The sequence below is a fragment of the Bacteroides sp. ET336 genome (genome assembly GCF_024733815.1).
Classification (GTDB): Bacteria; Bacteroidota; Bacteroidia; order Bacteroidales; family Bacteroidaceae; genus Phocaeicola; species Phocaeicola cellulolyticus.
The window spans coordinates 519,043-576,713 of the sequence record NZ_JANRHK010000001.1; the positions used below are offsets into that span (position 1 = coordinate 519,043).

The window sequence follows — 57,671 nt, forward strand, 5'->3', positions numbered from 1 at the left end:
GATGAAAGTTACCAAGGTGAGATTCCCTGAAACTTCGTCTTTCGGAGTGAAGCCTGTCTCAGTAGAAGGTACGAAACGTCTTGTTCGCTCTGCAATACAATATGCCTTGGATCATAAGCTTCCGTCGGTAACACTTGTTCATAAGGGAAACATCATGAAGTTTACTGAGGGCGGTTTCAAGAAATGGGGATATGAAGTGGCTGAAACAGAGTTTGCAGAACAGACATTCACCATGAACTATTATCAGCAGTTGAAGAAAGATTTGGGAGAAGAATCTGCAAAGGCTGCCATGGCTGAGGCTATCAACAAGGGAAAAGTAATAATAAAAGACTGTATTGCCGATGCCTTCCTTCAGAATACATTGCTGAAACCGGAAGACTATTCTGTTATCGCAACTCTGAATCTTAACGGTGACTATGTATCAGATCAGCTGGCAGCTATGGTAGGCGGTATAGGTATCGCTCCGGGAGCAAATATAAACTACAATAGCGGTCATGCTATCTTCGAAGCAACTCACGGAACAGCTCCGGATATTGCAGGTAAGAATATGGTCAATCCATGTTCTCTACTTCTGTCGTCCGTAATGATGCTTGAGTATTTGGGATGGCAGGAAGCAGCCGACCTTATAACATCTGCCCTTGAACAGGTTTTTGAAAATTCTGAGGCAACTATTGATTTGGCTAGATTTATGCCGGACGGTAAAGTATTGAGTACAGAAGAGTTTACTGAAAGAATAATACAAAGTCTTTAATTCAACTATAACGAACTGAACATGAAAAAAGAATATATAGTTTACAAACTTTCCGAATGTGCGAAGCAGGCATGTAGAATTGACAATAGCTTATTTACAAGTTATAATGTAAAACGTGGTCTTCGTAATGAGGATGGAACAGGTGTGCTTGTAGGACTTACAAAAATAGGAAATGTAGTAGGATATGAGAAAACGGAAGAAGGTCTTAAACCTATTCCCGGTAAGCTTTTCTATAGAGGATATGATTTGGATGATATTGTTCATGCTCTTTTGAAAGAGAAACGTTTCGGTTTCGAAGAGGTTGCATATCTGCTTTTGTCGGGCGAGCTTCCTGACAAGGAGCAGCTGGCTTCTTTCAAGGAACTGATAAACGACAATATGCCGCTTGACAAGAAGACTACGATGAATATCATCGACCTGGAAGGTCATAATATAATGAATATCCTGGCCCGTAGCGTTTTGGAAATGTACACATTCGACCCTAATCCGGATGACATCTCGCGCGACAATCTTATGCGTCAGTCTATCGAACTTATCTCAAAGTTCCCAACAGTCATAGCATACGCATATAGCATCTACCGTCACAGTACACACGGACGCTCATTGCATATCCGCTATCCGGATGAGAAACTCTCGTTGGCAGAGAATTTTCTTTACATGATTAAGAAAGATTACACTCCTCTTGAGGCACGTATGCTTGACCTTCTGCTTGTCCTCCAGGCTGAGCACGGTGGTGGTAACAACTCTACATTCACTGTCAGGGTTACAAGTTCAACACGTACAGATACATATTCAAGTATCGCAGCGGGAATCGGTTCACTTAAGGGCCCGTTGCATGGTGGCGCAAACATTCAGGTAGTAAAAATGTTCCATCACCTGAAAGAAGCCATTTCAGACTGGACTAATGTAGATGAGATAGATACTTACCTAACCCGTATGCTGAATAAAGAGGCTTACGACAAGAGTGGTCTTATCTATGGTATAGGCCATGCCGTATATACCATTTCCGATCCCCGTGCAGTTCTTCTGAAAGAGTTGGCTAGTGAACTTGTGGCTGAAAAGGGCTGTGAAAAAGAATTTGCCTTCCTGGAGTTGATAGAAAAGCGTGCCATTGCTTGTTTCAAGAAAGTTAAGGGAGACAAGAAGAAAGTATGCTCTAATGTTGACTTCTATTCAGGATTTATATATGAGATGATGGGATTGCCTCATGAGATTTATACTCCTCTGTTTGCTATGGCGAGAATCGTCGGTTGGACGGCTCACCGCATCGAGGAATTGCATTTCGATGGTCGTCGTATCATCCGTCCTGCATACAAGAACGTACTTAATGAGGTACCTTACAAACCTATATCAGAAAGATAATAGTTAATAATGGAATAATTGATTGGTGAAAACAGCCGGCTGGTTCGTTCTGAACTGGTCGGCTGTTTGGTTATTGTTGAACTTTAAGGCATATCCCCACACCCTTCAGTACATTCAGTGATACATCTGTGTCTTTAGAAAGATATTTTCTGAGTTTCGTTATGAAAACATCAAGGCTTCTGGATGAATAGAAATCAGAATTACCCCAGATTTCATTAAGGATGTTTTCCCTGCTTACAACTTTCCCTTTTTCGCGGCAAAGCATTTCAATTATTTTGCTTTCCTTGGCTGTCAGGTTGTGTTGTTCATTTTCGAATATTAGCAGGTTCTGTGTCGGGTCGAAACTGTATTTGCCTATTGTAAATATAGTATCTTCATCATTGCCAGCAGGACTTTCTGCCTGAGTGTTATGCCTCATTCTTAATACTGCCTGAATGTGTGCGTCAAGTTCCTCTGGAAGGAAAGGCTTCTTTATATAGAAATCGGCTCCGGCCTGATATCCGTTTATCACGTCGCGGGCCGTAGTAAGACCTGTAATAAAGATTATTGCCAACGACGGATGATTCTTTCTGATATGCTGTACCATAGTCACTCCGTCCATTACAGGCATTTCCACGTCCGAAACTATTACATCGAAGTTTTCATTTATAAGCATATCCAATCCGTCTTTGCCGTTGGCGACGGATACTACCTCATAACCTCCAATCATCTGTTCCAGACTGCTTTTTAGTATGAAACTCAGATTTTTGTCATCTTCCACCAGTAATACTCTTGTCATCATTCATCAGTTTTTTATAGGTAAGGTCAATATGAATTCACTGTATTCTCCTTCTATGCTGTTTAGCGAAACGCTTCCGTTCATAGCTGTTATGACTTTATATACGTAGTTCAGTCCAAGTCCGAAACCTGATACTTTATTGTCTTTTCTATATTCCAGTCCGCCACGTTGGAACTTCTCAAATATTCGTTTCTGCTCTTTCAGTGGAATACCCCATCCGTTATCCCGGACTTTTATCAGGATTGAACTTCCATGTTCTTCGGCTGTCAGTCTCACAGTCACTTTTTCGTCAGAGTATTTCAGGGAATTGTCTATCAGATTGCTTATAGCTTCTTTCAGATATTCCTTGTCTGCCATCAGGCTTGATGTGATACTGACATCTTTTATGAAAGAAACATTCTTGTCCGATTTAAGACTGAATTTCTGTATCAGTTCATCAAACATCGAGTTCAAATCTATTTCCTCGTTATTGAGTTTGAGCCTTGACTGCTCAAGCTTGGCTATTGTAAGTATCTTTTCTGCAAGATTCAGAAGATGCATACTCTCTTCTTTCAGTATGGAGAAATATTGCTTTTTCAGTGTCGGATTACTGTCCATCATACCACTTTCAAGCACATGTCCGGCCATTGTGATAGTATTTATTGGCGTTTTCATATCGTGAATCATGGCATATGTGAAGTCCTGTCTCAGCATGGCTATCTTGTTCTGTTTTATGATGATTTTTATCTGATAGATTATGCATCCGGCTACAAAACAGATAAGCAAAGCTGTAGCAATGAGCAGTACGCTCATCTCGCGGATTGCTATCCAGTACGGATTTACGATAACAGCCTGCACGCATTCTGTCTTGTCCTTGTTAAGTGCTACGACTGAAGTCTTTATAGTCCTCATTGCATTTATTCCGGAAATCTTCTTTTCATCGTCAATAGGAATGCCTGTAGAATCTACCTTCATGCAGTATAGCTCGGCATTATATCCTTCTTCTTTCATGTCAGCCTTGAAGATGGAGTCCAATAGTTGGATGGATATGTGCGACTGGTATAATGAATCGGCATAATTGTTCAGAAAGGATATCAGATGTTCTTTCAGAGTCTTGTCGCTGATGTTTTCGTCATAGTCCATGTTGGTTGACAGGTTTAAGGTCTTATCTTCACCGTATGATTCGGTTATGATACTGAGCCTTTCCAACACTTCGTTCAATACGGATTTGGGAAATATACGGTTTCCGGATTGAGTCAATTGCAGCTCTATCAGCTGATATGTTTTTACCAGCCATACACTCTGGATAATCACAATTACAAGCAATCCAAGAAATGTTATTATTTTGATATACTTTCCGCTCATATTTTGATATTTTGTCGCACAAAGATATAACAATAAATTAACATTACTGATATGATAACAATAATATAACAAAAGCATAACAACCTTATAACGTATTGTGACGAGCGTTTGGGCTTACTTTGCATCACGAAAACAAATAACTATGCTTTATGAAAACTTTAGTGATTATTATCTCTTGCATGATTATATGCATAAACAATGTCATGTCGCAGAACGTGAACGGAAAAGTAGTAAATAGAAACCAGCAACCGGTTGAGGCTGTAACTGTAGTGATGCAGTCTGAAGACTCGGTGTTTGTGGATGCAGTGATAACAGATGCTCAGGGAAGGTTTGTGTTCGATACTGGTCTTAAGTCGTTTCGACTGATATTCCAGCATATTCTTTACGAAACAATTTCCAGAGATTTCAACGAACCGAATGTCGGTGTGATAACAATGAAGGAACAGAATTATAGTCTTGATGAAGTAGTGATAAAAGGAGAACGTCCTTTGGTTAAGGCAGAAAACGGATTGCTGTCATATGATGTATCTGTAATAGCAGAAAAATCATCGGTAAGCAATGCCTATGAGGCTGTAATACGCTTGCCGGGAGTGATGGAACAGGATGGCGGACTGCAGCTCGTTGGAGCAGGCAGCCCAACCATAATATTGAACGGACGCCCATCGTCCATGACTGCCGAACAGTTGGCCAATCTTCTGAAGAATACTCCTGTTTCGAATGTAGAGAAAGCGGAAGTAATGTACAGTGCTCCTGCAAAATATCGTGTAAGGGGAGCTGTTATAAATATCGTATTGAAAAAGAACAAGTCTGAAGAGCCTTTGTTGCGTGGTGAAGTAGGGGGTAACTTCACTCAGGGTATATATTCACGAGGTGGAGGTAATATGAGTATGTCCTTTTCCGGTGAGAAACTGTCGGCAGATATACTTTATTCAGCGGATTATTCAAAAATCAAATCTTCAAATGATTTTATTTCTCACCATACATTAGGTGATAAAGTGTATGATATATCACAGTATAATACCGGTAATCGACAGAGGCTAACTCATAATATGCGCGCTTCCATTGATTATAGAATAACTGATGATGATAATCTGAGTGTGGCATATACATCGGCTATAAGTCCAAATAGTAAATCTACAGAAAACTCTAATGGTACTCTTTCCGAATCTTCAAATATAAGGACGGGAGATGAACAGATGCATAACTTCAGCGCTGATTATACTTCAGGATGGGGTACGAATGTAGGGGTGGATTATACTTACTATGCCTATCCTAGTGTGCAGAACTTTACTGATAAATCATCTAGGAAAGAGCAGAAATTTATTCTCAATAGCAGTCAGTATGTAAATCGTTGGAATATATATGCAGGTCAGACTCACGCATTACCAAAGGGATGGAGCGTAAATTATGGTATCAACTTCTCATTTGCCAATGAAAAAAGCTTACAGAAATATACACCTGCAGACGGAACTGATATGTCGGATATGAATTCATCATCAAATCTTGAAGAAAAGACTTATAATTTTTATGGAGGTTTTGAAAAGTCATTTAATGAAAAACTTTCCTTATCCATGTCGCTTGCCGGAGAATACTATAGACTTGCCGATTATACAGACTGGTCTGTATATCCCACAATGCAGTTAAGTTATGTTCCTTCTGCTGCACACATCTTTCAATTGTCTTTCTCTTCCGACAAGACATATCCTGATTACTGGGATATACAGAATTCTGTAAGCTATCTGAACGGATATTCAAAAGTGTTGGGAAATCCGCAACTGCGTCCTTCTACTGATTATATTGCAGACCTAACTTATGTGCTTAAAAGCAAATATATGTTCAGCGTATATTATACCCATATAAAGGGCCTTTTCGGACAGTTGGCATATCAGAGTCCTGACGAACTGGTCATGATATATCAGTCTGTAAACTATGACTATCAGAGGAATTTTGGAATATCTGCCATAATACCATTTACAATAGGAAGTTTCTGGAATTCGCGTATCACACTTGATGGTTCCTACTTCAGGCATGTGTGTCGTGATTATCATGGTATAGGCTTCGACAACTCCGTATGGCGAGGAGTCGCTATGATTAACAATACATTTACTTTGTCCTCCAAGCCATCCATCAGTCTGGAGTTGAATGCTATGTATGTTAGTCCGTCAATTCAAGGCAATTACGATCTGTCTTCAATATGGAAAGTGGATGCCGGCTTGAAATGGATATTTGCAAACAGGAATGCCGAATTTCGTCTGACAGGTAATGACTTGTTTAATACAGCTACTCCGAATGCAACCGTGAATGACAGAGGACAACGTTTTGAAATAATACAGCATGCAGACAGCCGTTACGTTTCGCTGTCGTTTACATACAGGTTTGGCGGATTTAAATCTAAGGAACGCAAGAAGGTTGACACTTCAAGATTTGGATATTAATAAAAAAGGACTGGCTTCCCTAAAAGAAAGTCAGTCCTAAATTTATATCATGGATATATCATTTTGTGATAATCTGTTTAGCCCATTCTTCAGCCTGTTTGCTTCCTCTGTTGAACAAGCGGCCTTCTTTCCAATCCACTTCTGGATACAGCTTCTTCAGTTGTTTCACACTGTTGTTGATGGAGCTTCCGCCTGATGTAGCGAATGGAATAACTGTCTTGCCGGAAAGATTATACTTCTCTATGAATGTATTTACCGGACGCGGACATAAATCCCACCAGATAGGGTAGCCTATAAATACAGTGTCGTAGTTATTCATATTAACAGTTTCACCACCAAGTTCAGGTCGTGAATTGTCGTCATTCATTTCTATTGAACTTCTGCTGTTTTTGTCTCTCCAGTCAAGGTCGGCAGAAGAATATGCTTTCTTTGGAGTAATTTTGTACAGTGTTCCACCGGTAGCTTTTGAAATTGATTTGGCAACGCTTTCGGTGTTTCCCGTACATGAAAAATAAGCCACAAGGATTTTAGTTTCCGCATTATCCTTCTTTTGCTGTGCGTTTGACTGGCTGTTCAAGCAAAAAAGACTCATAATTATCAGTATTAAAGTTCTCATGTTATTTCAGTTTTGAATAATCTTTGTCATTTACCGGTTCCAGCCATTCGTTACTGCATTCTTCACCCGGAATTTCCATAGCAAGATGTGAGAACCAGCTGTCAGGAGCGGCTCCATGCCAATGCTTGACTCCGGTCGGAATATATATAACGTCGCCCGGATTCATTTCTATTGGTTCTTTACCCCATTCCTGATAGTAGCCACGACCGCCTACGCAGATAAGAGTCTGTCCTCCACCTTTATTGGCTTTATGGATGTGCCAGTTATTACGGCATCCAGGCTCAAATGTTACATTGGCAACGGGAACTCCTTCTGCAACTATAGGAGCCAGATAGCTTTGACCTACGAAATATTTAGCGTATGCATCGTTAGGTTTGCCTACAGGGAAGATAATTGTCTGAGCGTATGCGTCGAGTGATGTGCTTGCTATACTGTCCGCATTCTCAGTCCATACTTCTTTTGCCATACGGAATGCAGCCCATGCTTTAGGCCAGCCTGCATAGAATGCTGCATGAGTAAGTATTTCCGCTATTTCAGTTTTAGTCACTCCGTTCTTTTTTGCGAACTCAAGGTGATGTCTGAATGATGAGTCAGTCAGACCTTGCGACATAAGTGCAACAACGGTAACGATTGAGCGGTCGCGCATGGAAAGCAAGTCATTGCGGCTCCATACTTCACCAAAAAGGATATTGTCGTTCAAATGTGCGAATTCCGGAGCAAATTCTCCTAATACATCATGTCCTGCAGTTTGCTGGACTTTTACCTGTGATTTAGCCATATTCGGAAAAATTAAAATTGATAAACTAATCAGTAATAAAAATTTTGTTTTCATAATTAAATGAATATTTGGTTTAGAAATTGATATTCACACCACCCATAACTGTTGCTTTAGGCATAGGGTAGCCGGCATTGATTTCATATTTTTGTGCCAGCAGGTTTTCTCCACGCACCCATATGTCCAGCCATTTTGTAGTGCGGAACGAAGCTCTTAAATTCCACAATACGAAATCTTCTGTCTTCACTGGATCGGTCTGTGTATATAGTCCGGCTATGTACTGTATGCCTGTTGATACATTCCAGCGACCATGTGAAAAGTTTACTCCTCCATAAAGCTTATGTTCCGGTGCGGCAATCACAGGCTCTTTCATGTGCAGATAACTGTAGTTTCCGTCAACAGACCATTGTCTGTTTATGCGGTAGGCTGCCTGTAGTTCGATACCTGTATTGTCTATCTCGCCTGAGTTCTGGTTCAGCATTCCGCTACCGTTTGGATTAGGAAGTGTCATAATCAGGTTCTTGCCGTCTATGTAAAAGATATTTACACCATAATTAAATCGTCCGTTCATAAGTCGCTGTGAGAATGCAAGTTCGTAAGTCCACATTGATTCGGGTTTCAAGTCAGGATTTTGTGGTGGAAACATATACATCTCTCTTAGGATAGGATAGCGGAATCCTTTTGACGCGGATGCTTTCAGTTCCATAGCATGAGGCAGATGGAAAGCCAATCCGGCCTGTGGAACCCATTCTGTTCCTATGCGTGAGTGATGATCGGCACGGATTCCTGCATTCAGTGTGATAAAGGAGTTTATATCCTGACGAACATCAATGTATCCTGCAAATTCATTTTCCTGCTTGTCAACCAGATCAGATGTGGTACCGACCTTTTCACCGCTTACATACTCATTCCATGCATGGCCTCCGTAGTTGAACCAGTCGAATCCGGCAGTGATGCGGTTGCCTTTGAAGAACTGCATACTTTGATAAAGAGATACACCCATCATTTTATCGAATGACAGGAAACGATTGTCCTGTGGCCCTTCTCCTTTTGATGGAGTATAACCGTCATTGATCCAGTGATCCCCCCAGTTGTAAAAGAAACTTACTGCTCCTGAAGTCTTGTCGTATTTGTTTTCTATTGCAAATGAAGTCATCCCGCGTGTAATTCTCTGATCTCCATCTAATAGGGGAGAACTCACAGGTCCGGGATATGAAGCATTGAAATGAGTTACGTTGACATCTCCTCTAAGATTCCAGTTGTCAGTGATTTCATAGCCTAATTTCGCATATCCTCCATATTGCTCGAAATTCATATCAGCACGATGTCCGTCAGTACGGTTGTAAGAGCCAGAAATTACACTGGAAAAACGTCCTTTGCGGATGCGGTTAGTAAGTTCTGTTTCCAGTGTGTTGTATGAGCCATAACCTGCATGCAGATTTGTGTTTACTCCGTCTTCCTGCATTTTGCGTGTAACGATATTCACTACGCCACCCATAGCATTAGAACCGTACAGAACAGAAGCCGGCCCTCTTAGTACCTCTACACGTTCAGCAAGGAATGACTGATAGGCATCGGCTATCGGATGACCGAAGATACCTGCGTACTGGGGATGGCCATCAATCATCACCATCAGTCGTCCTGAACCACCGCTCAGTCCACGCAACGAAATACCTCCCGCAGCACCGTTTGACACTCCATATCCCATAATGCCACGTGACGTTACGAAAAGTCCCGGAACCTGTTCGGTAAGTACAGGCAGTAGTGAAGGCTGCATGGCGCTTTCTATACGGTCACGACCTACCACAGATACCGTCTGCGACAGATGGCGTACATCCGTTTCGCTACGGCTTCCTGTCACTACCACTTCATTGATGTTATAAACTCGTGTGGAGTCTATTATACCTTGTGCAGACAGACTGAGTGGGGTAAATAATGCAATGTAAAATATATATCTTTTTATATTTGGGATTATTGTTCTCATAAAATATTCTGTTCAGTTTCTATAAATTATGTCTCTATAATTTTTTAATTTGTTTTGATGCTACAAAGTTATCACACATATAGTATAAATACGTATATCTATTACTGCATTATTTACCCAAATTACAGATATTTGTATTTTCCTTTTATCTCCATCCCATGAACATGCGTACGGTATCGGCATCATGATGGTCGAAGAAAAGACTTTTTCCTGTGTCCAGTCCAGCTATATTTCCCATGTCTTCCTGTGACAGTGAAAAATCGAAAATGTCAATATTTTCTTTCATACGTTCGATATGAGTAGATTTCGGTATGATGATAACTTCACGTTGTATTAGCCATCTTAATGCTACCTGTGCAATGCTTTTTCCATACTTTGCTCCAATATTGGCTAATATCGTATTATTAAAGAAATTGTTGCGTCCTTCAGCAAGCGGTCCCCATGACATGATTCTAGTACCGAATTCCTCCATGATTTTCTGTGCTTCAATCTGTTGGTCGAAGACATGCGTCTCCACTTGATTCACAGCCGGTATTATTTCCATGTTACTGGCTATATCTATAAAGTGATCAGGATAGAAATTACTTACACCGATAGCTCTGAGTTTACCTTCTTTGTATGCTTCTTCAAGTGCCCGATATGCTCCGTAGCGGTCACAAAACGGCTGATGCAGTAGCATCAAATCAATATAATCTGTTTGTAGTTTCTTCAAACTCTCGTCTATTGATTTGCGTGCATTCTCGTAGCCGTAATTTGATATCCAAACCTTGCTTACAATAAAGATTTCATTTCGTTTTATTCCGCTGTTCTTAACTGCTTTTCCTACACCTTCTTCGTTATGGTATGCTTGTGCCGTATCAATCATACGGTAACCACATTCAAAAGCGTTGCTCACACAACGTTCACATTCTGAAGGAGAAACCTGATATACTCCGTAACCAATCTGTGGCATTTCGACGCCATTGTTTAATCTTACTGTTTTCATATTTTCAGTTTTAATTTATTTTGATAATTTTGTTCTTTGTGCAAAGATAGATACATGGTAATATAGGACTAAAACAAAAAATGCGGATATAATTACCATTTTTACAGTTCTTGTTAGTAATTGGAGGATATTTATATGGAAGAAAATAAAGAAATATTCATAGCCCATAGACTTGGTGAAATAAAAACAGATTCGGACGAGGAGTATCTTGCCCATATGCTTTGTTTGGGAGGAACATGTAAGTACTGTTTCAACAGGCAGGATTTTGAATTGCATGCAGGCGATCTGTCCATAATACGCAAGCGTAAAATGATAGAAAAGATAGAAGCATCAGATGATTTCCGATGCAGGATTATTTATGTAAAACCGGAATTTGTGACTCTATGCACTCCGCAGAGCAATTATGGAACCAAAGGGCAGTTAGCTTTGTTTCTGAATCCTGTGATGCACTTGAATAGTGAGCAACAGGATATATGCCTTCGTGATTTTGAACTGCTTGAACAAAGGATAAATGACACAAGTCATCGTTTTTATCGTGAGACGGTTATTAATGCGATGCGGATGGCAATTCTTGATTTTTTTGATTTCCATGCACGTATTTATGGTGAGAATGATATTACCACACAAAATGCATCCATTATGAATAGATTCCTGAAGATGCTGGAGGACGGAGCATACCGCGAGCACAGAGAGGTGACATATTATGCGGATTGCCTTTGTGTCACATCAAAATACCTGTCCGAAGTTTCAAAGAAGGTTAGCGGATACGGAGCCAATTATTGGATCAATAATTATACCATACTTGATATAACTCGTCTGCTTCGCGATAAATCTCTTTCGCTAGTACAGATATCAGATATGTTCGGGTTTTCATCTATGGCCTATTTCAGCCGTTATGTACAACAATATTCAGGTATAAAGCCTTCTGATTACAGAGAGTGATGGGCATGATTAAGTGCTAAATGTCATTCCTTTTCTGTTTTACATACTCTGTCGGGGAACATCCACAACATTTCTTGAATAATCTGCTTAGGTGTTGCGGATAGTCAAATCCCAGATTATATGCTACTTGTGATGCAGTTGCTCCGCTTATAAGTTCATTTTTGGCACGTTGAATAATGTATTGCCTGATATGGTTACTTGCGGTATCGCCTGTAGTCTTTTTTATAAGGTCTCCAAAATAGTTTGACGACATGCATAATTCATTTGCACAATATTGTACAGTGGGTAATCCGAGTGTAAATTGTATTCCTTTCTCATAATAATCCTGTAACAGGGAATTGAATCGCATCAGTATATCTGAATTTTCCAGCTTTCTGGTCAGGAACTGGCGATTGTAGAAACGTTGGCAGAAATTAAGCATCAATTCAATGTAGCCTACTATAATTGCATTCTGCTGTTCATCGTGTCTTTTTGATAGCTCATCTCTCATCAGGTGCATTAATGACACCAAAATATCATGTTCTTCTTCTGACATGTGTAGAGCCTCGTTTATTCGGTAATCGAAGAATGTATAATTCTTTATAGTCTTTTCCAGTGCTGTTCCTTGTAGTATATCAGGATGAAAAAGTAGTGCCCATCCGGTCAGCGTAACTCGTTCACCGTTGTCTTCCTTTCCTCCAATCTGCCCCGGAGCAACACAAATTACAGTACCTTTCTTGTAGTCATATTTGCCACACCCGTATGTCAAGTCTATTTCTGCTTCATCGTGAAAGAATATTCCGTAAACACTGTAGTTGGCCAGACAATGACGTATGGGGGAAACTTCCTTGTAGTCAATTACACAAACCTGTTGGTGTTGGCATTCATAACCTAGCCAGTTACAATAATCGTTTACATTCTTTACTTTCAGAATTTTGCTCATTGTGCTATGCTTTTATCCATGTCACGGCAAAAATAAAACTTTTCACTTAATCTTAAAACTCAATAGTGGCATTATCAGTAAAAATGATACAAATGTCCCACTTATTGTTACTTCATTGTTATCTGGGGTAAGTAACTTTGTGATATCAAAAAAACAGTGAAAAATGGATAGGCAAATTATCATTTCTCCCCAATTATGTGAAGACGAGGTTGTTTGTTTTATTGCAGACCGTTATCACATTAATCCACAAACACTTTTGCAGCTTTTTCTGATGCAGAATGGAATTATAAAATATACAGATAATGTGGAATGTGAACTACAACTAGAAGATAACGAAATAGAAATATTACGTGGTTTGACAGGTTTTGATAATAGTAATTAATAATGGTTTATAGAATATGGACAGAAGAAATTTTTTGAAACTATCATCTGTGGCAGTATTATCTACCGCAGGTTCTTTGACTGGCATATCTAAGGTGATAGCCGATGGTACTTCTGAGTCTGAGAATGTAGATAAAGATATAAATGAAGTATCTTCCGGAAGTATAGAACGTAGAAAACTCGGAGGAATGGAAGTATCTGCAATAGGTCTAGGATGTCTGCCAATGGTTGGTTATTATGGGGGTAAGTATGAAAAGAAAGATATGATATCTCTTATCCGCCATGCTTATGATATGGGAGTAACGTTCTTTGATACGGCAGAGGTTTATGGGCCATATACCAGTGAGACATGGGTGGGCGAGGCTTTAGCTCCTTTTCGTGACAAAGTGAAAATTGGGACGAAATTTGGTTTCGGAGTTGAAGAAGGTAAACCGACAGCTTTAAACAGTAGGCCGGAGCATATTCGCAGAGCTGTGGAGGGCTCGTTAAAGCGTTTGCGTACTGATTATATTGATTTGTTGTACCAACATCGTGTTGATCCTGAAGTTCCTATGGAAGAAGTTGCAGGAGTGGTTAAAGATTTAATGCAAGAAGGGAAAGTTTTAAATTGGGGCTTGTCTGAAGCCAGTGCCAGATCTATCAGAAAGGCTCATGCTGTTTGTCCGTTATCAGCAGTTCAGAGTGAATATGCTATCTGGTGGCGTGAGCCTGAAACTAAGATATTTCCTACACTTGAAGAGTTGGGTATTGGTTTTGTGCCATACTGTCCGTTGGGACGGGCGTTTCTAACTGGTGTGATAAACGAAAACAGCACTTTTCATAAAGGAGACCGTAGATGGAATTTACCGCAGTTCACTCCCGAAGCTTTAAAACATAATATGCCACTAGTGGAGCTAATTCGTAAGTGGGCTATGCGAAAGAATATGACTCCGGCACAATTTGCCCTTGTGTGGATGTTGTCGCGTAAATCTTGGATAGTTCCTATTCCCGGTACAACAAACCCTCAACACCTGGATGATTTACTTGGAGCTGGAACAGTGCGTCTGGCAGCATGGGAAGTTGAGGAGTTTGATCGTGAATATGCAAAGATAGACCTTATGGGACATCGTGCAGATCCGTTTACTGAAAGTCAGATAGATAAATAATGACGATGCAAGGCTTCGGCATTTTTTAGTTATCGTATAATAATCGGTATTTTTTAAATGATTTAAAAGTTAAAAAATGAAGATATTATTTTGTCGTTTGTTGTTTCCTTTATTTATGCTTCTGAGTGTAAAATCCGAAGCACAGGAGAAGAGTATAAATATATGTGATTCTTATTATATGGAAAAACAAATTATATGTCACAAATTGCCGATGGAGGCAGACGGCATAGTCCGTCTATCGAAAATAGAGGTATATCCGGAATTCCTTGATGAATATATTAAATATGCTGTAGAAGTAGGGGAGATTTCCTTGCTTACTGAACCAGGGGTGTTGACTATGTATGCTGTGGGTGAAAAAGATAATCCTTGTAAGGTTACCATTCTTGAAACCTATGCAAGTAAAGCCGCTTATGAACAGCATATAGCTTCAGAACACTTTCAAAAGTACAAGCAAGGAACACTCCACATGGTAAAAAGTCTTTTACTTTCCGACCAAATACCTCTTAATCCGAATAGTCATATCGATAATGTTATCCGGCGGCTGTATTAAAGTTCCATTTTCCAACCGTTATCATTATGATATACCATCAGTCTGCCCATTCCTCCGTCTATCGTGAGGTTTGTTCCGTTGATGAAACTGTTCTTTTCGTCACACAGGAACATAACGGCTCTGGCAATATCTTCAGGCTCGCCTATGCGCTGTGACGGATGTTGCATGATGTCGGCTTCCGAGTAATTAGGAACTTCTGTATCCTTGTGGAAACGTGCGGTCTCAATCCATCCTGGAGCAATGGAGTTCACTCTTGCCATACCGCTGAGGCTTACAGCGAGAGCATGAGTAAGTGCTGCTATACCGCCCTTGGCCGCCGTATAGCTTTCTGTATCGGCTTGCGACTGGAATGCCCTGCTTGAAGATATATTGACGATGGACGCACCTTTGGAGAAATGTTCCTTGAATAATACAGTCAGCCAGTAAGGGGCAGCCACACCGACTTTCTGCACATACATGAAATCTTCGTATGAGCATCCGCTTAATATACCTCCGTTCATCAGACATGCATTGTTTATAAGGAAGTCAATTCTCTCTTCTTTTGACAATACCCATGCGGCAAAACTTTCCAGTACTTCTTTCTCTGAAATATCCCCTTTGTAGCAGAATATATTTTCGTCAGTATCGTGGTCAATGTCTCTGTCTATAACATATACTCTGGCACCTTCTTTACTGAAACTCTCAGCAATACATCTGCCTATACCGGCATTACCTCCGGTTACTATACATACTTTGTTGTCGAACTGCATAACTAATATTGAAATTTATCTTCCCGGCATTATAGTAGGGTTGCCGCTCTGATTTTTAAATTTTGCGCTTCTTATTATCTCATAAAGAATACCTCCTACGTCCAGTCCTATTTTGGTCTTATTAAATTTGTAATAAGGTATTGCAATAGGGCGTGTGTCCCATCTTCCTCTCATAGGGTCATATATCCTTTCTGCACCGACTTCCATTCCCCATCTATCGTTGAACTCATAGCCTATGGTTCCTCCGAAACTGCTCATTTGAAATCCGTATGCACTGGCCGGAGCATATGAACCGAAAGCCCTGAAACTCAGTCTCTCATTCGGCCTGTAAATTACAGCTCCTGATGTTCCGAAAGCCTGACCTGTACTGAACGGGAAATTAAACTTGGTAGCATTCAGTCCTGCCTGTATTTCCCAATAATCATTTATATTGTATTGGTACATCAGTGACGCTTCGTTTATTCTTCCAATCCCGGGCAACGTTGATTGCGAGCCGTAACCATACAGATTGGAAGCCATCATTCCGCCGGTACTGTAATCACCGTAGAACATAGGAGAGGGGTTCGTATAGTAAGGCATGTAGAACGGGCGGCGCAACTTTATTTCCTGTATTTCCATCTGTTGTATTTCCGTTTCGGCTTTTACTTCAGGCTTTTTCATACCATTATTTACAGGTGACATTTCCGGTATGCCAATACTTTCATCAGTTATGGCTCTCAGGCTGTCCTTTCTCAACTTTGAGTTGTCTTCCTGTGCATATATGCCTACCGAGAGAAGACAAAATGCTGATAGTATGATAATCCTGAATTTCATATACAGATGTTTTTACAAATGGATATAAAGTCTGATATTTTTATCAAAGTTAGGGAAACTTGTAATAATTACAAAACATCTTCTGCATCTTTATTATTTGTTTTTCGTTTTTTACAAATCTGCCAATAGTAAATACCGTTTAAATGGCATTTAAATGTTGTTTAATGGTATTCCTGTAGTATTTGAAAATGTTTTGCAAAGAGATAAGTTGGCTAAAAACAAAAGTAGCACCCTAGTTGAGAGTGCTACCTTCATATATATTAGAATATTATTAGTCTATGATTCTTTTGAGTCTTATTTTACAATCTTGGTCAGCAATGTCTTTCCGTATGACTTACCTTTTGTGTCGTAAGCCTCAGATTTTACGAGTCCTACACCTTTTGCATACCATTCAGTGATTCTCAAGGTCGTAGTCTTCAATACAATCTTGGTACGTTTCAGATACGATATTTTAATACAGTCGAATTTACCTGCTGTAGTGCTTACTGTTTCATTACCCATGTATGCAGCTCCGGAAATATTGATTTCGTTTTTCAGCATATTGAGAATAAGCTTATATGAACGGTTCGGCATAGATTCACCGGCTTTGGCATTATCAGACAATGTGAAAGAGTTGTCTCCATCAAACTTTTTGTCTTCCTGCAGAGCTGCTTTAGCTGTAGGACCGTACTTGGCAGGATCGGAGTCCGAAGCAATATAAAGTTCGTACATCAGATCTTCAGTACAAACGGTATTGTTACCGTCGTAGCTCCATTGTGTCAGTGAATAGGAAGTGTTGTTTTTAGTCTTGGTTGTCACTGTCTTGCTGTAATAATCAGCAAGAGTCTTACCGTCTTCATTTGTAACGTTCTTTACGGTGGTAGTTACATTAGAAATACTCTGGCCAGCTTCGTCATAGTTTACGTAATGCAGTTCCGTACCGTTCTTTGTGCAGAAATACTGTGCATTAGCCATTCCGCAGATGAGTAATGCACTGACGAATAATGCTGTTTTTTTCATAATAGAATTGTCTTTTATTTGTTTAAATAAATCAAGTTATATTCCAAATTGGCTGCGAACTTACAAAAAATATGATAAATCTTTTACTGACATGAAAGAAATGTATATTAAAAAATGAATATAAAGCAAAAAATCCTCAAAGTTATGAAGACTAAATGTAACAAATAATGTTTGTACTTTTTTTGTTGTGATATAAATTGATAAGTAAAAAGTATTCTCCATAAGATAATTCTGTGTAACTTTAACCACGGATGGATATATTACATCATTTGTTATTTTAGAACTTCTACAATGAAAAATATTATAGAAACCATCAGAAAGCATTATCCGGTGTCAGATCAGACAATTCAGGAACTGGAATCATATTTGACGCCTTGCCGTTTTCCGAAAAAATATCAGCTCATTAAGGAAGGTATATATTGTAAATATGCCTATTTCATAGAGAAAGGTATGTTGAGAGCATATTGGATTGTCGATGGGGAGGAATATACAACATCTTTTGGTGCGGAAGGCTGTATGGTTTTCAGTATGGATGAACTTTATTATAACAGGAAGAGTGAAGAATATGTTGAGACGCTGGAGGATGTGGAAGCATACAGAATAAATATATGTGATCTTAAAAGGCTTATGGAAACAAATCTTGAACTGTGCAATTGGGGAAGGATAATACATCAGAATGAGTACAGAAGATTGCACCGAAGCCATAAGGAGCGACTGGCTCTTCCGGCAAAAGAACGTTATGAGGAGTTTCGTAAGCAATTTCCCGAAGTATGTAAAAGGGTTAATCTGACATATATAGCATCGTATCTGGGGATAACCCTTTCTACACTCAGCAGATTGAGAAACGAAAAACCATAATTTGATTTAGGACAAATTTTTATTGGATGATACTGTGTATATTTGCGCATATTTACAGTAGCATTTAATATTATTATCAACATGACAGGAAATATTTCATCAGCCGCATTTTCCGATTCCAAGCCTCATTATGAACTCCTTGACGGACTGAGGGGAGTAGCAGCTCTGCTTGTAGTGTTTTATCATATTTTCGAGGGATTCTCTTTTGCCGGAGGAGGAACACTCATTACTACAATTAACCATGGTTATCTGGCAGTAGATTTCTTCTTCATTCTTTCTGGATTTGTTATCGGATATGCATACGATGACAGATGGAAAAAGAATATGACGCTGAAGAATTTTTTCAAGCGAAGGCTTATCCGACTTCACCCTATGATAATAATGGGAGCTGTAATAGGTTTCATAGCATTTTTCATTCAGGGAGGTGTGAAATGGGACGGGACTCATGTAGCTATATCTATGGCCATGCTGGCATTGTTGCTGACTATGTTCTTTATTCCTGCATATCCGGGAGCCGGGTATGATATTCGTGGTAATGGGGAGATGTTTCCTCTCAACGGACCAAGCTGGTCACTCTTTTTCGAATACATAGGCAATATTCTTTATGCTCTTTTCATTCATCGTCTTGGGAATAAGGCTTTGACAGTGTTGGTTGTTCTTCTCGGACTTGGACTTTCATGGTTCGCATTGTTTGATGTAGTGGGCTACGGGATGATAGGTGTAGGATGGACTCTTGACGGTCTGAACTTTTGGGGCGGTATGTTCAGGATGCTATTCCCTTTCACTCTCGGTATGCTTATTTCAAGAAATTTCCGCAGTTTCAACATAAGGGGAGCATTCTGGATTTGTACTGTTGTACTGATTGCAATTTTCTGTGTTCCATATATTGAAGGAAAATCACCTGTATGTCTTAACGGAGTGTTCGAGATGATATGTATTGCAATTGTATTTCCTGTTCTGGTATGTATAGGTGCGTCAGGTAAGACTACCGACAAGAAATCAACAGCTATCTGTCGTTTTTTGGGCGACATATCATATCCTCTATATGCCGTTCATTATCCTGTGATGTATGTGTTCTACTCTTGGCTTATAGAGAACAAACTCTATACACTGGAGGAAACATGGATGGTTTCGGCAATGGTTTATTTCGGCAGTATAGCATTGGCATACGCATGTCTGAAACTTTATGATGAACCTGTAAGAAAATGGCTTGGCAATAAGTTTGTTAAATCAAAACCGACTGTATAGTTTTTTGCTTGTATTTGTTCTCAAGTTTTATTACCTTAGGGGAACAAAATATTATAGTATGGGAACTTTAGGATGCATAAACGACATGATGTGTCGTGACAAGGAGAACCGTGAGCTGAGAAACAGAAACCGTGAGCGGATGAATGATACGCGTAACCGTCTCATAGAGGTGGGGAAGGGACGTGAACTTCCGGACATGTCGGCCGACAGTATAGACCATATAAGGAAAAATACAGTGGAAAAGGAGAGGACTGATAACGACAAGTTGTTTCGTCTGAAACTGAAGTTTGCTGTGATCGTTGGTGTGGCGCTGTTGCTATGTTATGTTGCTTACGTGCTTATAATAAAATAGGCAGCACTTTGGGAAAAGTACTACCTAAACACTATTTAAATGATGCTTAAAACTGAAATGACGAAGTTACCGATTTGTTATACGGATTATAAGTAGTGGTTCCGCATGAACTGAGACATGCGGAAATACAAAATAATGCGATGAATATGAAAAGTTTCATTTGAATTAAGAATTAGAAATAATACGTCAGTGAAACTACAAATGTTCTGTTCTTGGTTTCAGGGTTGTTCATATAAGAATTCTTCATGCCCCAGTCATATCCTATGGCTATTTGTGTGTGCCGCGCTATTTCCACTCCGGCACGGAAACCTATTCCCCAGTCGAAGCGTGGTGAGAGTCCGTCTTTGAATATATTGTTTGATGATACTTGTGTTTCTATCTTACTGCCAAGATGTGTGGTTGTGCAGTTCATCTTGCCGAACATTCCTATGTTGAAGTACGGACCGGCGTTTACGAAAATGCTTAGATTGTCATTGACCTTGAATTTATAACCAAGGTGAATTGGTATGTTCAGGTAGTAAGGTGTTGTGTCCCATTCTAATTCTTTTCCGGTTCCGTTCTCGTATGCAGGTGTGGATTTCCAACCGTATGATGAAATCATCAGTCCGAAATCGGTGTACAATCCTTTCTGGGCGTCCCTGAAAGCATATTCACCTTTCAGTCCGGCATGGAAACCTGATTTTGATTCGTTCGCTATCATAGAGTTAAGGTTATAGCCGCCGGAAAGTCCGTATCTGAATTCCTGTGCCTGTGATGTCGCAAATACTATTGCAGACATTGCGATAGTGAGTAAAAATTTTTTTTTCATAAGTCTATGTTTAAATAAGTGATTATTCTTCGTTCTCTTCATTTTTCAGGTTCTCTATCCAGTCGGTTTCGTAAATACTGCATCCGCCTAAAAGACCTATACCGTTTTCTATGTTTGTGTAGTGGCTGCGGATAGGGGCAAGGCCGTATTCTCCTAAATCATTGTTATCTATGTCGTTTATAGATTTCAGATATTTGTACATTTCTTCCGAAAATCTGTAGAGGTAGATCTTGAAAAAATTGACTGTGCTGTTGTATTCATTTACGCTATCTTCGCTATAATTTGTACCGAGATGTAATGTGTAGCTTTTGCCGTTAAGCATGGTATCGTCCCACAAATAGATCTCCTGATAATGAAGTTTCGAAATATCGAATATCTCGTCAAAACCTACTTTCTTTGACAGCAGTGGCTCTTCGTCAAGATTGAACTCTATGCCCCATAATTTATCATAGTCTGCCCCAAGATTGTAATTAGGATAATAATTGTGATAACTGATTTTCCTTATTATTCTTACACCGTAATAGTCTTTTGTATCGGCATTATCTGTAAATGATATGCGGAACTGTATTTCCCTGCCGTATGAACCGTCCTTTAGAATCATATCCCATTTGTCCAATGGGAAAGGCTGTGGTATTACAGTTCTCGATTTTGCAGTAGGTATATCCGGGTATGATGCTTCCATGTCTATCTTGTCGCCTTCTTTCAGCTTTCCAAGAACATAATATGAATTTGCAGGGAGCAAGTCTGTCGCTTTGTCAGTATATTTTATCTCCTTTTCCACTCCGTTCAACTTAAATGTTATGTCCGGTTTGGCAGAAGAGTTTGTACCTTTATTGTTTACATTCATGCTTTGCGATACCTGTATCAGTGTAGTATCTCCAAGTGTGTTTGGCATACAGAATATTACCGGTTTTCTTTTAGCCTCCACATCATCTATGTTGAATTCGTATGTACACGATGATAATATAATCAGTAGTGATGCAATATATAATTTCATACGTTTTTGAGTTTTTAAGTTCTTGAGTTTATAGGTATTAAATACTTGTATGTTTAAAATTTAAGTGTGTAACTGAATGACGGAATTATAGGAAATACTCCGTATGCTTTTCCTACGAAACTTCCGTCTTCTTTTTGTGTTACAGTGGCATACAATGGATTCATCCTGCAATAGGCATTGTACAGACTGATATTCCATATTCTCTCAAAGCCTCTTTTAGTGGTCTTGCGGAAGTTTATACCTAAGTCCAGTCTGTGATAGGCCGGTAGGGAAATATTGTTCGGGGCTTCATAAACCATCATTCCCTCGTTCGGGTCCTGGTTTTCCGTTACTGGTGGTATAACAGGTGCTTCTATCTTTTGCGTAGGGATTGTCATGCGGTTTCCACTATGGAAGTTCCATGATGCGTATGCGTCAATCCTGTCGCTGAACTTGTGGCTCAGGTTGATAGAGAATTTATGACGGTTGTCGAACTTGTCCGGGTACCATGACTGATGGAAGTCCGGGAAGAATCTTTTGCTCCACGAAAGGGTGTAGGATGCATCGACAGATGTTTTTCCGTTACTGTAACTGATGTCAGCTTCCGCACCATATGCCTTTCCTTTTCCTGTCCTTACGTTCTCTTCCCAGTCATCAGCAGAAGGGTTGAGTTGGTTATCGCCATTGTATTCTATCAGATTGTTCATAGTTTTGTAGAAACCTTCTATGCTTAATCTGATGTTATACGGAAGTCTGCTGTATATTCCTGCTGAGTATTGTCGCGACCTCATAGGGGTGATTTTTTCAGTAGAAGGTACCCAATAGTCTGTCGGCAGGTTCAGGTAGGTAGCAGAAAGTTGGTGCATGAACTGGCTCATCTTCGTATATGATACTTTGAAACTTGCATTGTCGCATAGTTTGATGTTCATTGCTGCGCGTGGCTCTACAGAGTGATATTTCGTACCTGCAATACCGAACATGGTGTAGTGTATTCCACCGTTCAGTTTCAGACGGCTGCCAAGCGAGATGTCATCTTCGGCATAGATGGTAAATTCATTACTCTTGTACTGACTTTTTATTCTGTCTGTCAGTTCGTTGTTCGCCGCATTGTCGTACTTTGAGTAGAAATTCTGCGGCATGAAAATGTGGCGCATATAGTTTGAACCGAAACGGATGTGGTTCCATGTGTTGGGACGATAGTCGAACTCCATCCTGTAGCCGAAATCGTTTATGGTGGAATGGTTGTTCTGGATTTTTATTATTGCACCGTCCAATCCCTCAATATATCCCAAACGTTCTTCACTCAGATAATCGAATTTGGAGCGGTTGTGGGTATATACTCCCGTGAAATTTGCAAACAGTTTGTGAGAAAAAATATATTTCCAGTTGACTGATGCGGTGAAGTTTCCCCATTGCAGATTGAACTTGTCTATATTTGAAAGTTCCGAAAAATAAGAATATGCCTTGTTGTTCACTTTTAGAAGATCATTACCGGAATACAGGCTGATATCCGCACGACTCTTTTCAGAAAATATGTGAGTAACTTTTGCATTGATGTCGTGGAAGGCATATCTTGTATTTATCTTGTCCCTTCTGCTTGTATTCATTATGGCTAATGAGGGGGCTGTGAGTAAATCTATCCATGTGCGTCGCATAGCCACATTGAAGGAGGTGCGGTCTTTTACTATCGGTCCTTCAAACTGTATTCTGCCTTCAAGAAGTCCGAGCGTGAAACTTCCGTGATACTCTTTCATGTTTCCGTCGTTTGTGCGGACATCCACTACTGATGACAGTCGTCCGCCGTAACGGGCTGGGAAGCCGCTCTTGTAGAAGTCGATGTTCTTTACAATGTCAGTATTGAATGCAGAGAACAGTCCTCCGGCATGATTCACCTGATATAGTGGTGTACCGTCGAGCAGGAAAAGGTTCTCGTCGTTTCCTCCGCCGTGTACATAAAGTCCGGAGATTAGCTCCGTACCGCTGGCTACTCCCGACAGACTTTGAAGCTTCTTCACTACATCAGGCGAGCTCATGAAGTTGTTTCCGCTTACAAAGTCCTTTGCCGTAAGCGAAACTTTTCCGGTCTGCGTAGTGTAGATAGGGGAGTTTAGGTCGGCAGTAACCACCACCTCATTTATGCGGTAATCAGCTTTCAGGTATATGTTCTGCGATTTGTTTCCTTTTAGTGTAATATCTTCCGTTTGCTCACCGCAGCTGATATGCGAGAAACGGATTTTATGTTTACCTTCGTTGAGTGTAAGACTGTAGAAACCATGTTCGTTTGTCAGTGTGCCTGTATTGGAGGTGATGTCCCAGACTGTGGCGTTTATCACTGTTTCGCCGTTCTCCTGATAGATATATCCGCTCAATGTATATGACGACAGTCTTTTCAGTATCACGTAGTCACCGTCTATCTCCCATTTGATGCCGGTATTGCTGAATATTGTTTCAAGGCTGTTTTCAAGGCTTACCATATTTGGTTTCTTGCCTGAATACGGTATGTTCAGCTTTATTGACGAGTCGTAAACAAAGCTTACAGGGTATATACTCTTCACCTGCTCCATCATGTCTTCTACAGTGACTCTGCCTTGTGCATTTATTGATGAAACGCATATTGTAGAAAACAGAAGGATTATTGATATAATTCTGTTCATGTTCAGTCTTTCTTAGTTATTTTGATGTCCAGTGTCTTTTCTATCAGTGAGATAATTTCATCTAAGCTGTCCGTTCTGAACTCGGCTGTAATGGTCTTGAAATGTTCGGACGCATAAAGGCTTGTTCCGTAATAAATCGAGAGTTCCTTCATTACGGCATCTATAGGAGTATTTTTGTAAACAAACTTTCCTGTAGCCCATGCTGACGGGTTAGGGAAGGCGGCGTTTGTTATTTCTGGTATTTCGTTTCCGTGCTTCAGTGTTCCGCTCATATCCTTTGTGAGGATAATTCCTTTGGAACTGTTCTTGCCCTTAAACATTACTTTCCCGGATTTTACATACACGTTTGTGACAGTGTCCTGCATACGTTCGTCAATTTCAAATTCAGTTCCCAGGACTTTGACCTGTGCATACATTGCTGTGGCCGTGAATGGTGACTGCTCGTTTCTGCGGACAGAGAAAAAGACTTTTCCTGATATATTTACCTCGCGTGATTTCTTTCCATAATTATCGGAGTCGTATTCCAATGTGGAACCTTTGGAGAGTATGGCAAGTGTACTATCCGGCAAGAAATGTCTGGTGATTCCTGCATCCGCAGTGACTGATATCATGTTGTTGTCACTTCGGCTTAACAGTGTATAACTTACTATACATATCAGTATTGCGGCAGCTACTCCAGACGAGTATATCCATAATCTGTGCAGATTATTCTGCTGTCTGTGGCCTGTGATTTTGTTCAGGGCCTTGGCCGTGTCCAGTTTCCCGTGTCTGTAATATCTGAGGACAAACTGCAAGTTTTTTTCTTCTTTATCTTTCATGATTGTACTTTGTTTTTAGATAAGACGCAAAGTATTGAAAAAACTACTATGCCGAAATGAAAAAAATTATCCGAAAAAGAACATATATACTTTGCGGATACCTTCTTTGATGTTTTTAAGAGCCTTGTTCATCTGATTTTTTACCGTGTTCACGGAGATGTTCATCCTGACGGCTATTTCCTCATACTTCATTCCGTCGCGTTTTGCAAGCAGGAACACTTCCCTGCATTTTTCCGGCAGTGAGTCTATAGCAGTCCATAGTCGGGCTTCGTCGTATGAACGTTCCTCGCATTCCTCTTCGGAGATGATGCCTTCAAGATCGGACGGCTGTACATTTTTGTCTATCAGTGAGTCTTTCTTTACGATATCTATACAGCGGTTCCTTACCATAGAATACAGATATGATTTTATATTAGAAATCTCCATTCCTGAGTCTTTCCGTTCCCAGAGTTCGGCAAAACAGTCCTGTACTGTGTCTTCCGCATTGTCTATATCGTGGAGATAATGCAATGCGAAAAGGCATAGCGGACGGTAGTACATACGAAAATTGTCCTTAAAAGTTTCGGTATTTATAGCCATAATGTGTTTATTCGTGCGTTTATATTTTAAGGAAGACTATAAATATATGTCATACTACTATGGAAAGGTTGGTTGATTTAACTATATTTAAAAGATTAAGCTTCGGTTTAGTATATGTTCAGTGAACGGTCACTGGATGTTCACTGAACACGTTATGAATTATTTACATGAGTATGCCTGACATTCCGTTCCTGCTGTTTCTGTCTCGATTGTGCAATGATGCACTCCTGATTTATGGAAAATTTCTCTTACTTCAGTCTTGACGTTTTCCATGTCATTAAGGTCTTTTATAACGATGTGAATGGTAGCCGCAAAATCAGTGGTGCTGATAGCCCAGATATGAAGATGATGCCAGCTTTCTATCTTGTTATAATTGCGTAAGTCTTCGATGATGTGCTCTTTGTCAACGGATGATGGAACGGCATCAAGAGTCATTAGCAGACTCTCTTTGAGCAGATTGTAGGTGGAGAACATGATTATTATTGCCAATACGATACCGATTATCGGGTCTATCCATACCCATTCCGTGTAACTTATTATGATTCCCGATACTACAACACCAACTGACACAAGTGTATCCATAAGCATGTGAAGGTATGCGCCTTTTACGTTTATGTCCTGCTTGCTTCCACCCATCAGCAGCCATGTGGTCAGTCCGTTTATCAGAATTCCAACTCCGGCAGTCCAGCTTATGGCTGTGCCTGATATAGGCTGAGGATTCTTCAGTTTATATATACTCTCTATTATGATGGCACCTACGGCAACAAGCAGTATCAGGGCATTAATCAGAGAAATAAGTATAGTGGCTTTTTTATACCCGTACGTAAACTGTGGGGTTGATACAGCCTTGCTCATTCTGAACGCGACAAGCACAAGTACTAGGCTGAAAACATCGCTAAGATTATGTCCGGCATCCGACAACAGTCCGACAGAATTGTATAGTAATCCTACAACAGTTTCAATCCCTACGAATAAAAGATTTAGCGCAATGCAGAAAATGAAAATCTTGCTCATCGAAGCAGATATTTCATGATGATGGTGATGATGATGATTGTGGTGGTGATGAGTGTTCATAACATATATATTTTTCTTCAAAGATATGGAATTAGTTATAAAACTACCAAAGGTTAGGTAAGAAACCTGTTTCTGCCGACATTAAAATCATTATTTTTAGGTATTTCAGAAACACTTTGTTTGCACTTATTTTGCAATGTCAAATCAATTAAATGTAAGGAAATGAAAAAGATTGGAATTTTTTATGGTTCCACTACTGGAACTACAGAATCGGTAGCAGGAATGATTGCAGGTAAATTGGGCGTTTCATCGGCCGATGTACACGATGTGAGCAAGATGACTGCGGATATGGTAAACTCATACGATGTTCTTCTGCTGGGTACATCTACATGGGGCGACGGCGAGTTGCAGGACGACTGGTACGACGGTGTGAAGCTGTTGAAAGGGCTTGACCTCAGTGGCAAACTTGTCGGACTGTTTGGCTGTGGAGACTCTGAATCGTATGCCGATACGTTCTGCGATGGTATGGGAATCATCTATGAAGATTTGAAAGGTACCGGATGTGAGTTTATCAATGGAGTTTCTGATGCTGACTATACTTACTCTTCGTCTGTAGCAGTAGTTGACGGTATGTTTGTAGGTCTTGCCATAGACGAGATGAACGAGAGCGGTAAGACTGATGAGAGAGTAACTGCATGGACTGAACATATCAAGACATTATTGTAATAATATTTATACATAAAACCTATTGCCTATGATGATGCAAAATGTAAATCCTACTGATATGAAGGTGTTTCTGAACCATGTGTATGAGTTCAAGAAAGGAGTTCGACAGATGGTGCTTTACACCATGAACAGGAAGAATCAGGAGTTTGCCGTGAATCGTCTGAAGAAACAGCGTATAAAGTTCGTCATACAGACAGTTGACGATGAACGCATCAACTTGTTCTTCGGCAAGGACGAATGTATCAATGCCATACGGATGATAGTCACCCGTCCGCTTAACCAGCTCACTCCGGAAGAGGATTTCATTTTGGGGGCCATGCTCGGGTATGACATCTGCGGGCAGTGCAAGCGCTATTGCGACCGCAAGATGAGAAAAAAATGTGTTATGATAAACTAAAATCAGGTTCGTATTTGTATTTCAGTACCAATCATACTATTTTTGCAATATGAAATACATATACAGTGTCATAGGCTTTGTTTCGGTGTTGCTGGGCATTATAGGAATATTTCTTCCTGTATTGCCCACAACACCTTTTCTTTTGCTGGCGGCCGCATTGTTTTTCCGCAGTTCGCCGCGTGCCTATAAATGGCTGACAGAACATCCGCAGCTGGGACCTTATATAAAGAGCTTTCGTGAGGACAAATCAATTCCTTTGCGAATCAAGGTTATATCCGTAGGAACACTGTGGATTACGGCTGTACACTGTATTGTTTTCATTTTTGATACTTGGTGGCTGAAACTTTTTATGGGGGTACTAGCCACTTGTATCACACTTTATATTCTTTCTTTTAAATCACGCAAAAACAAATGTCAAGACTAAACTTCCTGTCGCGCCAGGATGCCATAAAGAGAATGAACTATTATGGCAGAAGGGGTATTCCGTTCTTCTTTCTGATAGACTTTGATGAGGAAAACTGCATTGTCGAAGAACCTGACAATCTGCCTGACGATGAAATACTGTTCAGCTTTCCGTCCGGTGGAAATTATAATGAAACTCCATATTCGATGAAAGAAACCTTTGTATGGGAGCCTCATCCGCAGACTATGGAGGAGTATTCCAGTTCGTTCGACATTGTCTATAAAAATCTGTATGCAGGAAATTCATTCCTTACAAACCTTACTTGTGCAACACCGGTTGAAACCGATCTTACACTCAGGGATATATTCGTTCATTCGCGTGCAAAGTACAGGCTCATGATGAAAGGTCGTTTTGTAATGTTCTCGCCGGAAATTTTTGTGAGGATTACGGACGGTATGATTTATTCTTACCCGATGAAAGGAACAATAGATGCGTCATATCCTGATGCGGCTTCCGTGATATTGAACGATGAGAAAGAGTCGGCCGAGCATGCAACAATCGTGGATTTGATAAGAAACGATTTGAGCCAGATAGCATCCGAAGTGACTGTCACCAAATACAGATATATAGATGAGGTTCAGACGAAAAACGGTACTTTGCTTCAGGTAAGCTCCGAAATACGAGGGAGACTGCCGGAGGATTTCTGCGATAAACTGGGAGATATGTTTTTCAGACTCTTGCCTGCAGGGTCAGTGACAGGAGCACCGAAGAAGAAAACGGTTGAGATAATACGTGAGGCAGAGACATATGACAGAGGATATTATACCGGAGTAACAGGCTTTTTCGACGGAAAAAATCTTGACAGTGCGGTTATTATAAGATTTGTGGAACAGCTACCTGAGGGCTCTTTGGTGTTTAAAAGCGGTGGAGGTATAACCTTCAAAAGTGATATGGAAAGCGAATACGAAGAAATGATTCAGAAAATATATGTGCCGTTTTATTGAGACAATATGTATAAACGACGGAGTGATAGAGAATCTGTCGGCCCATAATGAGAGGATGAACAATACAATCCGTGTGCATTATGGCAGTTCTGTCATGCCTGTTTCTTTGGAGGACTTCATTACTGCTGAAGGCTGTAAAGGAAGAACCCGTTGCCGTGTGGAATATACTTCAGCGGTAGAGAAGGTCGAATATTTCCCGTACAGTATTCGTGAAGTGAAATCTCTGCAACTGGTAAACGACGATACGGCAGAGTATTCATTCAAATATGCCGACCGTTCGGTGCTGGACCGAAACTTTGCCTTACGTGGCAATGCGGACGATGTAGTGATTGTTCGCTCCGGTATGCTGACAGATACCTCAATAGCAAATATCTCTTTATATAAAGAAGGAAAATGGTTTACCCCTAAATTTCCATTGTTGAAAGGTACACGCAGGGCGAGACTTCTGGCGGAAGGAATTATAGAGGAGGACATTGTTATGGCAGACAGTCTGCACAAGTATGAAAAAATCCGCCTCTTTAATGCCATGATTAGCTTTGGTGAGGTGGAAATGGATATAAAAAATGTCTTTCCGATATTTGAAAAATAATTTTGCAAACAGTAATGGTATTTTTTCTAAATGTCTTGGTCTTAATAAAAAAGGATGCAATATTGATGTAATCCGGTAAATATTATTACATTTGTGAAAACAGGTGTTTTAACTCATAAATTGAGATATTATGACAAGCAGACTTTCGAAACTATTTGTAATTCTATTATTGTTTGTGCCTTCTCTGGCGTTTGCACAATATTATTCGTATTCAAAGAGAAACGGTCAGGTTTATTATGACGGTAAGATCATTCATGGAGCAGATTCTCATTCCTTTTGTGATTTAGGTTACGGTTATGGTAAGGACAGAAATCATGTTTACAGATATGGAACAATATTAGAGTATGTAGATCCTTCCTTTTTTAGGGTTGACAGAAGATTTTCTGCCGATAATCGTCCGTCGCATGGTCGTCCAGATGGAGGGCATCATCATTGTGACAGACCGGGATATTATGTATCAACCTTTGATGTATCTTATAATGGAGAGAAGATTTCGGGAGCAGCAAGCAACAGTTTTGTTATCCTGAAAGAGGAATATGCAAAGGATGCATTCAACGTATATTGGATGGGAAAGAAAATTTCTGGAGCGTCAACTTCTTCCTTCGTCTGTCTTGGAAATGGTTATGCCAAGGATGCTTTCAATGCATATTGGGAAGGTCGCAGGATAAATGGAGCTTCAACTTCATCATTCAAGGTTACGAGGGGATTCTATGCCGAGGATGCTTTCGATGTGTATTTTAAGGGAGAGAAACTTAAATAATCGATCTCTTTTTAAGGCCTAAAAATCAAAACAAAAAGTTTTTTATTGACAGTTCTATTATTTAACTTTGTATTTAGCTTTATTTCTTATAGGTATTATGAAACATATATACTGGAAAGGCATATGGCGAAAGATCGATAAATTCATTGAAAGAATTATTGATTGTATAATTATCTTTTTCGGTTGAGAAGGATAAGGTTATTTGTGAATATAACATAATATAAAAGCGGTCAGAAGCAACTGACCGCTTTTATATTATTGTCATTCCAAAACCTCGTAACTGCTTATTTGTATCGGCATATCAAGATTGTGGAGTACCTTCTCAAGCATTATACCGTCAAGGTTGTTGTATTCATAACCGAAGGTAGCACGTATTCCCTGAAGGATGAATTGTGTGGCTCTGTCTAATGCTATCGGCAGGCTGTCACCTTGCATAAGCGAACCGGTTATTACGCTTGTAAATGTATCTCCCGTACCTGGATAGTGTGCTGGCAGATAAGGGCATGTCACTTTCCAGTATCTGTTTCCGTGACGGTTATATGCAAAAACTGAAGTCATATGGGCGTTTTCAGGCACAGGTACACTTGTTGCTATCACAATGTCCGGTCCTGCGTCAGAGAGTTGTTTGAGATATGATTTCATCTCCTGTACACTGACCTCGCTTTTGTATTCTATATCCAGGAGTTTGAAGACCTCAGTCATGTTTGGGGTAATCACATCGGCATATTTTATGAGTTTTTTCATTTCTGTTACCATGTCTTCTGTGATTCCTTTGTAGAGATTGCCGTTGTCGCCAAGCACTGGATCCACCACCACCATATCTTGCGGACGGCGGAACTTTGATATGAAATTTTCTACTATCTGTACCTGTTGGGGCGAGCCAAGATAACCTGTGTAGAATGTATCGAACTTCATATCAAGCTTTTCCCAGCTCTCTATTATTCGTTTCATCTCCTCGGTCAGGTCAAGGAACGAATAGTGCGGATATTGTGTATGTGCCGATAGTACTGCCGTAGGCAAGGGACACACCTGTATCCCCATGGATGAAAGAATAGGTATTACAGCCATGAGCGATACTCTGCCGGCTCCGGACAGGTCGTGTACCGCCGCCACACGTTTGACATGGCTTTGCATGTATGTTTTCTGCATGCCTGAGCCAACTGCAGATGTATGTGCTGTGGATGTCTTTTTCTTTTTCATTCCCGATTTTTGCCATGCAGCCTTTCTTGCCTGATATTGCTCGTATTTGTTTTCTATATAATTATCTGCCATAATGATTATAAATGTATTGTGCAAATTTCGTTATTTTTATGGATATGGCAAATTTTTGTCTAATCATTCAATGTGTAAACAGGATGTGATTTGTATCCTATATTTTTTATTACTTTTTTTTCGACTAAAGTTTTTATTAATCTGCTTGCTTTATATCTTGTTATATTGAAAAGTCCTTCAAACTGTTTTCTTGTTATAGTTTTGTTTATTTTGAGATATTCTAAAAGTATATTTATTACATTATAATCCGAAATGTCAGAGGAGTGTTTTCCACGTGTTCTGGTAATTGGCATTAGTTTCTTTTTTGTTTCTTCGTTTAGTTCTTTACATGGTGATATTTTGATTCTCTTGAAGCCAATATCTTTTCCTTCTTCTCTTCCATTACATTTGCTGTTTTTTTTTGAACCTAAAATGAGTCGGAAACGGCATAGACCGTCAATATTGACTTTGTTTCCCTGAGCAAGAGCGTTTGTGATTTCATCTTTTAGTGCAATTAATACTCCATGGACATCTGAAGGGGTCATAGAACAAGAAAGGTGTATTCGCCTTACAAGTTCTTTCAAATCAATAATTTGTGAATTGTTAATTCTTATATGGTAACTTTCTGTTATATCCATATTGTTTGCCTTTGAAGGGTTGGCGAAAAAATCAAATTCAATATTTCCCATTTTTTTAATATTTAGATGTTATAGTTAGATTACATATGTATGTTAATATGTTTACATTTGTCAGTTGATTAAATTATATATGTGAGTATAATGACTTACATATGTGGACAATTAAAGATATTCTATGTTCTGTTATATTGTATTGCCTGATTTCATTGTATAATTTTTTTTCCAATTTATGAAAAGTAAGATTTGTATTTTGATTATTGTAAAATAATATAAGTTCTATGGTATAATCGTATGCAAATCTGTCCAAAAAATAATTTAATGTCAAATTTTTAGTAATAAAATTTCATGTTTTTTTTTTGTTGTTAACTTTGTGGGCGGTGATAATATAAGTTATCACATATTTTATAATATTTATAGTTCGTTTTTAATAGAATTACGTATGGGAAATTTAATGAAATTGATTGTGCCCATTATGATTGGGTTGTTTTGTTTTGTGTCTTGTGCAGACGACGCTACAGAAAATGAGGAGCGTTATTTTACTGTGACATTTAATTCCATGGGCGGAAGTGAGGTTAAGGAGCAAAAGGTAAAAGCCGGAGAACATGCCGTTAAACCAGAAAATCCGACTAAGGATGGTGTCGTTTTCTTGGGATGGTTCAAGAGCGAGAATTTCGAAAGTGAATGGGTCTTTGACGGGGATGTTGTGGATTCGGATATTACTTTGTACGCAAAATGGTTGGCGGAAATAGAAACTTGTATGATTTCTTTCGATACAAATGGAGGTGATGATATAGAGCCTGTGAGTGTTGAGAAAGGAAATACGATTACCGGTTTGCCAACTCCTGTAAAAGACGGATTTGTATTTGACGGATGGTTTACCGATGAGGCTTTCACTAATCCGTTTGATGAATCAATGGTTATAACAAGTGATATGACTCTTTATGCCAAGTGGAAATCAGAAGTTGATGATACGGTAAAGAAACAACTGGAGGATTTGATAAACAAGGCAAACGGTTTGAATAAGGAAGATTATTCCGAAACGTCTTTCGAAAGGTTGGAAAAATACATTGAGTTTGCTAACGTGATAATTGAAGATGCAAACTCTACACAGGAAGATATGAAAAAGGCTTATGATTTATTAGATGAAGCTATAAAGGCTTTGTTCCCGGTTTTGCCAAATGAAGGAAAACCTTACGAGGTTAAATCAGGAGAATATGAATTTTTGCAGGATGGTAAGAGATATATTCTGATAAATGGAAATGGAGGATATCATTGGGGAATATCGTTTAATGTTTATGATGTTTATGGAAACTATGTTGATGAAGAAATAAATAAAGTGAAATTATCTTACGATGCTTCCAAATTAATAGAGTGGACTGCTGATGGAATAATTAATGAATACGAAGGTCAAATAGATTTCAAACTTAAGCCAAATCTTGCAGTTGGTGATGAATTGGAAATTACAGCAACATCTATTTCAGAATCTAATGTCTCAACAAAACTGATACTTAAAGTAGTTGATGGTATTGAAACAACAAAATCATTTCTTGATGTTGCGGGTGAAGTAACAAATACGACTATAACTTTTGATAACTATTTTGAATTAAAACAAAAGTCAGAACTTGCCATGGCTATGGCTTCTTGTCTTTTGGTTGAAGGTTATGATACAACCGTAATCGAAGAACCGTATAATAAGCTTAGAACCTATATGGATGATTGGTGGAATTTTAGCTTTATTAAGGTGAAGGATAATTTTTATTATTCTCAAGGTATGATGTATTCATATAATCCAGATGGAGGAAACTTCCCAGCTGGAGAGTTGATTTCTGATATTTACCTTGAATATGATGATATATATTTTCAGGAAAAAACTGTGTTGACTTCCAATGAACTTTATGCTTATACTAGAGAGTTTTCCGGATCAGCAATCGGTGTTGATTGGAAGTTGGAGACGAAAGCAGAATATAAATTTATTCCTGGAGAAAATGGCGGTGGAACAATGATACTACATTATTTGGATATAGATAGCGTAACGCGCGGTAAATTAAAGAGTAGGGTAATGTTCAGGTAAAATCTTGTTTTTCAGATTAATATTATAACCTGCTATGGTAAGTTATGTAACATCAATATTGGTATAACATAACTTATCATTGCAGGTTTATTCATTATATGAAATGTGATTTGTGTAGAAATCTCACTTATTTATTGTATTTTTGCATATAATGGTTTAAATATAGTCAAATAAAAATATATGGATATCCGTACAATACTGAAGAATCTGAAAATAGAAGAGTTGAACGCTATGCAGCAGGCAGCTGTAGATGCTTATAAAGAAGGAAACGACATAGTACTGCTTTCGCCTACTGGTTCCGGCAAAACCCTGGCTTATCTTATTCCACTTGTGCAGTCACTGAAGAAGGATGCCGAGGGAGTGCAGGCTGTAGTGCTTGTTCCGTCACGCGAGTTGGCATTGCAGATAGAACAGGTCTTCAAGGGGATGGGTACTGACTTCCAGGTAATGAGTTGCTATGGCGGACGTCCTGCCATGGACGAACACCGCACAATGAAAGGTATCCGTCCGTCGGTGATTATCGGTACTCCGGGACGTATGAACGACCATCTTGGAAAAGGTAATATAGATGCATCTACAGTGCGTGTACTTGTTATTGATGAGTTCGACAAGTGTCTGGAATTCGGATTTCAGGAGGAAATGGCCGATGTGATAGGCAAGTTGCCTAATTTGCGCAGGAGGTTCCTTCTTTCCGCTACGGATGCTGAAGAAATACCGCGCTTTACTGGAGTAAACAAGAGTGTAAGGCTGAATTTCCTGAACGCTGATGAGCAATTGTCGGACAGACTTCATTTATATAAGGTGGAATCGCCGGTAAAGGATAAACTTGAGACATTGTATAAGCTGGTTTGTAGTCTTGGTTCGGAGCAGACACTAGTGTTCTGCAATCATCGCGAGAGTGTTGACAGGGTAGGCAGGTATCTGCATTCAATGAAGGTTTATAGTGAAACTTTTCATGGAGGAATGGATCAGGACGACCGTGAGAGAGCGCTTTATAAGTTCAGAAACGGCAGTTGCAATATCTTTATTTCTACTGACCTTGCTGCACGCGGACTTGATATCTCTGGCATAAAGAATGTAGTCCACTATCATCTGCCTATAGCTGAAGATGGGTTTATACACCGAAACGGACGTACTGCAAGATGGGATGCCGAAGGTAGTGCATATATTATTATGCATTCCGAAGAGAAAGTGCCTGATTATCTTCCTGCCGAGATTGATGTGTTCACTTTGCCGGAGATAACACCCAAACCTTCGAAACCGGAGTTCGTCACATTATATATAGGTAAGGGTAAAAAAGACAAGATAAACAAGATAGATATAGTAGGCTTCCTCTTCAAGAAAGGTGGGCTTAATAAAGACGATGTAGGAAAAGTTGACGTTAAGGATCATTATGCTTTTGTGGCTATATCGAGGAAAAAGAGCCAACAAACGTTAAAGTTGATACAAAATGAAAAGATTAAGGGGGTGAAAACTTTGATAGAACTGGCAAAATGATAACTTTGTGTCAGTGCATATACAGAACAACGGGTCATTATCTCAATTTGCTATGGTTATTATAACGAAATACACCACAGTATGATTGTTGTGTGTCAAAATGATAGTAAAATTATGCTTCATATCATAAAATGAAAGAAAATTTCAATTGTGGATGTAATTTTATTAGATTAAAGTTTGGTTGTGTGGAAATAAATACATAAATTCGCAATCGTAAGATATTAAAATATATGTAAAACCAATTAAACAACTGCCAAATGAAAAAACATAATTTTAATGCGGGACCTTCTATTTTGCCTCGCGAAGTAATAGAGAAAACAGCACAAGCTATATTGGATTTTAACGGCTCTGGACTTTCGTTGATGGAAATAAGTCATCGCGCAAAAGACTTTCAGCCGGTAGTGGACGAAGCTGTGGCTTTGTTTAAAGAGATACTAAATATCCCGGAAGGGTACTCAGTGATATTCCTTGGTGGCGGTGCTAGCCTTGAATTCTGTATGGTTCCATATAACTTCCTTGAAAAGAAAGCTGCTTATCTTAACACGGGTACTTGGGCTAAGAAAGCTTTGAAAGAAGCAAAAGCTTTTGGCGAAGCTGTGGAAGTTGCATCATCTGAAAAAGACGGATATACATATATTCCTAAGGATTATGTTATTCCTGAAGATGCGGAATATTTCCATATTACCACTAATAATACTATCTATGGAACAGAATTGCATTCAGACCCTGAAGTTAATGTTCCTTTGATTGCGGATATGTCATCTGATATTTTCTCACGTCCTATCGACGTTTCAAAATACATCTGTATCTATGGCGGTGCTCAGAAAAATCTGGCTCCTGCGGGTGTTACTTTCGTGATTGTGAAAGATGATGCGCTTGGCAAGGTTACACGTCATATCCCTACTATGCTCGACTATAAGACACACGTTGACAAAGGTTCAATGTTCAACACTCCTCCTGTAGTGCCTATCTATGCTGCATTGCAGACTTTGAGATGGATCAAAGCTCAGGGTGGTGTGGAAGAAATGCAGCGCAGAGCTAAGGAACGTGCTGAGTTGCTTTATGCTGAAATTGACCGCAACAAACTGTTCCGCGGTACAGTGACTGTGAAAGAAGACCGCTCACTGATGAACATCTGTTTCGTAATGGCTGATGAATACAAGGATTTGGAAGCCGACTTCCTGAAGTTTGCTACCGAACGTGGTATGGTGGGTATCAAAGGTCACCGTTCAGTAGGCGGATTCCGTGCATCATGCTATAATGCTATGCCATTGGAAAGCGTTAAGGCTCTTATCGAGTGCATGCAGGAATTTGAAAAATTGCATTAATCCGTATTAATTATCAAATAGGGACGTGACGGAGACTTCTCTTTTCACGTCCTTTTTATCTTTATATCACTTAAATTTTACTACACATGAAAGTCTTGATTGCAACAGAAAAACCATTCGCCAAGGTTGCTGTGGATGGTATTCGTAAGGAAATAGAAGCAGCTGGTTATGAACTCGTGTTGCTTGAGAAATATACAGAGAAAGCTCAATTGCTTGATGCAGTAAAAGATGTAAACGCCATTATTATTCGAAGCGATATTGTGGATAAGGAAGTGCTTGACGCTGCCAAAGAACTGAAGATTGTAGTCCGTGCAGGTGCCGGATACGATAATGTTGATTTGGCTGAGGCTACTGCTCACGATGTATGTGTGATGAACACTCCGGGACAGAACTCAAACGCTGTGGCGGAACTTGCTTTCGGTATGATGATTATGGCTGTCCGCAATTTCTATAACGGTAAGGCGGGTACAGAACTTATGGGCAAGAAACTTGGTATTCATGCATACGGTAATGTGGGACGTAATGTAGCCCGTATCGCCAAAGGCATCGGCATGGATATTTATGCTTACGATGCTTTCTGTCCTAAGGAAGCTATCAAGGCTGACGGTGTCACTCCTGTAGATTCTGCAGATGAGCTTTACAAGAATTGTGATGTCATTTCACTTCATATTCCTGCTACTCCTGAAACACGCAAATCTATCAATTATGACTTGGTGAACCTGATGCCAAAGAACGGTTTGCTTGTCAATACTGCAAGAAAAGAAGTTATCGACGAAGAAGGACTTCTGAAACTGATGGAAGAACGTCAGGACTTGAAGTATGTAACAGACATTATGCCAGAAAAGAATGAAGAGTTTGCCGCTAAATGTGCCGGCAGATATTTCTCTACTCCTAAAAAAATGGGTGCCCAGACTGCTGAGGCTAATATCAATGCAGGTATTGCTGCTGCAAAACAGATTGTGGCATACTTCAAGGATGGTTGCGAGAAATTCCGTGTAAACAAATAAAAATCATTGCCTATGGCTGTAATTAAACCTTTCAAGGGCGTACGCCCACCTAAATCAATGGTAGAGGAAGTGGCTTCCCGACCATACGATGTATTGAATTCAGAAGAGGCGCGTGAAGAGGCTAAGGGTAATGAAAAGTCATTATACCATATCATCAAGCCGGAAATAGATTTCCCGGTTGGAACTGACGAGCATGATTCAGCTGTATATGACAAAGCCGTTGAGAATTTCAAGATGTTCCAGGAAAAGGGATGGCTGGTGCAGGACGATAAAGAAAACTATTATGTATATGCACAGACCATGAACGGAAAGACTCAGTATGGTCTTGTTGTGGGCGCATACGTGCCTGACTATATGAATGGCGTAATAAAGAAGCATGAGCTTACACGCCGCGACAAGGAAGAGGACCGTATGAAGCATGTCCGTGTGAACAATGCGAACATCGAGCCTGTATTCTTTGCATATCCCGATCATGCCGAACTTGATGCCATCGTTGCTAAATATACTGCACGCGAGCCGGAATATGACTTCATAGCTCCGGGCGACGGATTCGGTCATACATTATGGGTTATTGATGAAAAGGACGATATAGACAGGATTACTGCTTTGTTTGCTGATATGCCGGCTCTGTATATAGCCGACGGTCATCACAGAAGTGCCGCAGCAGCATTGGTAGGTGCCGAAAAAGCAGCCCAAAATCCAAATCACAAGGGCGATGAAGAGTATAATTACTTCATGGCTGTATGTTTCCCTGCATCGCAGTTGACTATTATCGACTATAACCGTGTGGTAAAGGATTTGAATGGTCTGACAGCCGAACAATTCCTGAAAGCATTGGAGAAAGACTTTATAGTTGAGGAAAAGGGTGAAAGCATCTATAAGCCTTCATCACTTCATAATTTCTCTTTGTATCTTGCAGGAAAATGGTATAGTCTTACAGCTAAACCGGGAACATACGATGACAATGACCCTATAGGAGTGCTTGATGTGACTATTTCTTCAAACCTGATTCTTGACGAGATACTTGGTATAAAGGATTTGCGTTCGGACAAGCGTATAGACTTCGTTGGAGGTATCCGTGGTTTGGGCGAACTGAAGAAAAGAGTTGACAGTGGTGAAATGGCAATGGCGCTTGCCCTTTATCCGGTATCGATGAAACAGTTGATGGATATTGCCGATACGGGAAACATCATGCCGCCGAAGACTACATGGTTCGAGCCTAAGCTTCGTTCGGGACTGATTATACATAAGTTGGAATGATGCCAGTATTTTTATTTTATTGATATTTGTTTGGCGCCTGATGAAAATAAAGTGAACTAAGTTCACCTGTATTCATCAGGCGCAATTGTGTATATTGGAATATATAATACGGTTTAAACAATATTAATGTAGTCTGTATGTCTTTAAATTAGGTAATATTATTGGCCTGTAACTGTCTGTAGCATTTGATGCTTTCTCAGATAATGTTAGAAATAGGTTAACTAAATATAGTATTTGATATATTTTCGCTATATTTGTATCATATTAGCCTTTGTGAAATTTAAGGATGTAAGTGTCCGTTGATTTAATATATGAAGATAAATTTAAAATATATCTTATTAGTCATATCTTTTGTGTTGTCTGTTTATGCTTTATATGCCGAATCGTTTGACGGTATGTTTAGTGTTCGTCACATCGGGCGCACTGATGGATTGAGTAGCGAAAGAGTATTCTCGATAGTTGAGGATAATGACAATGTGATGTGGATTTCAACCAGAACTGGAGTGGACAGATATAATGGTCGTACAGTAAAAAATTATTCATTATCTGCTAATTACTATTATGGTGATTTGGCAGGGAGAATAATCAGGCTTAATTTTGATAATAAACTGGGACTTTTGGCATACGATCATACCGGGAGAATATATAAATATCAACCGAATACGGACAGCTTTGAATTATATTTGTTTTTGGGTGAGTATATTGAGGGGGAAATTATTCTTAATAAAATATTTTCTGATGAAAATGGAACGCTTTGGTTTGGATTGAGTAGAGGATTATATTCGAAAAAGTCAGATGGTGCTTTATGTTGCGTTTTAGAAGACAATTATATAAATGACATAGCATGTTTGTGTGATTCTTTATTTGTTGGTACATCGAATGGAGTTTTTCGTTTATCATGTAGGGAAGATTCTGTTTCAAATCAACTTGTTGAAGATAAAAATGTACAAACTCTTTATTTCGATAAGTCTGAAAATAAGTTGTGGATTGGTACGTTCAACAGCGGATTGTGGACTCTGGATCTCGGAAATTATTCATTGCATCGTATAAAAGGTCAACATCTGTCTTTTTTAAATCCTATTCGCGCCATTACTCCTTATGACAATAACAGAATACTTGTTGGAATAGACGGTGGCGGAGTATATTTTGTGGACAAACATACCTCAGATACAAAGTTGTTTGTAAATACAGAGGATAGTGGGGAGTTCTTTTTACGTGGCAATGGAATCTATGCCGTAACCAAAGACTTTCAGGATAATATATGGATAGGCAGTTACACTGGTGGAGTGTCTGTGGCTATTTCTTTGAAGTATCCTATCAATATAATGACACATGAACGGGGAAATCCGCAGTCGTTGGTAAATAATAATGTGAATGATATAGAGGAGAATATAAATCATGATTTGTGGTTTGCCACGGATGATGGTATAAGTATTAGGAATAAGTCAGATCATCGTTGGAAACATATATTAAAATCTATTGTAATAGTAGATTTATGTAGTTCTGGTGATGGAAATATCTGGGCTGGAACTTATGGTGACGGTTTGTACCTGATAGATAAAGACGGGCGTGTGATAAGACATCATACTCAAAAGCCGGGAGGACTTACTACAAATTATATTTTCTCAGTGAAGGAGGACAAGGACGGAGATCTTTGGATTGGGGGACTTGACGGAAATTTAATTATAGCCGACAAACAAGGAAAACGTAAAAATGAGTTTGATATAAACTGGGTTCATTCCATGGAAGAAGTTGATTCTTTGAGAATGGCCGTTGCTACAGTAAATGGTTTTTGTATTGTAGAAAAATATACATCTCAGTTCAGACGTTATGCCACAACCAGTGAGTTCAATGATAAGAATGTCAGTGCTTATATCATTTCAATGTTGTTTAATGGTGACGGTACTGTATGGCTTGGCACGGAAGGAGGTGGACTGAATCTGTATGATATGAATTCAGGTGATGTAAAGACTATTACCACTAAAGAAGGTTTGCTATCGGACGACATATATAGCTTGCAACGTGATAATAAAGGGCGTATTTGGGCAAGCACAGGTAAAGGTCTTGCCGTTGTAAATGCCCTGAAGGTTTCAAATCTGAATTATATTCATGATACAGATAAGACATATAACAAATCGGCATGTATCAAACTTTCTGATGGTAGGTTTGCTTATGGAAGTACTTATGGGGCTATTTTTATAACTCCTGATGCGATGGCTGTTGAGGAATACGACGCACCTGTCAGGATAACAGATTTAAAATTGGAGTATATTTCTCCCGAGAAGGAAATACAGATGCGTCCGTCCATTTATGCAATGCTCATGGATAAGAAGGTTGATCTTGATTACAGTTATAATTCATTTTCTGTTACTTTTGAGTCAATAAATTATCGTTTTCAGCATGATATAGCTTATCAGTATATTCTTGAAGGGTATGAAAAATCATGGAGTGCGGTGTATTCGAATGGAACTGTCAGATATACTAATGTTTCTCCGGGAATGTATACCTTGAAAGTCAGAAGTTTAAGAAAAAGTAACGGAGAAATCATTTCAGAAGATTCACTTTCAATAAACATCAATCAGCCGTGGTGGAATTCATGGTATGCATGGATAATATATTTGTCTTTAGTTCTCGGTATATTTTATTTCATACTTAGATATAAGAGTAATCAGCTTCAGAAAAGGCATAATGAGGACAAAATAAAGTTCTTTGTAGAGACAGCACACGATATACGGACTCCTGTAACACTTATTATGGCTCCTTTGGAAGATCTTAGTAAGGAAAAAGACCTTTCGGATGATGTAAGTTACTTGTTGGAAACAGCGCGTAATAATACACGTAAACTACATACGCTTGTAAGTCAATTGCTTGAGTTTGAGAAAATAGACACAAATAAGAAAGATGTAACTCTTAAACCTATAAATATCAACGATTTATTAGTGAAGGAATGTGTAAGCTTCCAGTCGTATTGTGATAAGAAACAATTGCATATAAAGATATCTTTGCCTGAACATGATGTGTTTGCAATGGCAGATGAGCAGATGATGGAAATGTTGCTTGACAATCTTATTTCGAATGCTTGCAAATATACCTTGGCAAATGGGACAATCAGCCTGTCACTTTTATCTGATAAAAAGAATGTAGTTATAGAGGTTCAAGACACAGGTATTGGCATTCCGGCTGATGCCGGCAGACAGCTGTTCAAGAATGTTTATCGTGCTGTTAATGCAAGACAGACAAACGAACCCGGCACAGGATTCGGGCTGTTGCAGGTACAGCGTTTGGTGAATATGATGCATGGCAAAATTTCATACAAATCTGAAGTAAACAAGGGCAGTACGTTCTATGTTACGTTACGCAATGCTGATATTGATTCTTCTTTTGGTGATAATGTTATACATAAACAGATATCTCCGGTTATAGAAAATAGAACTGAGTATATTGGTGATGATTCTGAAAATATTAAAGAATCTTTGGATACATTGCTTATAGTTGAGGATAATGATGAACTACGCTGTTATTTAAAGAAGATTTTTGAACGTGATTATCGGGTTATAGATGTATCTGATGGAAGTAAGGCTTTGGAATGTTTGGCAGAAGAATATCCGGATCTTATTCTGTCGGATGTTATGATGCCTGGTATCCAGGGTGACGAGCTTTGTCGTATAGTAAAGGAAAATCCACAAACATCCGGCATACCGTTTATATTGCTTACTGCCAAAGTAACCCATGACGCCATGGTTAACGGTCTGAAAAGTGGAGCGGACGACTATATTCCTAAACCTTTCAGTGCAGAAATTTTAAGATTGAAGGTTCATAGTATTCTCGAAACCAGAAATCATCTTCGTGAATATGTTCTGAAAAATGTGGTGGCACAAATAGAGAAAAATGAAACTGTTGCCATTGATACTTTGAACAGTAAGGACGAAATAAGGCAAACAGACGGTGGCAATGTTCAGAATGATGCTGTACCGGTATCAGAGGATGATTTGAATTTTATCAAGCATGCAACACAACTCGTCATGGATAATATGGATGATGAAGAATTTAGTATTAACCAATTGTGCCAGGAAATGGCTATGAGCCGTACCTTGTTCTACAACCGTTTAAAATCGCTTACAGGAAAGGCACCGCAGGACTTCATACGTCTGATTCGTCTTCAGAGAGCGGCAGAACTATTGAAACAAGGAAAGCCCGTGGCAGATGTAGCCGCTGAAACTGGATTTGTGAATTCTAAATATTTCAGTATATTGTTCAAGAAACAATTTGGTATATCACCAAGCAAGTTTCTGGAGCAAAACTAATAGATAGTTCTATATTTATATTACGGGCTGACAAATTAATAATGTCTTATTTATGAACATTTATTGATTTGTCAGCCCGATTTTTATATGTTTTCTTGGTAAAAAAGCAAAAATGATAGTTTTCAACCCTTTTCTGTTAGCATTCAAACCCTGAAAAACAGGTTTATACCCAATTTTGCCAACAGCTTGGAAGCTGAATGTAATCTTTAGTTAACAGTAAAAGAGAAAGTGAAAATACATAATGTTTAACCAAAAAACTATCGGTAATGAAAACAGTAATTTTATTTCTATTATTCTTTTTTGGAGTAAATCTGCAATCGTGTTCGACAAATAATGAACCGGTAAAGCCTGATAATCCGGAAGAGGAAATCAAAGATGATAATGAAGGACAGGAGGAGGAACCTGAGCTGCCTGATGAGCAACCAGGAGATGAAGATGAACCCTCGAAACAGTGGAAACTCGTGTTTACAGAAGACTTCAACACATTTGATAATTCTGTTTGGACAAAAGAAACTCATGAGCCTGGGTGGGTGAACAATGAACTTCAGGAGTATATCGAAGCATGTGTTAGTGTAGGTAAAGATGGAGATAAGTCAGTTCTTATTCTTACGGCCAAAAAAGAAGGGGATAAATTTTATTCAGGTCGTGTAAACAGCAAAGGCAAGAAAAGTTTTCAATATGGTAAAGTAGAAGCAAGTATAAAACTCCCTAAAACAGCAAACGGATTATGGCCTGCATTTTGGATGATGGGCGACAACGATAGGCAGTGGCCTGCCTGTGGTGAGATTGATATAATGGAGATGGGAGAAAAAGCAGGCATAGCCAATAATACAACAGAAACATATATCAATACCGCAATTCATTATGGTCCTAATGTCGAAGGACATGAACAGGTATTCCAAACCAAGACAATGGAGAAAAGTCTACAAGATGGCAACTATCATGTCTATTCTTTGGAGTGGAATGAAAATGAACTTATCGTAAAGGTTGATGATATATTAATTAAGACATTCAATATCGGACCTGACAGTGGTCGTTTTGAGTATTTTAATGATAAATTCTATTTATTGCTTAATCTTGCAGTTGGCGGAGATTTTCCAGGCATTACAGATCCGGCACAGATTACAGCATTGAAGGATGGAGAAAAAGCCCAAATGTTTATCGACTGGGTGAAAATATATAATTAATCTTAATACTATTACTTATTAAAAACTTATGAGAAGATTAAACTACAAGTACACATTGTATTGCGGTACATTGTCCTTGTCTCTTTTGGGAGGAATACCGCAAGTGAATGCCGGAGTTGCAGAAGTCAATCTTGCAATAATGCAACAGAATCGACAGGTTTCCGGTAATGTTAAAGATGCGATGGGAGCGATAATCGGAGCTTCGATTGTTGAAAAAGGAACAACAAATGGAACCATTACTGACATGGATGGTAACTTTGTTCTGAATGTACAGCCGGGGGCCACATTGGTGGTAAGTTATGTCGGTTACAAAACAAAAGAAGTAAAAGTTGGTACTTCACCACTAGATATCACTCTCGAGGAAGATAGTAAGGTGTTGAGTGAGGTAGTCGTTACAGCGTTGGGTATAAAGCGTGAGCGTAAGGCGCTTGGTTATGGTGTAGATGAAGTAAAAGGTGAAGCACTGACAAAGGCTAAGGAAACCAATGTCATTAACTCAATGGCTGGTCGTGTACCGGGTTTGGTTGTCAGTCAGACTGCAGGTGGTCCTTCAGGTTCTACACGTGTACTTTTGCGTGGTAATACAGAAATGACAGGAAACAACCAACCTCTGTATGTCATTGATGGAGTACCCTTGGATAATACAAACTATGGCAGTGCCGGTACGGAAGGAGGTTATGACTTGGGTGACGGTATTTCAAGCATTAACCCTGATGATATCGAGAATATGTCTGTTCTTAAAGGTCCTGCTGCTTCAGCGTTGTATGGTAGCCGTGCCAGTCACGGTGTAATTCTTATCACTACAAAGAAGGCTAGCGGTAAGGATGGTGAACGTATGAGTGTTGAGTATAATGGTACAATGACATTTGAAACTCAACTTGCTAAATGGAACGAAGTTCAGCAAATATATGGTATGGGTAGTGATGGCACTTACAGTATAAATGCTGTTGCAAATACAAATAAGAGTTGGGGACCAAAAGCCGACGGTTCAAATATGCTTGATTATTTTGATGGCGTTTCGCGTCCGTATCTGATTATTCCTGATAACGTATCTGGTTTCTTCCGTACAGGTTTGACTGCAACAAATACATTAACTTTAAGTTCGAGCCATGGAAAGTCGGGAGTACGTTTTACTTACACTGATATGCGTAATAAGGATATAGTTCCTAATACAAATATGAGCCGTAACATATTCAATTTGCGTGCGAATACTAGTATGGGAAAAGTTGATTTGGATTTCAGTACAAACTATACACGCGAATCGGTAAAGAATCGTCCTGCACTTGGTGACAGCAAAGGTAATGTCGGTAAAAATCTTATGACTCTTGCCACTACATATGACCAGGAATGGTTGAAAACATACCAGGATGCAAACGGTGAATACTCTAACTGGAATGGTTTGGATCCATACAATGTAAACCCTTATTGGGATGTTTACAAGAATTCAAACCAATCGGATAAAGATCAGTTCCGTTTCAATGGCAAGGCAATATGGAACGTTACAGATCATTTTAAACTTCAGGGTACAGTCGGAGCTGAATTCAACTGGTTTAAGTTTGAGGATTTCAAGGCTCCTACAACTCCTGGTTATGAAGCCGGCAGATTGCAGATAAGCAATTTCAGAAACCGTATGTACAACTTCGAAATGTTGGCTCTGTATAACAACTCTTGGGGTGATTTCGATTTCAATGCGACATTGGGTGCCAACTTGTATAAAGTGAATAATGAGACTACAATTACTACAGCTCAGGATATGAAGATACGTGAAACGGTGGCGCTTATGAGCTTTAACGAAACAAGTGTGGAACAGAATTATTACAGAAAACAGATAAATTCTATTTATGGTGCAGTTAATGTTGGATGGAGACACCTGATATATCTTGATGCTACATTGCGCGGAGACCGTTCTTCCACATTGCCTTTGAATAACAATACATATATCTATCCTTCATTCTCTGGTAGCTTTGTATTCTCTGAACTTATCAAGAATCACAATCTTCTGCCTTACGGTAAACTACGTGTTTCATGGGCACAAGTGGGTAGCGATACAGATCCTTATCAGTTGGGACTGGTATATACGAAATCTAAATTTACTTATCCAGGATATACTTTAGGTTCTATCAGTAACAGTACTATCCCTAATCGTGATTTAAAGCCTACAAGAACCAATTCATACGAAATGGGATTGGAATTGAAATTCCTGAATAACCGTATCGGTCTGGATTTCACTTACTATAACCAGACTAGTAGAAATCAGATTATGGCTATGGCTAGTTCATGGGCTTCCGGTTATACATATCGTATGATTAATGCCGGTGAAATCCAGAACAACGGTATTGAAATTGCTTTGAACACTCGTCCTATTCAGACAAAGGACTTTTCATGGGATTTGAACATCAACTTCTCTAAGAACAACAATAAGGTTAAGGAATTGGTTGACGGCATCGACTTATTTGAACTGGAAAAGGCTACATGGCAGGATGTGCAGATTGCAGCTGTAGTAGGAGAAAATTTTGGTTCAATTATTGGTCCGGACTTCAAACGCAATGAAAATGGTGATATTTTGATTGATCCAAGCACTGGTTTGCCACAATACGATAACAGTAACCATATATTGGGTAACGCTTCATGGGACTGGACAGGTGGTGTTGTAACAAATTTCACATACAAGAATATCTCTCTTGCTGCCGTATTCGATGTTAAGGTCGGTGCCGATTTGTATTCAATGTCAGCTCGTGCTGCATACGAATCTGGTAAAGCATTGGAAACATTGGAAGGACGCGAAGAATGGTATAAATCAGAAGAACAGCGTAAAGCTTTAGGCATAAGCGAAGCAAATTGGACACCGACAGGTGGTTTCATTGCTCCAGGTGTAATAGATAATGGTGACGGAACATATCGTCCTAACGATATTTACGTAAATCCTGAGGATTATTGGATGAATATAAGCCGTTATGCACCGTCAATGTTCGTTTACGACAACTCATACATTAAATGTCGTGAAATCACATTGAGTTATTCGTTACCTAAGACATGGCTGAAGAATAAGGTTCAAGGATTAACAGTGTCCTTCGTTGCACGTAATCCGTTTATCGTTTGGAAAAATATTCCTAATATCGATCCTGATTCGAACTATAACAATACTACAGGTATGGGTATGGAATATGGCTCATTGCCTTCACGTAAAAGCTATGGTTTCAATGTCAACGTTAAGTTCTAATTAATCCTAAATCATTTCAAAAAGAAATACACAATGAAACGTTACAAATCATATATAAAAACAGCAATGTGCATGGCATTAGCACTTGCTTTTACAGCTTGCAGTGATGAATACATGAATGACATGAATACAGACCCGTCGAAAGCTGAAAATATTGACCCAAATTCACAGTTGACTTTTGCCGAACTACAGACATACGGCGACCTTGGAATGATAGAAATATACCGAAGCTATATAGGTGCCTTTACGCAGCAGCTTATGGGATGTTGGAATACAACAAACTACGGAGGTCAGCACAAAATTGACAATAACGAAATGAATCGTTTTTGGACAAATCTTTATACTACAGGAATCAAGAATCTTGTAGATGTTGAGGTAAAGACAGAAGGTGACGAGAACAAAGTGAACATACATGCCGCTGCTGTGATTTACAAAGTATATCTTATGTCTATCATAACAGATACATACGGTGATGCTCCATACTCAGAGGCAGCCAGAGGTTTTATCAGTGGTATTACAAGTCCTCGTTATGATACACAAGAGGAAATCTACAACAGTTTCTTTACAGAACTGACTGAAGCCGCTGCCGCTTTAGACGATAAGAAAGATGAAATCACAGGTGATGTGATATTTAATGGAGATATAAGAAAATGGAAAAAGCTTGCAAATTCTCTTCGTATGCGTTATGCTATGCGTATATCTGATGTTTCTCCACAGAAGGCGCAGGAAGAGTTTGAAAAGGCATTTACAGATCCTGCCGGCTATATGACAAGTGCTGATGATGACGCATTGATTGAATATATGGAGCTTACATTCAATTTTGGTCAGGAAGCATATACAGATTACAGACGTAACGCTTTGTCACAGTTGTATTTTGGTAATGACCCTGCAAATAATCAGACTTATATCTGTTCTACTTTCTTCAATACTTTGAAGGACAATGACGACCCTCGTACTTTTGCACTTACCCGTTGTTATTTCGACAAGGGTCTGACTCAGTCAAATCCTAATAACCGTATTGATCTGACAGACGAAATGCTGGAACTGGGTGCACAGTTCAACCCTTCTAAACCGGGTGAATTCTGGTATGAACCATGGCCGGATAATGGATATTGGAGTGAAATTATAGCGGACCTTAAGGAAAGGTATCCTGACAATACGAATTACTCAAATCCATGGTTACAGGATGCTACCCGTCCTAAATTGGCCCAGAATTTCCTTAAATCTGACAACCCGGGTGTTGTGATGACATACGCTGAGGTTGAGTTCTTATTGGCCGAGGCTAAGCTTAAAGGATGGAACGTAGGTGCTACATCTGTTGAGCAGCATTACGAAAATGGAGTTAAGGCTTCGATGGCATTTCTAGTTGATAACTATGATTGCGAAATTGACGATCAGGATATAAACGATTATATAGCAAATCACCCTATTTCTGCTCTTAGTGACGAAGGCAAGAAAGAAGCAATAAATACTCAGGCTTGGATTCTTCACTTCCATAATCTGTCAGAATGTTGGGCTAACATACGTCGTTCAGGATATCCAAAGCTGAAATCTCCTGCAGAATATGGTTATGCGGCAGACAAGCTTACTGGTGGATACGACATTCCTGTACGTTTGTGCTATCCTATACTTGAGTCTTCTTACAACAAGGAAGGTTATCAGGAAGCTTTGGACCGTATGGGTGGAACTAACAGTTGGAATATTCCTGTATGGTGGGATAAAGAATAAAAATCTAGTACACTAAACAATTTAAATTTCGTATTAAAATGAAAAATATATATTGGATATTATTTATATTGCTCGGTGCAGGTTTCTCTTTTACATCTTGTAGTGAAGAAGAGCCATTTTCTACTGCAACAGCAGATGACGAGCCTCGTATCATAGCCCCTACGTTTCCGGAGCGTGACGCTAATGGTGGACTGGGAACTATTTCTGAAATAGACAGGGATGTATTGTTCTCAATAACGGTAACAACTACGCCTGCTGATTTCACTTCTGTGGTTTGGACTCTTGACGGTGAAGAAGTCGGAACAGAAAAGACGCTCGAGATGAATCTTAATGCCGGTGTTTATCATCTTAGGGTTGATGTCTCAACTCCTGTAGGAAAAACAACTTTCCGTGAAGGACTTGTAAAAATAAAAGCTTTGGCTGAAGATCCTCAGAGTGAAGAAGTAATATCTGAACGTATTGTCGCAACTGGAGGATGGGCACGTCTTAGTGGAACAAATCTTGAAAAGGTTGCAAAAGTAGCATTAAAGCAGATAAACATTGCCGAGTCTAAAACTAATCAGGAAGTGGAAATCTCTGATATAACATACGTGGAATCAGATGGTTATATTGAATTTAAAATTCCTTCAGAATTGTCTGACGGTGAGTATCGTGTGGTATTTATTGATGTGGAAGGCAATAGATACGGTGCTAATACAATGGATGTTACTTCCCGGCCGTTGATAACTGCAGGACCTGAAAACAAGCGTCCTGATGCTGAGTGGACTATTACCGGTTTGAATCTTGACAAGGTCGTTTCGTTGTCATTGGGTGGAAATACAATCACTACATTCGTTGAACAGTATTCAACTCGTCTTACATTCATTTCACCTGCAATTGCAGACGGAGATTATGTATTGACAGGTATATCCAAATCCGGAGAAAATGTTAGTTTCTTTATTGATGGTGAGATAAAGACAGAACTTGCAGTTACGGTAAAAGACTCTCCATTGGAAGTTGAATTATGGAAGGGTCATCACTATGTATCATGGGATTTACCTGAAGGTAATCCAAACAGGTTGTTTGATGCGGTGCAGAATGATGTGAAGAATTTGCCTGTAGGAACAAAATTAAAGGTATATTACTCAATTAAATCTGATGATAGCTATCATAAAATCAGATTCTCTTCCGGATGGTGGACAGAACTTCCCGGGTACCCTGAGTTTGATGTTTATGCGGACGGTGTTAGTGACATAATTATGTCACAAGAGATACTTGACTTGTTGAATTCGCAAGATGGATTCCTTTGTGTAGGTTTCGGATATTACGTTGATAGAATTACTTACGAAGAATAATTTATTTACCAAGAAAAAAATTGATAAATATGAATTTAAGAAAAGTATTATTTGTATCGTCAATAATAGGAAATGCTGCCTGCTTCGTACAGGCGGCAACTCCTGTCAGTTTGACGAAAGATACAGAAATAGAGAAGAAGGTTGAAGCTACATTAGCGGGAATGACCTTGGAAGAAAAGGTCGGACAGATGACAGAACTGTCAATAGATGTTCTTGGCAATGTGGTGGGCGGAGAGTTCAAACTGGATAAGGAAAAAGTAAAAAATGCAATTGGAAAGTACAAGGTCGGATCTGTACTGAATGCTCCCGGACCGGTTGCTCAAAGCCGTGAGAAATGGAAAGAAATCATCGGTTATATTCAGGAAGTATCTATGAAGGAAATAGGTATTCCTTGTATTTACGGCTTGGATCAGAATCATGGTACTACTTATACCCTTGGTGGAACGCTTTTCCCGCAGAATATCAATCTTGGTGCATCCTTTAATCCTGAACTGACATACGAGTCGGCCGTTATAACTGCATACGAGACACGAGCAAGCAACTGTCCTTGGACTTATTCACCAACGGTGGATATGGCAAGAGATCCTCGCTGGTCGCGTGTTTGGGAAAATTATGGGGAGGACTGTCTGGTTAATGCCATAATGGGCAGTGAGGCTGTTCGTGGTTTTCAGGGAGATGACCCTAATCATGTTTCAGAAGACCGTGTAGCTGCTTCTGTCAAGCATTACCTTGGTTACAGTATGTCGCGTACTGGTAAAGACCGTACTCCGGCTTATATATCTGAATCTGATTTGAGAGAGAAGTGTTTTGCTCCATTCAAGGCTTGTGTTGAGACTGGTGCGCTTACTATTATGGTGAACAGTGCTTCTATCAATGGTGTGCCGGTACATGCCAACAAGCAGTTGCTTACAGAATGGCTTAAAGAAGATTTGGCATGGGACGGGATGTTGATTACAGACTGGGCTGATATAAATAATCTTTATACTCGTGAAAAGGTAGCTGCCAACAAGAAGGAAGCAATAGAAATTGCAATCAATGCGGGTATTGATATGGCTATGGAGCCTTATGATCTTGATTTCTGTACACTGTTGAAGGAATTGGTAGAAGAAGGTAGAGTTCCTATGAGCCGTATAGACGATGCTGTTCGTCGTATTCTTCGTCTGAAATATCGCTTGGGACTTTTTGACAATCCTAACACTGATTATAAGGATTATCCTAAATTCGGAAGCAAGGAACATGCCGCAATCGCACTCAAAGCAGCTGAAGAATCAGAAGTGTTGCTGAAAAACAAGAATAACATATTACCATTGTCAAAAGGCAAGAAAATCCTTGTGACAGGTCCTAACGCAAATTCCATGAGATGCCTTAACGGCGGATGGAGCTATACATGGCAGGGGCATCTTGCCGACCGCTTTGCAGGCGAGTATAATACCATCTACGAAGCTGTAAGCAACAAGTTTGGCGCTGATTTGGTAACCCTAGAACAAGGAGTTACATACGTTGCCGAAGGAGCGTATTACGAAGAAAGCACTCCTGAAATAGAAAAAGCTGTGGCTGCAGCAAAGAATGTAGATGTAATCATCGCATGTATAGGCGAAAATTCATATTGCGAGACTCCTGGAAATCTGGCAGACCTTGCAATCTCTGAAAACCAGCGTAACCTTGTTAAAGCTCTTGCTACGACAGGCAAGCCTATTGTTCTTGTAATAAATGGCGGTCGTCCACGTGTTATAAGTGACATTGAACCTTTGGCAGACGGTGTAATTAATATCTTGTTGCCTGGTAATTATGGTGGAGATGCATTGGCAAATATCCTTGCCGGTGATGCAAATCCAAGTGCTAAGATGCCATATACATATCCAAGAAACCAAGCTGAACTTACTACATACGATTATCGTGTAAGCGAGGAAATGGATAAGATGGAAGGTGCATACGATTATGATGCTGTAATTTCTGTTCAATGGCCTTTCGGTTACGGTTTGAGTTATACTACTTTCGATTACAGAAATCTGCGTGTGAACAAAGATACTTTTACTGAAAACGAAAAACTGGAATTTACAATAGACGTTACAAATACTGGAAAGATTGCAGGTAAAGAAGTTGTAATGTTGTTCAGCAGCGATTTGGTAGCATCGCTCACACCAGAGAATCGCAGACTGCGCGCATTCAAGAAAGTGGAATTACAGCCAGGTGAGACCAAAACTGTAACATTGACTATCAAAGGAAGTGATCTTTCTTTTGTAGGTGCTGACGGAAAATGGATACTTGAGAAAGGTGATTTCCGTATGCAGGTAGGAAATCAAGTCTTGAATATTAAATGTTCTGATACACATAAATGGGAAACTGCTAATATCTGTGTTAATAAATAGCATTGTCTGATTACTTTTAACGAGCCTGGTCATTTTGAAATGGCCGGGCTTTTTTGTTTGTAAACATTAAATAATTACCTTTGCATTATCATTCAAAACATCATAAAATGCAGCAGGGAGACACATATAAGACAATTGAGGGGATTTCCGAATCAATATATACTGAGAAGCGAAGCAAATTCATAGCCATAGCTCTTCCGGTCCGTACACTTGGGGAGATAAAAACATACCTTGAGGAATATCAGAAGAAATATTATGATGCCCGCCACGTGTGCTATGCCTATATGCTTGGGGCTGAAAGAAAGGATTTCCGTGCCAATGATAATGGTGAGCCTTCCGGTACTGCAGGACGTCCTATACTCGGTCAGATAAATTCTTTCGGACTTACCGATATTCTTGTTATTGTGGTGAGATATTTCGGAGGTATAAAGTTGGGTACTAGTGGTCTTATTGTAGCATACAAGACTGCTGCCGCTCAGGCTCTTGAAGAAGCTGTAGTGATAGAGAAAACTGTTGATGAGGATGTGTCTTTTGCTTTTGAATATCCTTTTATGAACGATGTAATGAGGATTGTGAAGGAAGAGGAGCCGGAGATTCTTGAACAGTCGTATGATATGGACTGCCTGATGAAGCTGAGAATCAGAAAATCTTCAATGCCTAAACTTAGGGCTCGTCTTGAAAAAGTGGAAACTTTGCGTTTTATTGATGAAAATATAGATACAGAGATTTAATAATTTATAATTACAATAAATCTGTGTTTAGTAATTGTAAACTAATTTTAAAATACTATCTTTGTGTCAAACAGATAATCAATCGACTATGAAAGCATTTGTAATTTCTTTACTTCTTGTTTTTCTTGTTTCCGGATGCGAAATAAGAAAAGGTGAAGGTGTTGTCCCGCTGGAGAAGGTAGAGGAATTACTTGAAAGTATCACAATTACAGAACTGTTTAAGGAAAAGCCGATAGCTGCAGAAGACATAATAATCACCAAAGAACTTTTATTTGATAAATATACTCTTGAGGATGTTTATCCTTACAAGGACACTGTACGTTCCATAAAGTGGGATGTTATAAAGAAGTGTCTGGCATACGTCGAGAATATGGAACCCGAATCGGGTAAATGGTGTGTCATACAGAATTACAGAAACAGAAACGGTGAAGCTGCATTGGTCAGAAGGTTTGTCAGAAATGAATACAAGCGTGTATCTGATACTTTGGGAGTGGAAAGATATCAGTCTGTGCCTTTGTATCTGTTGTCAGATACCGTTACCCCCGAGCGTTATGGTCGTGACGGCTCTTTAGCTTCTGTTCTTGGAAGAAAAGGTGGATATATTCATATACGTCCTGCCACGTTCGATGACGAATGGTATGTTCCGGAAAGATATGTCAAGATGCTTTCCGATTCTACAAACTTCCATCATGTCGTTTTCGTTGACCGTGGGGATCAGAATATAACCACTCTTGAAAGAGTGGCAAAGGCAGAATGGAAGGTGAGAAGCATTAACCCTGCTACTACCGGACGTCATTACCCTCCATACGCTCAAGAGACTCCGCTTGGTATGTATCTAATTCAGGAAAAGAAACAGAAGATGATTTTTCTGAAGGATGGTTCGAGTGCAGTAGGAGGTTATGCGCCGTATGCAAGCCGTTTTACCAATGGGGCATATATACATGGAGTGCCTGTGAATGTTCCTGCCACAAAGATGATAGAATACAGCTGGAGTTTGGGTACCACTCCGCGTTCACACATGTGCGTTCGTAATGCAACTTCGCATGCCAAATTTGTTTACGACTGGGCTCCGGTGCAGGAAAGCCTGGTTGTAGTAATTGAATGAATATTCGATATAACATTTCATTGAGTTTTTTAACTAACTGATTTTCAGAGATATTAATATAAAGTAGTATCTTTGCTCCTGAATTTTTCATGGATTTTTGATAATGCGCAATATATTAATATCTATATTTCTTGTTTGTTCCGGCTTTGTAGTTCCTGCCATGGCACCGTCTTTTGCCAGTGGTATGCTTGTACATTCTCCTTCAGAAGTTGACGAATGTGCCAACCTTTATGAATCTATGCAGCTTGAGGGAGTTGTCAATTATAAGGCTTTTCGTCAGGCTGTAGAAGGATACAGGAAAATCGAAAACCGTCATCGTGATATTCTTACCCTTATAGATTTCTCCAAGCCCTCGACAGAGAAGCGTCTCTATGTATTCGATATGAAGAACCGCAAAATGCTTTTCAATTCTCTTGTATCGCATGGCAGAAACAGCGGTGAGAACTATGCCACATCATTCTCAAATGAATATGGTTCTTATAAAAGCTCTTTGGGATTCTATCTTACTGAGACTACCTATAACGGAGGTAACGGGTATTCGCTTATCCTTAATGGACTGGAAAAGGGGATAAACGATAAGGCAAAGGAACGTGCCATAGTGGTTCATGGAGCATCGTATGCCAATCCATCAGTTATAAAGGGCGGTGGACGCCTGGGTAGAAGTCTTGGATGTCCTGCGCTTCCTCAAAAGATTTCCAAACCAATTATTGATGCAATAAAGGGTGGAAGCGTGATGTATATTTATGCCGAGAAACCTGAATACTTCGCACAGAGTGAGATTCTGTCTGATGTGACTGACGGAAAAAAATCATGATTTTCCCATTATAATCGTAAATACTGTTCCGTAACCGACTTTTGATTCTACATTTATTAATCCGTCGTGCAGGGTAATTATCTGCTTGCAGAGGCTTAAGCCTATACCTGAACCGTTTGGTTTAGTGGTGAAGAACGGAACGAAGATTCTTTCCTTTACTTCAGGTATAATGCCTTCTCCGTTGTCGGATATGGTGAATTTTATAGAATCGTTTTTGTGATATACGGCTGATACTTCTATTCTAGGATTTTCTGTTTTTCTGCATGCTTCAGTAGCATTTTTTATAATGTTCAGGAATACCTGTTCCAACTGTGCCCTGTCAGCTGATAGAGTCATATCATTGTCTTCTAGAATAAAATGTATATAATCTGTAGCTGTAAGTCCTTCGATGTCCTTGAAAAAGTCATAAACTTTTATTTCGCTTTTTACTGGTGCTGAAATTCTAGTAAGCTTTCTGTAGTTGTCAACAAATTCCATAAGTCCCTTACAGCGACGGTTTATTATTCCCAGTCCCTGAGAAATATTTCTCTGGGTACTTTCGTTTATCGGGAATTCTACGCTTCTTTCTTGCAGAGTGTCCGACAATGAAATGATAGGGGTAATCGAATTCATAATCTCATGCGTCAGCACCCTGATGAGTTTTTGCCATGCCTCCATCTCGTTCTTCTCCAATGCAGAATGGATATTGCTCATGCTCACTATGAACTGTTCCCGTCCGTGAACAGAAATCCTGGTACATGAAACAGATAAATCGAGTGTTGATTCCTGCTTCTTTCTGTGTACTATCTTTTCCTTATTGTTCAGTGCATCTTGAATATCTTCCGGCAGTTTGAATACCTCCGGCCCTAAGATATTCTTTGCTGACTTGTTCATCCATATAATTCTTCCGTCCTTATATGTAGAGATTACGGCGGTATCTACACAGTTCATTAGATTCTTATAGTACTGGTATTTCGTCTCGTCTTCCATGGCAGAGCTTTTCAGATCCTTTATGATGAACGTCAGAGTCTCTGCCAGTTCAGATATCTCCTTGTCCTTGAAAGGGGGAGTTATTATACTGCTTGTGTCTTTCGATTTCAGACATTCTATGGCTTTCCTTATCATCTTTGT

48 protein-coding genes and 1 pseudogene (2 of these 49 only partly in view) are annotated in these 57,671 nt (G+C 39.4%); 30 read left to right on the forward strand and 19 right to left on the reverse strand.

Features of this window, described 5'->3' with window-relative positions; genetic code table 11:
* Together icd and NW213_RS02510 are read left to right on the forward strand one after the other, a co-directional pair.
* On the forward strand, nucleotides 1-751 hold the 3' portion of the coding sequence (gene icd, locus NW213_RS02505; RefSeq protein ID WP_204390846.1) for an NADP-dependent isocitrate dehydrogenase. The gene continues 509 nt to the left of window position 1, outside the view; only the last 751 of its 1,260 coding nucleotides appear in the window; its start codon lies beyond the left edge, outside the window; the stop codon is at nucleotides 749-751.
* A 21-nt stretch (nucleotides 752-772) separates the two neighbouring features.
* Nucleotides 773-2,113 (forward strand): citrate/2-methylcitrate synthase, encoded by a 1,341-nt coding sequence (locus NW213_RS02510; RefSeq protein WP_258321740.1) that lies wholly within the window; start codon nucleotides 773-775, stop codon nucleotides 2,111-2,113.
* 70 nt (nucleotides 2,114-2,183) lie between these two features.
* Here NW213_RS02510 and NW213_RS02515 read toward each other — a convergent pair whose 3' ends face one another.
* Nucleotides 2,184-2,894, reverse strand: coding sequence for a response regulator transcription factor (locus tag NW213_RS02515; RefSeq protein ID WP_258321741.1), 711 nt, complete (start codon nucleotides 2,892-2,894; stop codon nucleotides 2,184-2,186).
* A gap of 3 nt (nucleotides 2,895-2,897) precedes the next feature.
* Nucleotides 2,898-4,235, reverse strand: a complete 1,338-nt coding sequence (locus tag NW213_RS02520) for a sensor histidine kinase KdpD (protein ID WP_258321742.1) — start codon at nucleotides 4,233-4,235, stop codon at nucleotides 2,898-2,900.
* 149 nt (nucleotides 4,236-4,384) lie between these two features.
* Between NW213_RS02520 and NW213_RS02525 the strand changes: the two genes are divergently transcribed.
* Nucleotides 4,385-6,670, forward strand: coding sequence for a TonB-dependent receptor family protein (locus tag NW213_RS02525; RefSeq protein ID WP_258321743.1), 2,286 nt, complete (start codon nucleotides 4,385-4,387; stop codon nucleotides 6,668-6,670).
* A 58-nt stretch (nucleotides 6,671-6,728) separates the two neighbouring features.
* On the opposite strand, the gene NW213_RS02530 is transcribed toward NW213_RS02525, so the two are convergent.
* The 4 genes from NW213_RS02530 to NW213_RS02545 all read right to left on the reverse strand — a co-directional run bounded on the left by NW213_RS02530 (nucleotide 6,729) and on the right by NW213_RS02545 (nucleotide 11,030).
* Nucleotides 6,729-7,286, reverse strand: a complete 558-nt coding sequence (locus NW213_RS02530; RefSeq protein WP_154044416.1) for a flavodoxin — start codon at nucleotides 7,284-7,286, stop codon at nucleotides 6,729-6,731.
* Between the two features lies 1 nt (nucleotide 7,287).
* Nucleotides 7,288-8,118: a carboxymuconolactone decarboxylase family protein gene (locus NW213_RS02535; protein ID WP_375338096.1), complete on the reverse strand. Its 831-nt coding sequence runs from the start codon at nucleotides 8,116-8,118 to the stop codon at nucleotides 7,288-7,290.
* Between the two features lie 19 nt (nucleotides 8,119-8,137).
* Complete coding sequence (locus NW213_RS02540; protein WP_258321744.1) at nucleotides 8,138-10,045, reverse strand: TonB-dependent receptor; 1,908 nt, start codon at nucleotides 10,043-10,045, stop codon at nucleotides 8,138-8,140.
* 145 nt (nucleotides 10,046-10,190) lie between these two features.
* Nucleotides 10,191-11,030 (reverse strand): aldo/keto reductase, encoded by an 840-nt coding sequence (locus NW213_RS02545; protein WP_258321745.1) that lies wholly within the window; start codon nucleotides 11,028-11,030, stop codon nucleotides 10,191-10,193.
* Between the two features lie 135 nt (nucleotides 11,031-11,165).
* Between NW213_RS02545 and NW213_RS02550 the strand changes: the two genes are divergently transcribed.
* Nucleotides 11,166-11,972, forward strand: coding sequence for a helix-turn-helix domain-containing protein (locus NW213_RS02550; protein WP_258321746.1), 807 nt, complete (start codon nucleotides 11,166-11,168; stop codon nucleotides 11,970-11,972).
* Nucleotides 11,973-11,988: 16 nt separating this feature from the next.
* Here NW213_RS02550 and NW213_RS02555 read toward each other — a convergent pair whose 3' ends face one another.
* On the reverse strand, nucleotides 11,989-12,894 hold the full coding sequence (locus NW213_RS02555) for an AraC family transcriptional regulator (protein ID WP_258321747.1): 906 nt from the start codon (nucleotides 12,892-12,894) through the stop codon (nucleotides 11,989-11,991).
* A 163-nt stretch (nucleotides 12,895-13,057) separates the two neighbouring features.
* Between NW213_RS02555 and NW213_RS02560 the strand changes: the two genes are divergently transcribed.
* The 3 genes and pseudogenes from NW213_RS02560 to NW213_RS02570 form a co-directional block, all read left to right on the forward strand.
* Nucleotides 13,058-13,276 (forward strand): hypothetical protein, encoded by a 219-nt coding sequence (locus NW213_RS02560; RefSeq protein ID WP_258321748.1) that lies wholly within the window; start codon nucleotides 13,058-13,060, stop codon nucleotides 13,274-13,276.
* 187 nt (nucleotides 13,277-13,463) lie between these two features.
* On the forward strand, nucleotides 13,464-14,420 hold the full coding sequence (locus NW213_RS02565) for an aldo/keto reductase (RefSeq protein WP_375338098.1): 957 nt from the start codon (nucleotides 13,464-13,466) through the stop codon (nucleotides 14,418-14,420).
* A 196-nt stretch (nucleotides 14,421-14,616) separates the two neighbouring features.
* Nucleotides 14,617-14,970 (forward strand): annotated as a pseudogene (locus NW213_RS02570) (putative quinol monooxygenase); the annotation flags it as partial.
* Here the strand turns inward: NW213_RS02570 and NW213_RS02575 are convergent.
* The 3 genes from NW213_RS02575 to NW213_RS02585 all read right to left on the reverse strand — a co-directional run bounded on the left by NW213_RS02575 (nucleotide 14,967) and on the right by NW213_RS02585 (nucleotide 17,531).
* Entirely contained in the window at nucleotides 14,967-15,719 is a 753-nt protein-coding gene (locus tag NW213_RS02575; RefSeq protein WP_258321750.1) for an SDR family oxidoreductase, read from the reverse strand. The pseudogene NW213_RS02570 and the gene NW213_RS02575 overlap by 4 nt on opposite strands.
* Nucleotides 15,720-15,734: 15 nt before the next feature.
* The gene (locus tag NW213_RS02580; protein WP_258321751.1) at nucleotides 15,735-16,532 is read right to left on the reverse strand and encodes a hypothetical protein; all 798 of its coding nucleotides are present in this window, start codon (nucleotides 16,530-16,532) and stop codon (nucleotides 15,735-15,737) included.
* Nucleotides 16,533-16,826: 294 nt separating this feature from the next.
* On the reverse strand, nucleotides 16,827-17,531 hold the full coding sequence (locus NW213_RS02585) for a hypothetical protein (RefSeq protein ID WP_154044427.1): 705 nt from the start codon (nucleotides 17,529-17,531) through the stop codon (nucleotides 16,827-16,829).
* 291 nt (nucleotides 17,532-17,822) lie between these two features.
* Here NW213_RS02585 and NW213_RS02590 point away from each other — a divergent pair, with 291 nt between their 5' ends.
* The 3 genes from NW213_RS02590 to NW213_RS02600 all read left to right on the forward strand — a co-directional run bounded on the left by NW213_RS02590 (nucleotide 17,823) and on the right by NW213_RS02600 (nucleotide 19,989).
* Nucleotides 17,823-18,389 (forward strand): Crp/Fnr family transcriptional regulator, encoded by a 567-nt coding sequence (locus NW213_RS02590; RefSeq protein WP_204390801.1) that lies wholly within the window; start codon nucleotides 17,823-17,825, stop codon nucleotides 18,387-18,389.
* An 81-nt stretch (nucleotides 18,390-18,470) separates the two neighbouring features.
* The gene (locus tag NW213_RS02595) at nucleotides 18,471-19,637 is read left to right on the forward strand and encodes an acyltransferase (RefSeq protein WP_258321752.1); all 1,167 of its coding nucleotides are present in this window, start codon (nucleotides 18,471-18,473) and stop codon (nucleotides 19,635-19,637) included.
* 58 nt (nucleotides 19,638-19,695) lie between these two features.
* Nucleotides 19,696-19,989 carry a hypothetical protein gene (locus NW213_RS02600; protein WP_204390797.1) on the forward strand — a complete coding sequence of 98 codons (294 nt, stop codon included), beginning with the start codon at nucleotides 19,696-19,698 and terminating at the stop codon, nucleotides 19,987-19,989.
* 172 nt (nucleotides 19,990-20,161) lie between these two features.
* Here NW213_RS02600 and NW213_RS02605 read toward each other — a convergent pair whose 3' ends face one another.
* The 6 genes from NW213_RS02605 to NW213_RS02630 all read right to left on the reverse strand — a co-directional run bounded on the left by NW213_RS02605 (nucleotide 20,162) and on the right by NW213_RS02630 (nucleotide 26,898).
* Nucleotides 20,162-20,797 (reverse strand): porin family protein, encoded by a 636-nt coding sequence (locus NW213_RS02605; RefSeq protein ID WP_258321753.1) that lies wholly within the window; start codon nucleotides 20,795-20,797, stop codon nucleotides 20,162-20,164.
* 22 nt (nucleotides 20,798-20,819) lie between these two features.
* On the reverse strand, nucleotides 20,820-21,794 hold the full coding sequence (locus tag NW213_RS02610; protein ID WP_258321754.1) for a DUF4249 domain-containing protein: 975 nt from the start codon (nucleotides 21,792-21,794) through the stop codon (nucleotides 20,820-20,822).
* A gap of 53 nt (nucleotides 21,795-21,847) precedes the next feature.
* Nucleotides 21,848-24,427: a carboxypeptidase-like regulatory domain-containing protein gene (locus tag NW213_RS02615; RefSeq protein WP_258321755.1), complete on the reverse strand. Its 2,580-nt coding sequence runs from the start codon at nucleotides 24,425-24,427 to the stop codon at nucleotides 21,848-21,850.
* A 2-nt stretch (nucleotides 24,428-24,429) separates the two neighbouring features.
* Nucleotides 24,430-25,245 (reverse strand): FecR family protein, encoded by an 816-nt coding sequence (locus NW213_RS02620; RefSeq protein ID WP_258321756.1) that lies wholly within the window; start codon nucleotides 25,243-25,245, stop codon nucleotides 24,430-24,432.
* Nucleotides 25,246-25,311: 66 nt separating this feature from the next.
* Nucleotides 25,312-25,824, reverse strand: a complete 513-nt coding sequence (locus NW213_RS02625; RefSeq protein WP_258321757.1) for an RNA polymerase sigma-70 factor — start codon at nucleotides 25,822-25,824, stop codon at nucleotides 25,312-25,314.
* 159 nt (nucleotides 25,825-25,983) lie between these two features.
* Nucleotides 25,984-26,898: a cation diffusion facilitator family transporter gene (locus NW213_RS02630; RefSeq protein ID WP_258321758.1), complete on the reverse strand. Its 915-nt coding sequence runs from the start codon at nucleotides 26,896-26,898 to the stop codon at nucleotides 25,984-25,986.
* A 162-nt stretch (nucleotides 26,899-27,060) separates the two neighbouring features.
* Between NW213_RS02630 and fldA the strand changes: the two genes are divergently transcribed.
* From fldA to NW213_RS02660, 6 genes are all read left to right on the forward strand, one after another.
* Complete coding sequence (gene fldA, locus NW213_RS02635) at nucleotides 27,061-27,564, forward strand: flavodoxin FldA (protein WP_258321759.1); 504 nt, start codon at nucleotides 27,061-27,063, stop codon at nucleotides 27,562-27,564.
* Nucleotides 27,565-27,592: 28 nt separating this feature from the next.
* Nucleotides 27,593-27,961: a DUF2023 family protein gene (locus tag NW213_RS02640; protein WP_154044438.1), complete on the forward strand. Its 369-nt coding sequence runs from the start codon at nucleotides 27,593-27,595 to the stop codon at nucleotides 27,959-27,961.
* Between the two features lie 49 nt (nucleotides 27,962-28,010).
* Nucleotides 28,011-28,385, forward strand: coding sequence for a YbaN family protein (locus NW213_RS02645; RefSeq protein WP_204390775.1), 375 nt, complete (start codon nucleotides 28,011-28,013; stop codon nucleotides 28,383-28,385).
* On the forward strand, nucleotides 28,373-29,368 hold the full coding sequence (locus tag NW213_RS02650) for an aminodeoxychorismate synthase component I (RefSeq protein WP_258321760.1): 996 nt from the start codon (nucleotides 28,373-28,375) through the stop codon (nucleotides 29,366-29,368). The genes NW213_RS02645 and NW213_RS02650 overlap by 13 nt, the downstream gene beginning before the upstream one ends.
* Nucleotides 29,352-29,957 (forward strand): aminotransferase class IV family protein, encoded by a 606-nt coding sequence (locus NW213_RS02655; protein WP_258321761.1) that lies wholly within the window; start codon nucleotides 29,352-29,354, stop codon nucleotides 29,955-29,957. Before NW213_RS02650 ends, NW213_RS02655 begins: the two co-directional genes overlap by 17 nt.
* A gap of 130 nt (nucleotides 29,958-30,087) precedes the next feature.
* Complete coding sequence (locus NW213_RS02660) at nucleotides 30,088-30,717, forward strand: DKNYY domain-containing protein (protein WP_258321762.1); 630 nt, start codon at nucleotides 30,088-30,090, stop codon at nucleotides 30,715-30,717.
* Between the two features lie 261 nt (nucleotides 30,718-30,978).
* Here the strand turns inward: NW213_RS02660 and NW213_RS02665 are convergent, their stop codons facing one another.
* On the reverse strand, nucleotides 30,979-31,851 hold the full coding sequence (locus tag NW213_RS02665) for a pyridoxamine kinase (RefSeq protein ID WP_375338099.1): 873 nt from the start codon (nucleotides 31,849-31,851) through the stop codon (nucleotides 30,979-30,981).
* Nucleotides 31,852-32,048: 197 nt separating this feature from the next.
* Nucleotides 32,049-32,657: an HU family DNA-binding protein gene (locus tag NW213_RS02670; RefSeq protein WP_258321763.1), complete on the reverse strand. Its 609-nt coding sequence runs from the start codon at nucleotides 32,655-32,657 to the stop codon at nucleotides 32,049-32,051.
* 388 nt (nucleotides 32,658-33,045) lie between these two features.
* On the opposite strand from NW213_RS02670, the gene NW213_RS02675 reads away from it, so the two are divergent.
* The 14 genes from NW213_RS02675 (at nucleotide 33,046) to NW213_RS02740 (ending at nucleotide 56,561) form a co-directional block, all read left to right on the forward strand.
* Complete coding sequence (locus NW213_RS02675) at nucleotides 33,046-34,677, forward strand: InlB B-repeat-containing protein (RefSeq protein ID WP_258321764.1); 1,632 nt, start codon at nucleotides 33,046-33,048, stop codon at nucleotides 34,675-34,677.
* Nucleotides 34,678-34,857: 180 nt separating this feature from the next.
* A complete protein-coding gene (locus NW213_RS02680) occupies nucleotides 34,858-36,174 on the forward strand; it encodes a DEAD/DEAH box helicase (RefSeq protein ID WP_258321765.1) in 1,317 nt (438 codons plus the stop codon).
* A gap of 257 nt (nucleotides 36,175-36,431) precedes the next feature.
* Nucleotides 36,432-37,502: a 3-phosphoserine/phosphohydroxythreonine transaminase gene (gene serC, locus NW213_RS02685; RefSeq protein WP_154044447.1), complete on the forward strand. Its 1,071-nt coding sequence runs from the start codon at nucleotides 36,432-36,434 to the stop codon at nucleotides 37,500-37,502.
* An 86-nt stretch (nucleotides 37,503-37,588) separates the two neighbouring features.
* The gene (locus NW213_RS02690; protein WP_258321766.1) at nucleotides 37,589-38,509 is read left to right on the forward strand and encodes an NAD(P)-dependent oxidoreductase; all 921 of its coding nucleotides are present in this window, start codon (nucleotides 37,589-37,591) and stop codon (nucleotides 38,507-38,509) included.
* 12 nt (nucleotides 38,510-38,521) lie between these two features.
* The gene (locus NW213_RS02695) at nucleotides 38,522-39,769 is read left to right on the forward strand and encodes a DUF1015 domain-containing protein (protein ID WP_258321767.1); all 1,248 of its coding nucleotides are present in this window, start codon (nucleotides 38,522-38,524) and stop codon (nucleotides 39,767-39,769) included.
* A 311-nt stretch (nucleotides 39,770-40,080) separates the two neighbouring features.
* Nucleotides 40,081-44,073 (forward strand): hybrid sensor histidine kinase/response regulator transcription factor, encoded by a 3,993-nt coding sequence (locus NW213_RS02700; RefSeq protein ID WP_258321768.1) that lies wholly within the window; start codon nucleotides 40,081-40,083, stop codon nucleotides 44,071-44,073.
* 266 nt (nucleotides 44,074-44,339) lie between these two features.
* Complete coding sequence (locus tag NW213_RS02705; protein WP_154044451.1) at nucleotides 44,340-45,260, forward strand: family 16 glycosylhydrolase; 921 nt, start codon at nucleotides 44,340-44,342, stop codon at nucleotides 45,258-45,260.
* A 28-nt stretch (nucleotides 45,261-45,288) separates the two neighbouring features.
* Entirely contained in the window at nucleotides 45,289-48,480 is a 3,192-nt protein-coding gene (locus NW213_RS02710; protein WP_258321769.1) for a SusC/RagA family TonB-linked outer membrane protein, read from the forward strand.
* A 33-nt stretch (nucleotides 48,481-48,513) separates the two neighbouring features.
* Nucleotides 48,514-50,208, forward strand: coding sequence for a SusD/RagB family nutrient-binding outer membrane lipoprotein (locus tag NW213_RS02715; RefSeq protein ID WP_288316367.1), 1,695 nt, complete (start codon nucleotides 48,514-48,516; stop codon nucleotides 50,206-50,208).
* Nucleotides 50,209-50,246: 38 nt separating this feature from the next.
* Nucleotides 50,247-51,542, forward strand: a complete 1,296-nt coding sequence (locus tag NW213_RS02720; protein ID WP_249052283.1) for a hypothetical protein — start codon at nucleotides 50,247-50,249, stop codon at nucleotides 51,540-51,542.
* Between the two features lie 29 nt (nucleotides 51,543-51,571).
* Nucleotides 51,572-53,911: a glycoside hydrolase family 3 N-terminal domain-containing protein gene (locus tag NW213_RS02725; RefSeq protein WP_258321771.1), complete on the forward strand. Its 2,340-nt coding sequence runs from the start codon at nucleotides 51,572-51,574 to the stop codon at nucleotides 53,909-53,911.
* A 107-nt stretch (nucleotides 53,912-54,018) separates the two neighbouring features.
* The gene (locus NW213_RS02730; RefSeq protein ID WP_258321772.1) at nucleotides 54,019-54,642 is read left to right on the forward strand and encodes a YigZ family protein; all 624 of its coding nucleotides are present in this window, start codon (nucleotides 54,019-54,021) and stop codon (nucleotides 54,640-54,642) included.
* An 88-nt stretch (nucleotides 54,643-54,730) separates the two neighbouring features.
* Nucleotides 54,731-55,747, forward strand: coding sequence for a L,D-transpeptidase (locus tag NW213_RS02735; RefSeq protein WP_258321773.1), 1,017 nt, complete (start codon nucleotides 54,731-54,733; stop codon nucleotides 55,745-55,747).
* A gap of 184 nt (nucleotides 55,748-55,931) precedes the next feature.
* On the forward strand, nucleotides 55,932-56,561 hold the full coding sequence (locus tag NW213_RS02740) for a murein L,D-transpeptidase catalytic domain family protein (protein ID WP_289074194.1): 630 nt from the start codon (nucleotides 55,932-55,934) through the stop codon (nucleotides 56,559-56,561).
* Here NW213_RS02740 and NW213_RS02745 read toward each other — a convergent pair.
* Nucleotides 56,556-57,671, reverse strand: partial view of a PAS domain-containing sensor histidine kinase gene (locus tag NW213_RS02745; protein WP_258321774.1) — the 3' portion only. 165 nt of this gene lie beyond the right edge of the window; 1,116 of the gene's 1,281 nt are visible here — the last part of the coding sequence; the start codon falls outside the window, past its right edge — the gene reads right to left on this strand; it ends in the stop codon at nucleotides 56,556-56,558. The genes NW213_RS02740 and NW213_RS02745 overlap by 6 nt on opposite strands.

Coding starts and splice junctions, on each gene's coding strand:
- NW213_RS02595 (WP_258321752.1), top strand. CDS start 18,471: ATGACAGGAAATATTTCATCAGCCGCATTTTCCGATTCCAAGCCTCAT.
- NW213_RS02515 (WP_258321741.1), bottom strand. CDS start 2,894: ATGATGACAAGAGTATTACTGGTGGAAGATGACAAAAATCTGAGTTTC.
- NW213_RS02655 (WP_258321761.1), top strand. CDS start 29,352: ATGTGCCGTTTTATTGAGACAATATGTATAAACGACGGAGTGATAGAG.
- NW213_RS02585 (WP_154044427.1), bottom strand. CDS start 17,531: ATGAAAAAAACAGCATTATTCGTCAGTGCATTACTCATCTGCGGAATG.
- NW213_RS02680 (WP_258321765.1), top strand. CDS start 34,858: ATGGATATCCGTACAATACTGAAGAATCTGAAAATAGAAGAGTTGAAC.
- NW213_RS02625 (WP_258321757.1), bottom strand. CDS start 25,824: ATGGCTATAAATACCGAAACTTTTAAGGACAATTTTCGTATGTACTAC.
- NW213_RS02660 (WP_258321762.1), top strand. CDS start 30,088: ATGACAAGCAGACTTTCGAAACTATTTGTAATTCTATTATTGTTTGTG.
- NW213_RS02730 (WP_258321772.1), top strand. CDS start 54,019: ATGCAGCAGGGAGACACATATAAGACAATTGAGGGGATTTCCGAATCA.
- NW213_RS02645 (WP_204390775.1), top strand. CDS start 28,011: ATGAAATACATATACAGTGTCATAGGCTTTGTTTCGGTGTTGCTGGGC.
- NW213_RS02630 (WP_258321758.1), bottom strand. CDS start 26,898: ATGAACACTCATCACCACCACAATCATCATCATCACCATCATCATGAA.
- NW213_RS02640 (WP_154044438.1), top strand. CDS start 27,593: ATGATGATGCAAAATGTAAATCCTACTGATATGAAGGTGTTTCTGAAC.
- NW213_RS02545 (WP_258321745.1), bottom strand. CDS start 11,030: ATGAAAACAGTAAGATTAAACAATGGCGTCGAAATGCCACAGATTGGT.
- NW213_RS02720 (WP_249052283.1), top strand. CDS start 50,247: ATGAAAAATATATATTGGATATTATTTATATTGCTCGGTGCAGGTTTC.
- NW213_RS02540 (WP_258321744.1), bottom strand. CDS start 10,045: ATGAGAACAATAATCCCAAATATAAAAAGATATATATTTTACATTGCA.
- NW213_RS02710 (WP_258321769.1), top strand. CDS start 45,289: ATGAGAAGATTAAACTACAAGTACACATTGTATTGCGGTACATTGTCC.
- NW213_RS02510 (WP_258321740.1), top strand. CDS start 773: ATGAAAAAAGAATATATAGTTTACAAACTTTCCGAATGTGCGAAGCAG.
- NW213_RS02690 (WP_258321766.1), top strand. CDS start 37,589: ATGAAAGTCTTGATTGCAACAGAAAAACCATTCGCCAAGGTTGCTGTG.
- NW213_RS02580 (WP_258321751.1), bottom strand. CDS start 16,532: ATGAAATTCAGGATTATCATACTATCAGCATTTTGTCTTCTCTCGGTA.
- NW213_RS02555 (WP_258321747.1), bottom strand. CDS start 12,894: ATGAGCAAAATTCTGAAAGTAAAGAATGTAAACGATTATTGTAACTGG.
- NW213_RS02725 (WP_258321771.1), top strand. CDS start 51,572: ATGAATTTAAGAAAAGTATTATTTGTATCGTCAATAATAGGAAATGCT.
- NW213_RS02620 (WP_258321756.1), bottom strand. CDS start 25,245: ATGAAAGATAAAGAAGAAAAAAACTTGCAGTTTGTCCTCAGATATTAC.
- NW213_RS02715 (WP_288316367.1), top strand. CDS start 48,514: ATGAAACGTTACAAATCATATATAAAAACAGCAATGTGCATGGCATTA.
- NW213_RS02705 (WP_154044451.1), top strand. CDS start 44,340: ATGAAAACAGTAATTTTATTTCTATTATTCTTTTTTGGAGTAAATCTG.
- NW213_RS02665 (WP_375338099.1), bottom strand. CDS start 31,851: ATGCAAAGCCATGTCAAACGTGTGGCGGCGGTACACGACCTGTCCGGA.
- NW213_RS02735 (WP_258321773.1), top strand. CDS start 54,731: ATGAAAGCATTTGTAATTTCTTTACTTCTTGTTTTTCTTGTTTCCGGA.
- NW213_RS02695 (WP_258321767.1), top strand. CDS start 38,522: ATGGCTGTAATTAAACCTTTCAAGGGCGTACGCCCACCTAAATCAATG.
- NW213_RS02615 (WP_258321755.1), bottom strand. CDS start 24,427: ATGAACAGAATTATATCAATAATCCTTCTGTTTTCTACAATATGCGTT.
- NW213_RS02550 (WP_258321746.1), top strand. CDS start 11,166: ATGGAAGAAAATAAAGAAATATTCATAGCCCATAGACTTGGTGAAATA.
- NW213_RS02535 (WP_375338096.1), bottom strand. CDS start 8,118: ATGAAAACAAAATTTTTATTACTGATTAGTTTATCAATTTTAATTTTT.
- NW213_RS02675 (WP_258321764.1), top strand. CDS start 33,046: ATGGGAAATTTAATGAAATTGATTGTGCCCATTATGATTGGGTTGTTT.
- NW213_RS02740 (WP_289074194.1), top strand. CDS start 55,932: ATGCTTGTACATTCTCCTTCAGAAGTTGACGAATGTGCCAACCTTTAT.
- NW213_RS02575 (WP_258321750.1), bottom strand. CDS start 15,719: ATGCAGTTCGACAACAAAGTATGTATAGTAACCGGAGGTAATGCCGGT.
- NW213_RS02650 (WP_258321760.1), top strand. CDS start 28,373: ATGTCAAGACTAAACTTCCTGTCGCGCCAGGATGCCATAAAGAGAATG.
- fldA (WP_258321759.1), top strand. CDS start 27,061: ATGAAAAAGATTGGAATTTTTTATGGTTCCACTACTGGAACTACAGAA.
- serC (WP_154044447.1), top strand. CDS start 36,432: ATGAAAAAACATAATTTTAATGCGGGACCTTCTATTTTGCCTCGCGAA.
- NW213_RS02605 (WP_258321753.1), bottom strand. CDS start 20,797: ATGAAAAAAAAATTTTTACTCACTATCGCAATGTCTGCAATAGTATTT.
- NW213_RS02590 (WP_204390801.1), top strand. CDS start 17,823: ATGAAAAATATTATAGAAACCATCAGAAAGCATTATCCGGTGTCAGAT.
- NW213_RS02565 (WP_375338098.1), top strand. CDS start 13,464: ATGGAAGTATCTGCAATAGGTCTAGGATGTCTGCCAATGGTTGGTTAT.
- NW213_RS02560 (WP_258321748.1), top strand. CDS start 13,058: ATGGATAGGCAAATTATCATTTCTCCCCAATTATGTGAAGACGAGGTT.
- NW213_RS02530 (WP_154044416.1), bottom strand. CDS start 7,286: ATGAGAACTTTAATACTGATAATTATGAGTCTTTTTTGCTTGAACAGC.
- NW213_RS02700 (WP_258321768.1), top strand. CDS start 40,081: ATGAAGATAAATTTAAAATATATCTTATTAGTCATATCTTTTGTGTTG.
- NW213_RS02610 (WP_258321754.1), bottom strand. CDS start 21,794: ATGAAATTATATATTGCATCACTACTGATTATATTATCATCGTGTACA.
- NW213_RS02520 (WP_258321742.1), bottom strand. CDS start 4,235: ATGAGCGGAAAGTATATCAAAATAATAACATTTCTTGGATTGCTTGTA.
- NW213_RS02525 (WP_258321743.1), top strand. CDS start 4,385: ATGAAAACTTTAGTGATTATTATCTCTTGCATGATTATATGCATAAAC.
- NW213_RS02670 (WP_258321763.1), bottom strand. CDS start 32,657: ATGGGAAATATTGAATTTGATTTTTTCGCCAACCCTTCAAAGGCAAAC.
- NW213_RS02600 (WP_204390797.1), top strand. CDS start 19,696: ATGGGAACTTTAGGATGCATAAACGACATGATGTGTCGTGACAAGGAG.